General features: G+C 72.4%; 52 protein-coding genes, 3 tRNA genes, 1 other RNA gene and 1 pseudogene (2 of these 57 only partly in view). 19 read left to right on the top strand and 38 right to left on the bottom strand.

Going from position 1 to position 54,672, the window contains the following annotated elements; all coding sequences use genetic code 11:
• A protein-coding gene (gene coaE, locus BN3794_RS12910; protein ID WP_066097846.1) for a dephospho-CoA kinase crosses the window boundary here: on the top strand, positions 1-597 show its 3' portion. The gene continues 21 nt to the left of window position 1, outside the view; the window shows 597 of its 618 coding nt (coding positions 22-618); its start codon lies off the left edge, out of view; its stop codon occupies positions 595-597.
• Between the two features lie 110 nt (positions 598-707).
• On the opposite strand, the gene BN3794_RS12915 is transcribed toward coaE, so the two are convergent.
• The 7 genes and pseudogenes from BN3794_RS12915 to prpB form a co-directional block, all read right to left on the bottom strand.
• The gene (locus BN3794_RS12915) at positions 708-2,939 is read right to left on the bottom strand and encodes a TonB-dependent receptor (protein ID WP_066097848.1); all 2,232 of its coding nucleotides are present in this window, start codon (positions 2,937-2,939) and stop codon (positions 708-710) included.
• Between the two features lie 1,300 nt (positions 2,940-4,239).
• Positions 4,240-5,697, bottom strand: coding sequence for a bifunctional 2-methylcitrate dehydratase/aconitate hydratase (locus tag BN3794_RS12920; RefSeq protein WP_066097850.1), 1,458 nt, complete (start codon positions 5,695-5,697; stop codon positions 4,240-4,242).
• A 107-nt stretch (positions 5,698-5,804) separates the two neighbouring features.
• On the bottom strand, positions 5,805-7,025 hold the full coding sequence (prpF, locus tag BN3794_RS12925) for a 2-methylaconitate cis-trans isomerase PrpF (RefSeq protein WP_066097852.1): 1,221 nt from the start codon (positions 7,023-7,025) through the stop codon (positions 5,805-5,807).
• A gap of 106 nt (positions 7,026-7,131) precedes the next feature.
• The gene (locus BN3794_RS12930) at positions 7,132-7,710 is read right to left on the bottom strand and encodes a 2'-5' RNA ligase family protein (protein WP_066097854.1); all 579 of its coding nucleotides are present in this window, start codon (positions 7,708-7,710) and stop codon (positions 7,132-7,134) included.
• A complete protein-coding gene (gene acnD, locus BN3794_RS12935; RefSeq protein WP_066097855.1) occupies positions 7,707-10,319 on the bottom strand; it encodes a Fe/S-dependent 2-methylisocitrate dehydratase AcnD in 2,613 nt (870 codons plus the stop codon). The genes BN3794_RS12930 and acnD overlap by 4 nt, the downstream gene beginning before the upstream one ends.
• A gap of 121 nt (positions 10,320-10,440) precedes the next feature.
• Positions 10,441-11,601, bottom strand: coding sequence for a bifunctional 2-methylcitrate synthase/citrate synthase (gene prpC, locus BN3794_RS12940; RefSeq protein WP_066097857.1), 1,161 nt, complete (start codon positions 11,599-11,601; stop codon positions 10,441-10,443).
• 75 nt (positions 11,602-11,676) lie between these two features.
• A pseudogene (prpB, locus tag BN3794_RS12945) lies at positions 11,677-12,558 on the bottom strand (methylisocitrate lyase); the annotation flags it as partial.
• Between the two features lie 153 nt (positions 12,559-12,711).
• Here prpB and prpR point away from each other — a divergent pair.
• Both prpR and BN3794_RS12955 read left to right on the top strand, forming a co-directional pair.
• Positions 12,712-14,304, top strand: a complete 1,593-nt coding sequence (gene prpR / locus BN3794_RS12950; RefSeq protein WP_066097861.1) for a propionate catabolism operon regulatory protein PrpR — start codon at positions 12,712-12,714, stop codon at positions 14,302-14,304.
• A 108-nt stretch (positions 14,305-14,412) separates the two neighbouring features.
• Positions 14,413-14,817: an RcnB family protein gene (locus BN3794_RS12955; RefSeq protein ID WP_066097863.1), complete on the top strand. Its 405-nt coding sequence runs from the start codon at positions 14,413-14,415 to the stop codon at positions 14,815-14,817.
• 127 nt (positions 14,818-14,944) lie between these two features.
• On the opposite strand, the gene BN3794_RS12960 is transcribed toward BN3794_RS12955, so the two are convergent.
• The 13 genes from BN3794_RS12960 to BN3794_RS13020 all read right to left on the bottom strand — a co-directional run bounded on the left by BN3794_RS12960 (position 14,945) and on the right by BN3794_RS13020 (position 24,387).
• Positions 14,945-15,019 (bottom strand) — tRNA-Val (locus tag BN3794_RS12960).
• 48 nt (positions 15,020-15,067) lie between these two features.
• Positions 15,068-15,421, bottom strand: coding sequence for a PilZ domain-containing protein (locus BN3794_RS12965; RefSeq protein WP_066097865.1), 354 nt, complete (start codon positions 15,419-15,421; stop codon positions 15,068-15,070).
• On the bottom strand, positions 15,418-16,371 hold the full coding sequence (locus BN3794_RS12970) for a DNA polymerase III subunit delta' (protein WP_066097867.1): 954 nt from the start codon (positions 16,369-16,371) through the stop codon (positions 15,418-15,420). The genes BN3794_RS12965 and BN3794_RS12970 overlap by 4 nt, the downstream gene beginning before the upstream one ends.
• Positions 16,368-17,042 carry a dTMP kinase gene (gene tmk, locus BN3794_RS12975; RefSeq protein WP_066097869.1) on the bottom strand — a complete coding sequence of 225 codons (675 nt, stop codon included), beginning with the start codon at positions 17,040-17,042 and terminating at the stop codon, positions 16,368-16,370. The genes BN3794_RS12970 and tmk overlap by 4 nt, the downstream gene beginning before the upstream one ends.
• Positions 17,039-18,097: an endolytic transglycosylase MltG gene (gene mltG, locus BN3794_RS12980; RefSeq protein WP_066097871.1), complete on the bottom strand. Its 1,059-nt coding sequence runs from the start codon at positions 18,095-18,097 to the stop codon at positions 17,039-17,041. Before mltG ends, tmk begins: the two co-directional genes overlap by 4 nt.
• A gap of 85 nt (positions 18,098-18,182) precedes the next feature.
• A complete protein-coding gene (fabF, locus tag BN3794_RS12985) occupies positions 18,183-19,415 on the bottom strand; it encodes a beta-ketoacyl-ACP synthase II (RefSeq protein WP_078059752.1) in 1,233 nt (410 codons plus the stop codon).
• 123 nt (positions 19,416-19,538) lie between these two features.
• Positions 19,539-19,778 carry an acyl carrier protein gene (gene acpP / locus BN3794_RS12990; RefSeq protein WP_066097875.1) on the bottom strand — a complete coding sequence of 80 codons (240 nt, stop codon included), beginning with the start codon at positions 19,776-19,778 and terminating at the stop codon, positions 19,539-19,541.
• A gap of 151 nt (positions 19,779-19,929) precedes the next feature.
• On the bottom strand, positions 19,930-20,673 hold the full coding sequence (gene fabG / locus BN3794_RS12995) for a 3-oxoacyl-ACP reductase FabG (RefSeq protein ID WP_066097877.1): 744 nt from the start codon (positions 20,671-20,673) through the stop codon (positions 19,930-19,932).
• 32 nt (positions 20,674-20,705) lie between these two features.
• A complete protein-coding gene (fabD, locus tag BN3794_RS13000; RefSeq protein WP_078059753.1) occupies positions 20,706-21,644 on the bottom strand; it encodes an ACP S-malonyltransferase in 939 nt (312 codons plus the stop codon).
• Between the two features lie 126 nt (positions 21,645-21,770).
• Entirely contained in the window at positions 21,771-22,478 is a 708-nt protein-coding gene (locus BN3794_RS13005) for a BUD32 family EKC/KEOPS complex subunit (RefSeq protein ID WP_066097879.1), read from the bottom strand.
• Positions 22,479-22,512: 34 nt separating this feature from the next.
• Entirely contained in the window at positions 22,513-23,490 is a 978-nt protein-coding gene (locus BN3794_RS13010; protein WP_066097880.1) for a beta-ketoacyl-ACP synthase III, read from the bottom strand.
• A gap of 95 nt (positions 23,491-23,585) precedes the next feature.
• Entirely contained in the window at positions 23,586-23,780 is a 195-nt protein-coding gene (gene rpmF / locus BN3794_RS13015; RefSeq protein ID WP_066097882.1) for a 50S ribosomal protein L32, read from the bottom strand.
• Between the two features lie 88 nt (positions 23,781-23,868).
• Complete coding sequence (locus tag BN3794_RS13020; RefSeq protein WP_066097884.1) at positions 23,869-24,387, bottom strand: YceD family protein; 519 nt, start codon at positions 24,385-24,387, stop codon at positions 23,869-23,871.
• A 109-nt stretch (positions 24,388-24,496) separates the two neighbouring features.
• Between BN3794_RS13020 and BN3794_RS13025 the strand changes: the two genes are divergently transcribed.
• Positions 24,497-25,075, top strand: a complete 579-nt coding sequence (locus BN3794_RS13025; protein WP_066097886.1) for a Maf family protein — start codon at positions 24,497-24,499, stop codon at positions 25,073-25,075.
• A 6-nt stretch (positions 25,076-25,081) separates the two neighbouring features.
• Here BN3794_RS13025 and BN3794_RS13030 read toward each other — a convergent pair whose 3' ends face one another.
• The 3 genes from BN3794_RS13030 to BN3794_RS13040 all read right to left on the bottom strand — a co-directional run bounded on the left by BN3794_RS13030 (position 25,082) and on the right by BN3794_RS13040 (position 29,725).
• The gene (locus BN3794_RS13030; RefSeq protein ID WP_236493261.1) at positions 25,082-26,800 is read right to left on the bottom strand and encodes a hypothetical protein; all 1,719 of its coding nucleotides are present in this window, start codon (positions 26,798-26,800) and stop codon (positions 25,082-25,084) included.
• A gap of 104 nt (positions 26,801-26,904) precedes the next feature.
• Positions 26,905-27,852 carry a glycosyltransferase family 2 protein gene (locus BN3794_RS13035; protein ID WP_066097888.1) on the bottom strand — a complete coding sequence of 316 codons (948 nt, stop codon included), beginning with the start codon at positions 27,850-27,852 and terminating at the stop codon, positions 26,905-26,907.
• A gap of 37 nt (positions 27,853-27,889) precedes the next feature.
• On the bottom strand, positions 27,890-29,725 hold the full coding sequence (locus BN3794_RS13040; RefSeq protein ID WP_066098889.1) for an ArnT family glycosyltransferase: 1,836 nt from the start codon (positions 29,723-29,725) through the stop codon (positions 27,890-27,892).
• Positions 29,726-29,761: 36 nt separating this feature from the next.
• Here BN3794_RS13040 and BN3794_RS13045 point away from each other — a divergent pair, with 36 nt between their 5' ends.
• The 4 genes from BN3794_RS13045 to BN3794_RS13060 are packed head-to-tail and all read left to right on the top strand — an operon-like array spanning position 29,762 to position 34,182.
• Positions 29,762-30,715 (top strand): AAA family ATPase, encoded by a 954-nt coding sequence (locus tag BN3794_RS13045; protein WP_066098891.1) that lies wholly within the window; start codon positions 29,762-29,764, stop codon positions 30,713-30,715.
• A complete protein-coding gene (locus BN3794_RS13050) occupies positions 30,715-31,695 on the top strand; it encodes a DUF58 domain-containing protein (protein ID WP_066097890.1) in 981 nt (326 codons plus the stop codon). The genes BN3794_RS13045 and BN3794_RS13050 overlap by 1 nt, the downstream gene beginning before the upstream one ends.
• On the top strand, positions 31,682-33,658 hold the full coding sequence (locus BN3794_RS13055; protein WP_066097892.1) for a transglutaminase TgpA family protein: 1,977 nt from the start codon (positions 31,682-31,684) through the stop codon (positions 33,656-33,658). Before BN3794_RS13050 ends, BN3794_RS13055 begins: the two co-directional genes overlap by 14 nt.
• On the top strand, positions 33,655-34,182 hold the full coding sequence (locus BN3794_RS13060) for a Slp family lipoprotein (protein ID WP_066097894.1): 528 nt from the start codon (positions 33,655-33,657) through the stop codon (positions 34,180-34,182). The genes BN3794_RS13055 and BN3794_RS13060 overlap by 4 nt, the downstream gene beginning before the upstream one ends.
• An 84-nt stretch (positions 34,183-34,266) precedes the next feature.
• Here BN3794_RS13060 and BN3794_RS13065 read toward each other — a convergent pair whose 3' ends face one another.
• From BN3794_RS13065 to dnaX, 4 genes are all read right to left on the bottom strand, one after another.
• Positions 34,267-34,629 (bottom strand): histidine triad nucleotide-binding protein, encoded by a 363-nt coding sequence (locus tag BN3794_RS13065; RefSeq protein WP_066097896.1) that lies wholly within the window; start codon positions 34,627-34,629, stop codon positions 34,267-34,269.
• A 61-nt stretch (positions 34,630-34,690) separates the two neighbouring features.
• The gene (gene recR / locus BN3794_RS13070; protein ID WP_066097898.1) at positions 34,691-35,284 is read right to left on the bottom strand and encodes a recombination mediator RecR; all 594 of its coding nucleotides are present in this window, start codon (positions 35,282-35,284) and stop codon (positions 34,691-34,693) included.
• A 61-nt stretch (positions 35,285-35,345) separates the two neighbouring features.
• On the bottom strand, positions 35,346-35,666 hold the full coding sequence (locus tag BN3794_RS13075; protein WP_066097900.1) for a YbaB/EbfC family nucleoid-associated protein: 321 nt from the start codon (positions 35,664-35,666) through the stop codon (positions 35,346-35,348).
• Between the two features lie 7 nt (positions 35,667-35,673).
• Positions 35,674-37,662, bottom strand: a complete 1,989-nt coding sequence (gene dnaX / locus BN3794_RS13080) for a DNA polymerase III subunit gamma/tau (protein WP_066097902.1) — start codon at positions 37,660-37,662, stop codon at positions 35,674-35,676.
• Positions 37,663-37,795: 133 nt separating this feature from the next.
• Between dnaX and BN3794_RS13085 the strand changes: the two genes are divergently transcribed.
• Positions 37,796-37,888: transfer RNA gene (locus BN3794_RS13085), tRNA-Ser, on the top strand.
• Positions 37,889-37,988: 100 nt separating this feature from the next.
• Positions 37,989-38,085, top strand: an RNA gene (ffs, locus tag BN3794_RS13090) — signal recognition particle sRNA small type.
• A gap of 723 nt (positions 38,086-38,808) precedes the next feature.
• Here ffs and BN3794_RS13095 read toward each other — a convergent pair.
• Positions 38,809-39,570 (bottom strand): MBL fold metallo-hydrolase, encoded by a 762-nt coding sequence (locus tag BN3794_RS13095; RefSeq protein WP_066097903.1) that lies wholly within the window; start codon positions 39,568-39,570, stop codon positions 38,809-38,811.
• 2 nt (positions 39,571-39,572) lie between these two features.
• Positions 39,573-40,322: a 3-deoxy-D-manno-octulosonic acid kinase gene (locus BN3794_RS13100; protein ID WP_066097905.1), complete on the bottom strand. Its 750-nt coding sequence runs from the start codon at positions 40,320-40,322 to the stop codon at positions 39,573-39,575.
• A 21-nt stretch (positions 40,323-40,343) separates the two neighbouring features.
• Between BN3794_RS13100 and BN3794_RS13105 the strand changes: the two genes are divergently transcribed.
• Complete coding sequence (locus tag BN3794_RS13105; protein ID WP_066097906.1) at positions 40,344-41,396, top strand: glycosyltransferase family 9 protein; 1,053 nt, start codon at positions 40,344-40,346, stop codon at positions 41,394-41,396.
• A 70-nt stretch (positions 41,397-41,466) separates the two neighbouring features.
• Complete coding sequence (locus BN3794_RS13110; protein ID WP_066097908.1) at positions 41,467-42,066, top strand: nucleotidyltransferase family protein; 600 nt, start codon at positions 41,467-41,469, stop codon at positions 42,064-42,066.
• On the opposite strand, the gene BN3794_RS13115 is transcribed toward BN3794_RS13110, so the two are convergent.
• A complete protein-coding gene (locus BN3794_RS13115; protein WP_066097909.1) occupies positions 41,996-42,415 on the bottom strand; it encodes a DUF6165 family protein in 420 nt (139 codons plus the stop codon). The genes BN3794_RS13110 and BN3794_RS13115 overlap by 71 nt on opposite strands.
• Before the next feature lie 93 nt (positions 42,416-42,508).
• Positions 42,509-42,599 (bottom strand) — tRNA-Ser (locus BN3794_RS13120).
• Between the two features lie 164 nt (positions 42,600-42,763).
• Here BN3794_RS13120 and BN3794_RS13125 point away from each other — a divergent pair.
• Positions 42,764-43,465 carry a PP2C family protein-serine/threonine phosphatase gene (locus BN3794_RS13125; RefSeq protein WP_066097911.1) on the top strand — a complete coding sequence of 234 codons (702 nt, stop codon included), beginning with the start codon at positions 42,764-42,766 and terminating at the stop codon, positions 43,463-43,465.
• 16 nt (positions 43,466-43,481) lie between these two features.
• On the opposite strand, the gene BN3794_RS13130 is transcribed toward BN3794_RS13125, so the two are convergent.
• The 4 genes from BN3794_RS13130 to BN3794_RS13145 are packed head-to-tail and all read right to left on the bottom strand — an operon-like array spanning position 43,482 to position 45,960.
• A complete protein-coding gene (locus BN3794_RS13130) occupies positions 43,482-44,081 on the bottom strand; it encodes an RNA-binding protein (RefSeq protein ID WP_066097913.1) in 600 nt (199 codons plus the stop codon).
• On the bottom strand, positions 44,074-44,811 hold the full coding sequence (gene dnaQ, locus BN3794_RS13135; protein WP_066097915.1) for a DNA polymerase III subunit epsilon: 738 nt from the start codon (positions 44,809-44,811) through the stop codon (positions 44,074-44,076). The genes BN3794_RS13130 and dnaQ overlap by 8 nt, the downstream gene beginning before the upstream one ends.
• 4 nt (positions 44,812-44,815) lie before the next feature.
• Positions 44,816-45,268, bottom strand: a complete 453-nt coding sequence (gene rnhA, locus BN3794_RS13140; RefSeq protein ID WP_066097917.1) for a ribonuclease HI — start codon at positions 45,266-45,268, stop codon at positions 44,816-44,818.
• 41 nt (positions 45,269-45,309) lie between these two features.
• Positions 45,310-45,960 (bottom strand): class I SAM-dependent methyltransferase, encoded by a 651-nt coding sequence (locus tag BN3794_RS13145; protein ID WP_066097919.1) that lies wholly within the window; start codon positions 45,958-45,960, stop codon positions 45,310-45,312.
• A 12-nt stretch (positions 45,961-45,972) separates the two neighbouring features.
• Here BN3794_RS13145 and gloB point away from each other — a divergent pair, with 12 nt between their 5' ends.
• The 6 genes from gloB (at position 45,973) to BN3794_RS13175 (ending at position 51,315) form a co-directional block, all read left to right on the top strand.
• Positions 45,973-46,737, top strand: coding sequence for a hydroxyacylglutathione hydrolase (gloB, locus tag BN3794_RS13150; protein ID WP_066097921.1), 765 nt, complete (start codon positions 45,973-45,975; stop codon positions 46,735-46,737).
• On the top strand, positions 46,734-47,945 hold the full coding sequence (locus BN3794_RS13155; protein ID WP_066097922.1) for a lytic transglycosylase domain-containing protein: 1,212 nt from the start codon (positions 46,734-46,736) through the stop codon (positions 47,943-47,945). Before gloB ends, BN3794_RS13155 begins: the two co-directional genes overlap by 4 nt.
• 80 nt (positions 47,946-48,025) lie before the next feature.
• The gene (locus BN3794_RS13160; RefSeq protein ID WP_066097924.1) at positions 48,026-48,820 is read left to right on the top strand and encodes an enoyl-ACP reductase FabI; all 795 of its coding nucleotides are present in this window, start codon (positions 48,026-48,028) and stop codon (positions 48,818-48,820) included.
• A gap of 88 nt (positions 48,821-48,908) precedes the next feature.
• Positions 48,909-49,811, top strand: coding sequence for a ketopantoate reductase family protein (locus BN3794_RS13165; protein WP_066097926.1), 903 nt, complete (start codon positions 48,909-48,911; stop codon positions 49,809-49,811).
• A gap of 64 nt (positions 49,812-49,875) precedes the next feature.
• Positions 49,876-50,400 carry an acyl-CoA thioesterase gene (locus tag BN3794_RS13170; protein WP_066097927.1) on the top strand — a complete coding sequence of 175 codons (525 nt, stop codon included), beginning with the start codon at positions 49,876-49,878 and terminating at the stop codon, positions 50,398-50,400.
• A gap of 87 nt (positions 50,401-50,487) precedes the next feature.
• The gene (locus BN3794_RS13175; RefSeq protein WP_066097929.1) at positions 50,488-51,315 is read left to right on the top strand and encodes an aldo/keto reductase; all 828 of its coding nucleotides are present in this window, start codon (positions 50,488-50,490) and stop codon (positions 51,313-51,315) included.
• A 9-nt stretch (positions 51,316-51,324) separates the two neighbouring features.
• Here BN3794_RS13175 and BN3794_RS13180 read toward each other — a convergent pair whose 3' ends face one another.
• The 3 genes from BN3794_RS13180 to BN3794_RS13190 all read right to left on the bottom strand — a co-directional run.
• Complete coding sequence (locus tag BN3794_RS13180; protein ID WP_236493288.1) at positions 51,325-53,211, bottom strand: esterase/lipase family protein; 1,887 nt, start codon at positions 53,209-53,211, stop codon at positions 51,325-51,327.
• A gap of 65 nt (positions 53,212-53,276) precedes the next feature.
• Positions 53,277-54,221, bottom strand: coding sequence for an Lnb N-terminal periplasmic domain-containing protein (locus tag BN3794_RS13185; protein ID WP_425476726.1), 945 nt, complete (start codon positions 54,219-54,221; stop codon positions 53,277-53,279).
• 71 nt (positions 54,222-54,292) lie between these two features.
• Positions 54,293-54,672, bottom strand: the 3' portion of a protein-coding gene (locus tag BN3794_RS13190; RefSeq protein WP_425476727.1) for a TetR/AcrR family transcriptional regulator. The gene runs 196 nt beyond the window's last position; only the last 380 of its 576 coding nucleotides appear in the window; the start codon falls outside the window, past its right edge; the stop codon is at positions 54,293-54,295.

Genomic DNA, 54,672 nt, shown 5'->3' on the forward strand with positions numbered 1-54,672 from the left:
CTGACCGGCGGCGTGGCTTCGGGCAAGAGCGAGCTGGGGCGCCGCTTCGAGGCGCTGGGCATCCACGTGGCCGATGCCGATCTCGCCGCGCGGCGCGTGGTGGAGCCCGGCCCGACACTGGCGCGCATCGCCGGAACCTTCGGCCGCGCCATCCTGCTGGCCGACGGCACGCTCGACCGGCGCCGGCTGCGCGAGCTGATCTTCGCCGACCCGGCGGCGCGGCGGCGCCTGGAGGCCATCACCCACCCCGCCATCCGCGCGCTGTTGCACGAGGCCTGCGTGGCGGCGGCGGGCCCCTATGCGATCGCGGCGATCCCGCTGCTGGCCGAGGCCGGCGGCCGCGCCACCTACCCCTGGCTGGACCGGATCCTGGTGGTCGATGCGCCGGAAGCGGTGCAGCACGCGCGGCTGATGGCGCGCGACGGCATCGACGCCGACCTGGCCGGGCGCATGATCGCCGCCCAGGCGCTGCGCGGCGAGCGCCGGGCAATGGCCGACGACGTGGTGGTCAACGATGGCGATCCGATCCACCTGGACCATGCGGTGGCGTTGCTGGACGCGCGCTACGGGGCACTGGCCACCGCCAAGGCGCGCTGACGGACCCCGCGGCGATCCGGTTTTCTCCATGCCTGCCCTGGGCCTTGCCCTGGAAAAGGAAACGCCGCCGGCAGTGCCGGCGGCGTCGGATTCCACGCGAACGCAAGGACTCAGAAGTTGGCGCGGAACTGCACGCCCCAGATGCGCGGGTCGTTGATGAAGCCGGTCAGGTTGTCGAAGTCGATCGCACCGGTGGCACGGATCTGGTTGGTGCAGTTGCGGCAGAACACCGAGGCCTCGTAGGCGCCGGCGCCCCAGGTGTAGCCGAGCTTCACGCCGCCCTCGAACAACGGCTGTCCGACGAACTCCCTGGATTCGTACAGGAAGAAGTTGACCTCGCTGCGGTAGGACCAGTCGGTGTAGACGAACAGCTCGCCCTCTGCCAGCGGCACGCCGTAGCGCAGGGTGATGTTGCCGATCCACTTGGCCGCCTGCGGCAGCGGGTTGCCGTACAGCTGCGCGTAGCCGTTGGCATCGACCGGGTCGGTGACGGTGCACACCCAGGCCGAGCAGGTGGCCGTGGCCAGGTCGCGGTCCTTGATCTCGGTGTGGTTGTAGCTGCCGTTCAGGCCCAGGCGCAGGTTCTCGGTGAGCAGGGCCTCGAAGTCGAACTCGGCGCCGTAGGCCTCGCTCTTCTTCGCGTTGATCAGCTGCACCGCGTTGGAGGTGCCGCCGACCGCGGTCAGCTGCTGGTCCTTGATGTCCATGGTGTACAGGTCGAACCCGAGCCGGGCGCGACGGTCCCACAGGTCGGCCTTCACGCCGACCTCGAAGGACTTGACCGTCTCCGGGTCGGCCACGGTCACCGGCACGCCCGCCGACGGCGGGCCGAAGCTGGCGCCGCGGAAGCCGGTGGCGAAACGCGCGTACAGGTTGACCGCCTCGTTCAGCGCGAAGGTGACGCTGGCGTCGCCGGTGACCTTGGAGCCGCTGTTCTCGCCGCCGATCGGGGCCGCGCCGGCATCCTGCCAGTCGAGGATGTCGAAGGTCTTCTTGTCGTGGGTGTAGCGCAGGCCGGCGCGCAGGTCCCAGCGGTCGCTGGCCTGGTAGTTGAGCGAACCGAACGCGGCCCAGGAGGTGTTCTTCTGCCGGGTCAGGTTGTAGCCGGTCAGCGCGCCGCCGGCGATGGTGTCGTAGGTGAAGGACTGCCCGCGCACGTTGTCGCTGAAGTAGTACAGGCCGCCCTGCCAGGCCAGCGGGCCGTCGCCCTGCGATTCCAGGCGCAGCTCCTGGCTGAACTGGTCCAGGCCCTTGATGCCGCCGGCGGTCTCCACCGAGAACGGGATGAAGCCCGGGCCGTAGGGCTGGCCGGGATCGACAAAGGCGCCGGCGCCGTAGCCGCCGTCGATGTCGCCGCGGCTGTAGTACTTGCCGATGGTCTCGTAGCCGGTGATCGAGTGCAGGGCGAGCTCGCCCAGGTTCCAGGTCAGGTTGGCGCTGGCGCCCCAGGTGGTCAGCTGCTGGGTGTTGTGGGCATCGACATAGGCCTTGTCCGGGTCGAAGCCGTCCACGAGCTTGTTGCTGCCGGACTCGAAGATGTTGGCGCGGAACAGGCGCGCGGTGCCGTTGAGCTTGCGCACGTGCGCGTTGAACAGCGCCTCGAAATCGTCGCCGGGCCGGAACAGCAGCTGCAGGCGCGCGGCGCTGTCGTCGTAGCCCTCCAGCTTCTGGCCGCTGACCTGGCTGGTCACCCAGTCGTCGCGGTGCTGCTGCAGGATCGACAGGCGCACCGCCCAGGCATCGTTGATCGGCAGGTTGAGCGCGCCTTCCAGCGAGCTGGTGGCGTGGGTGCCGTAGGACAGGCTGGCGTAGCCGCCGATGTCGCCGAACTGCGGCCGCGCCGAGTTGACCTTGACCACGCCGGCCGGCGTGTTGCGGCCGAACTGGGTGCCCTGCGGGCCGCGCAGCACTTCGACGCTGTCCAGGTCGAACAGCGGGAAGCCCTTGAGGAAGGCGTTCTCGTAGACGATGTCGTCGTAGACGAAGGACACCGGCTGCGAGGCGTAGGTGGTGTAGTCGGTGTTGCCGTAGCCACGGATGTAGAAGCGCGGGAACACGCGGCCGTTGGAGGACTCAATGTTCAGGCTCGGGGCCTTGCCGGCCAGGACGCGCACGTCCGAGGCGCTGGTGGAGAGGGCGTCCAGGTATTCCGGGCGCAGCACCGTGGCCGAGACCGGGACGTCCCTGGAATCCTCGGCGCGGCGTTCGGCGGTGACCTTGACCGCATCCAGGCGGGCGACGCCGGCGTCGGCCTGCTGGGCCTGGGCGGGCAAGGCGGCCATCGCCACGGCGGCGGCAACGGCGAGGGAGAGCGAACTGCGGGCGAGCGTGCTGGCGATCATGGTCGACCCCGGGGCGAATGGGTGGGTGACGAATGTGTCGGTACGTTGCGATGCTGCAACGCCACAAGTAAACCATGACATTTTCTTAACACCAAGACCGGGTGGCGGACGGGCGGCCGGCGGTGGCGATGCGCTTTCCTGGGAAGCGCGCGCCGCACGGTGCGACACGGACTGCCGGGGACCGCCCGATGGGCATTGAAGGCGGGCGCGATGGACAGGATGCCGGTCCGTGCTCCCCGGGCGGCGGCGCCGCCGGCGGTGTTCCGGCGGGGGCTTTGATGCAGTCACGCCACTCCCGTCCTCGAAACGCCTTGGCGCAGGCCCAGCGGGCGCTTCAGGCCAGGGAATGTCTTGGATCCAGGAAACGGGTCGTGGATAGTGAACTGCGGATCCGGTCTGGATACGGGTCTGGATGTGGGTCTGGATGTGGGTGCGCATCCGCTGGTCAGGCCGCGGCGGGAAAGGCCGGGGCGGGTTCGTGCTCCGGCAAACTCATCGACCGTTTCCCGCTCGGCTCCGGCCGCCTTTCTTCGCCTTTCTTCGCCCTTCCCGGAATTGGCAAGTTTGCGGCTTCGGTCCTGCCACGAGGTCCTCCACGTTCGTTTTGCATTTGGCTTCGGTAGCTCCACGCTCCAGGCTTCGCCCGGCAAGCCCTCGTCTTGCGGGCTGTGGGGTCATCGGCCTTCGTTGTGTCGTTCCCAGCAAAGCAGGCGACACGGGCCGAGCTGCGACTCCATCACCCCCTCGCTGCCCAACAAATCGTTCAGGCGCCGCTATCGCCATGCGGGTCGGCTCGGGCGATGGCGTCACCGCAGTCCGGCGTCACCGACCGCCTCGTCAACCGAGTGCCAATGCACCGGCATGCGGCCATCGCTGGTTGTAGTACTTTCCATCGCCGGCCCGAAGTCGCGAGCGTGTCCGGAATCCGCCACGACGCGCCAGGCGCGCGGCAGCGGCACGCCAGCGCTCGTCGACGGCGACAGGCAGAACCGCCGGGACGGATCGCGCCGTCGTGGGCCGCCACAACCCGCAATCCGCGGGATACGACACGAAGACATGCACCCCGCATTCGGCACCAGACGCCGGGACTGAACCGGATTGCCTGCAGCATCGCCCCCCGCATCGGCACGACATCGCGTGGGCCACCCTGCCCGCCCGGCCCCATCCAGGCGATGCGCGTGCCAGCGCAAGGCGCGCCCGTATCATCCAGGCGATGCGCGTGCCAGCGCAAGGCGCGCCCGTATCGACGATCCCCGCCCCGCCGCAACCACGCTCCAGGGCGCGGATGCGGCGGATGCCCTCAGATCGCGTACAGATCCACGTACTCGTGCACCGGCAGTGCCTCCAGCCGCGCCGGGTCCAGGGACACGTCCAGGATCGCCTGCTGCTGCCGCGCCGGGAAGCGTCGCGCCAGGTTGGTGCGGAACTTGGCCTCCAGCAGCGGGATGCCCTCCGCGCGGCGGCGGCGATGGCCGATCGGGTATTCCACCACCACCTCGGGCAGCCGCGTGCCGTCCTCGAACTCGACCGTGAGCGCGTTGGCGATGGAGCGCTTGTCCGGGTCGTGGTAGTCGGCGGTGAACTGCGCGTCCTCCACGCACACGCTGCGCTCGCGCAGCGCGTCGATGCGCGGGTCGGCGGCCACCGCGTCCTCGTAGTCGGCGGCGGTCAGGCGGCCGAAGATCAGCGGCACCGCGACCATGTACTGGATGCAATGGTCGCGGTCGGCCGGATTGTCCAGCGGCCCCTGCTTGTCGATGATGCGCATGCACGCCTGCTGGGTGCGGATGGTCACCCGGCGGATGTCCTCCACCCGGCGTCCGCTGCGCGCCAGTTCGCCGTGCAGGATCATCGCCGCCTCCACCGCGGTCTGCGCGTGGAACTCGGCCGGGAAGCTGATCTTGAACAGCACGTTCTCCATCACGTAGCTGCCGTACGGGCGCTGGAACCGGAACGGCCGGCCCTTGAAGAGCACGTCGTAGAAACCCCAGGTCGGGGCGGTCAGCACGCTCGGGTAGCCCATCTCGCCCTTGGCGGCCATCAGCGCCAGGCGCACGCCGCGGCTGGTGGCGTCGCCCGCGGCCCAGCTCTTGCGCGAACCGGTATTGGGCGCGTGGCGGTAGGTGCGCAGGCTCTGCCCGTCCACCCAGGCCAGCGACACCGCGTTGATGACCTCCTCGCGCGCGAGTCCCAGCATCTGCGCCACCACCGCGGCGGTGGCCACCTTGACCAGCACCACGTGGTCCAGGCCGACCTGGTTGAACGCGTTCTCCAGGGCGATGCAGCCCTGGATCTCGTGCGCCTTGATCATCGCGCCCAGCACCGCCTTCATCGCCAGCGGTGCGTGGCCGCCGGCCACCGCCGTGCGGCTGAGCCAGTCGGCGGTGGCGAGGATGCCGCCGAGGTTGTCGGACGGATGGCCCCACTCCGCCGCCAGGAAGGTGTCGTTGAAGTCCAGCCAGCGCACCATCGCGCCGAGGTCGAAGGCGGCCTTCACCGGATCGAGCTGGAACGAAGTGCCCGGCACCCTGGCGCCATGGGGCACCACCGTGCCGGGCACGATCGGGCCGAGCAGCTTGGTGCAGGCGGGGTAGCCCAGCGCCTCCAGGCCGCAGCCGAGCGTGTCGATCAGGCAGTGGCGCGCGGTGTCCCAGGCCAGCGCGGAGTCGATGCGGTAGTCGAGGACGTAGTCGGCGATATCGACCAGGACCTGGTCGGGCGGCGGGCGGCGGGCGGACGGGGCATGGGATGCGGACATGGAGCGCTCCTTTGGCAGGGATGCCGTCGGGAAGGAGATTGCCTGGCCGCCATGGGCTGCTGGGTGACGGGGCCTGTCCCGACAGCGCGCGCAGGCCCCGGCTAGGATCAGAAGGCGTCGCCGGGCACCCGCACCCAGCCTTCCATCAGGATGCGCGCGCTGCGGCTCATCACCGCCCGGGTGACGGTCCATTCGCCACCGACCTGCTCCACCGCCGCGCCCACGCGCAGCGTGCCGGACGGGTGGCCGAAGCGTACCGCCTCGCGCGGCCCGCCGCCGGCGGCGAGGTTGACCAGCGTGCCCGGCACCGCCGCCGCCGTGGCGATGGCCACCGACGCGGTGCCCATCATCGCGTGGTGCAGCTTGCCCATCGACATGGCGCGCACCAGCAGGTCGATGTCGCCGGCGGCGACCGGCTTGCCGGCCGAGGTCACGTAGTCGCGCGGCGGCGCGACGAAGGCCACCTTGGGCGTGTGCTGGCGGGTGGCCGCTTCCGCCGGCGTCTTGATCAGGCCCATGCGCAGCGCGCCGGCCACGCGGATCGCCTCCAGCTTCGCCAGCGCCGCCGCATCGCCGTTGATCGCCGGCTGCAGCTCGGTGCCGGTGAAGCCGATGGCCGCGGCATCGACGAAGATGGTCGGGATGCCGGCGGTGATCAGCGTGGCCTGGAGCGTGCCGACGCCGGGCACGTCGAGGTCGTCCACCGCGTGCCCGGTGGGGAACATGGCGCCGCCGCCCTCGCCTTCGCCGTCGTCGGCCGGGTCGAGGAACTCCAGCACGATCTCCGCGGCCGGGAAGGTCACCCCGTCCAGTTCGAAGTCGCCGGTCTCCTGCACCTGCCCGGCCGTGACCGGCACGTGGGCGAGGATGGTCTTGCCGATGTTGGCCTGCCAGATGCGCACCACCACCACGCCGTTGTCCGGCACGCGCGCCTTGTCCACATAGCCGGCATGCAGCGCGAACGCGCCGGCGGCGGTGCTCAGGTTGCCGCAGTTGCCGGACCAGTCGACGAAGTCCTCGTCGATGCTGACCTGGCCGTACAGGTAGTCGATGTCGTGGCCGGGCTGCGTGCTCGGCGCGACGATCACGCACTTGCTGGTGGACGAGGTCGCCCCGCCCATGCCGTCGGTCTGCTTGCCGTACGGGTCGGGCGAGCCGATCACCCGCTGCAGCAGCCGGTCGCGCGCCTTGCCCGGTACGCGCGCGGCCTCGGGAAGGTCCTCCAGGCGGAAGAACACACCCTTGGAGGTGCCGCCGCGCATGTAGGTGGCGGGGATGCGGACTTGGGGCGCAAGGAAGAACACGCCCTTGGAGGTGCCGCCGCGCATGTAGGTGGCGGGGATGCGGACTTGGGGCGCAAGGGGCGGGGACTGGCGGGACATCGTGGACTCCGGGGTGCGGGCAATCAGGTCGGGAGGGTGAAGCGGGCCGCGTTCAGAACAGGCCCATCTGGGTGGCGGGCGGATCGGTTTCCGGCAGCAGCGGCCAGCGGCCGATCACCTCGTAGGCATAGGGCCGGCCGGCACCGACCACCAGCAGCAGTTCGTCGAGGGTCCATGCCAGCGGCGGATCGAGCGCGATGCGTTGCAGCGTTTCGCGGGCGCAGTAGCTCAGCGTCATGTGCGGCGTCACGCCGGTGGCGATGGCCGCATGGCCGGCATCGGCGAGCGCGGTGCGGATGCAGGCGGCCGTCGCGTCGAAGGCGCGCGGGCGGCCGCGTGCACGCAGCGTCCAGTGGATGCGGCCCGGCTCGTCGCCGCTGCCGTCGATGCGGTTGAAGTGCAGGGTGCAGGCATGGGCAAGGATCGCCGCGCCGACGCGCAGCAGCGCGTCGCACTCGGCCGGGGTCGGGTCGAACACCCGCTCGGACCAGGACTGGTGCCAGTTGCCGGGGGCGAACATCGCCCCGCGCAGGCGCCGGTCCAGGTCGTGCGCCGCCACCCGCGCCTGCGCCTGTTCGCGCCACGCCGGCGGCGGCATCGACGCGAAGAACAGGCGCGCGCGCCCGCTCATGCCGCCCGCGAGGACGCCAGGAAATCCTGCGCGAAGCGCTGCAGCACGCCGCCGGCCTCGTAGATGCCCACTTCCTCGTCCGAGTCGAGCCGGCACAGTACCGGCGTCTCGATCACCTCGCCGTTGGCGCGGTGGATCACCAGGGTGAGCGTTGCCCCCGGGGTGCGCTCGCCGACCACGTCGAAGGTCTCGCTGCCGTCGATGCCCAGCGCCTTGCGGTCCACTTCCAGCGGGAACTGCAGCGGCAGCACGCCCATGCCGATCAGGTTGGTGCGGTGGATGCGCTCGAAGCCCTCGGCCACGATCGCCTCCACCCCGGCCAGGCGCACGCCCTTGGCGGCCCAGTCGCGCGAGCTGCCCTGGCCGTAGTCGGCGCCGGCGATGATGATCAGCGGCTGCCTGCGCTCCATGTAGGTCTCGATCGCCTCCCACATGCGCACCACGGTGCCGTCCGGCTCCAGCCGGGTGAGCGAGCCCTGCCGCACCTCGCCGTCCACCACCGCCATCTCGTTGACGAGCTTGGGGTTGGCGAAGGTGGCGCGCTGCGCGGTGAGGTGGTCGCCGCGGTGGGTGGCATAGGAATTGAAGTCCTCCTCGGGCACGCCCATCTTCGCCAGGTACTCGCCGGCGGCGCTGGAGGCCATGATCGCGTTGGACGGCGAGAGGTGGTCGGTGGTGATGTTGTCGCCGAGCACCGCCAGCGGGCGCATGCCGCGCAGCGTGCGCTCGCCGGCCAGCGCGCCTTCCCAGTACGGCGGGCGGCGGATGTAGGTGCTCTGCGCGCGCCAGTCGTACAGCGGGCTGACCCGGGCGTGCTCGACCTTCACGTCGAACATCGGCGCGTACACCTTGCGGAACTGCTCGGGCTTGACGCTGGCGCGGGCGATGGCGTCGATCTCCGCATCGTCGGGCCAGATGTCCTTGAGCCGCACATCGTTGCCGTCCGCGTCCGTGCCGAGCACGTCGCGCTCGATGTCGAAGCGCACGGTGCCGGCGATGGCGTAGGCGATCACCAGCGGCGGGCTGGCGAGGAAGGCCTGCTTGGCGTAGGGGTGGATGCGGCCGTCGAAGTTGCGGTTGCCCGACAGCACCGCGGTGGCGTACAGGTCGCGGTCGATGATCTCCTGCTGGATCGCCGGGTCGAGCGCGCCGCTCATGCCGTTGCAGGTGGTGCAGGCGAACGCCACGATGCCGAAGCCGAGCTTTTCCAGCTCGGGCAGCAGGCCGGCTTCCTCCAGGTACAGCTGCACCGCCTTGGAGCCGGGCGCCAGCGAGGTCTTCACCCACGGCTTGCGGGTCAGCCCGCGCGCGTTGGCGTTGCGCGCCAGCAGCGCGGCGGCGATCACGTTGCGCGGGTTGGAGGTGTTGGTGCAGCTGGTGATCGCAGCGATGATCACCGCGCCGTCGGGCATCAGCCCCTGCGCTTCCTCGGCCTTGCCGGCATCGAGCTTGGCTTCGTCGGCGATGCCGCGCTCGGCCAGCGCGCTGGTCGGCAGGCGCCGGTGCGGGTTGGACGGGCCGGCCATGTTGCGCACCACGCTGCTCAGGTCGAAATGCAGCACGCGCTCGTACTGCGCGTCCTGCAGGTCGTCGGCCCACAGGCCGGCAGCCCTGGCGTAGGTCTCCACCAGCCTGACCTGCTGTTCCTCGCGGCCGGTCAGGCGCAGGTAGTCCAGGGTCTGGCCGTCGATGTGGAACAGCGCGGCGGTGGCGCCGTACTCCGGGCACATGTTGGAGATGGTGGCGCGGTCGCCGATGGTCAGGCTGGCGGCGCCTTCGCCGAAGAATTCCAGCCACGCGCCGACCACCTTCTCCTTGCGCAGGAACTCGGTCAGCGCCAGCACGATGTCGGTGGCGGTGATGCCGGGCGGGTGCTGGCCACTCAGGTGCACGCCGACGATGTCGGGCAGGCGCATCCACGAGGCGCGGCCGAGCATCACGTTCTCCGCCTCCAGCCCGCCCACGCCCACGGCGATCACGCCCAGCGCGTCCACGTGCGGGGTGTGGCTGTCGGTGCCCACGCAGGTATCGGGGAAGGCGACGCCGCCCTGTACCTGCACCACCGGGCTCATCTTCTCCAGGTTGATCTGGTGCATGATCCCGTTGCCGGCCGGGATCACGTCCATGTTCTTGAACGCATCGCGGGTCCACTCGATGAAGTGGAAGCGGTCGGCGTTGCGACGGTCCTCGATGGCGCGGTTCTTGGCGAACGCGTCCGGATCGTAGCCACCGCATTCCACCGCCAGCGAGTGATCCACGATCAGCTGCACCGGCACCACCGGGTTGATCTGCGCCGGATCGCCGCCCTGCTCGGCGATGGCGTCGCGCAGCCCGGCCAGGTCCACCAGCGCGGTCTGGCCGAGGATGTCGTGGCACACCACGCGCGCCGGGAACCAGGGGAAGTCGAGATCGCGCTTGCGCTCGATCAGCTGCTGGAGCGAGGCATCGAGCGTGGCCGGATCGCAGCGGCGCACCAGGTTCTCGGCCAGCACGCGCGAGGTGTAGGGCAGGCCGGCCCACGCGCCGGGGGCGAGCGCCTCGACGGCGGCGCGGGCATCGAAATAGTCCAGCGGGGTGCCCGGCAGGGACGTGCGGTATTGGCTGTTCATGGCTGGCTTCGGAAACGGATGGCGAGCGCAAAGGGGACCCTCGCTCCCGCATGGGCGGTACGAGGGCATCGCTGCGGAACCCCGGGGCCGCCCGCGCGGCGGCGGGCGGCGTCCGGCCGGATCAGGGGCGCTGGTCCAGCGGCACGAACGCGCGGTCCTCCGGACCGGTGTAGTTCGCGCTGGGGCGGATGATCTTGCCGTCGATGCGCTGCTCGATCACGTGCGCGCTCCAGCCGGCGGTGCGGGCGATCACGAACAGCGGGGTGAACATCGCCGTGGGCACGCCCATCATGTGGTAGCTGACCGCGCTGAACCAGTCCAGGTTCGGGAACATCTTCTTGATGTCCCACATCACCCGCTCCAGGCGCTCGGCGATGTCGTACATGCGGCGGTCGCCCTGCTCGTCGGACAGCTCGCGCGCCACTTCCTTGATCACCTGGTTGCGCGGATCGGACACGGTGTAGACCGGATGGCCGAAGCCGATGATCACTTCCTTGCGCTCCACCCGCGCCTTGATGTCGGCCTCGGCCTCGTCCGGCGTCTCGTAGCGCTTCTGCACCTCGAAGGCGACCTCGTTGGCGCCGCCGTGCTTGGGCCCGCGCAGCGCGCCGATGCCGCCGCAGATGGCGCTGTACATGTCGCTGCCAGTGCCGGCGATGACCCGGCAGGCGAAGGTGGAGGCGTTGAACTCGTGCTCGGCGTACAGGATCAGGCTGGTGTGCATTGCCTTGACCCACGATGCGCGCGGCTTCTCGCCGTGCAGCAGGTGCAGGAAGTGGCCGCCGATGGAGTCGTCGTCGGTCTCCACCTCGATGCGCCGGCCATTGTGGCTGTAGTGGTACCAGTACAGCAGCATCGAGCCGAGCGAGGCCATCAGCCTGTCGGCGATGTCGCGCGCACCGGGCGCGTTGTGGTCGTCCTTCTCCGGCAGCACGCAACCGAGCGCGGACACGCCGGTGCGCATCACGTCCATCGGGTGCGCCGATGGCGGCAGCTGCTCCAGCGCCGCCCTGACCGCCGCCGGGATGCCGCGCAGCGCCCTGAGCTTGTTCTTGTAGCCGCGCAGCTCGGCGGCGTTGGGCAGCTTGCCGTGCACCAGCAGGTAGGCCACCTCCTCGAACTCGCTGGTGCGGGCCAGGTCGAGGATGTCGTAGCCGCGATAGTGCAGGTCGTTGCCGCTGCGGCCCACCGAGCACAGCGCGGTGTTGCCGGCGGCGGTGCCGGACAGGGCCACGGACTTCTTCGGTTTGAAGCCGGGCGTGGTGGTGGTTTGCTCGGACATTGCGATACCTCCCGGTATTCGTTGTGGTGCTTGGCGGTGCTTGATCGGGTGTGGACGGAGACCGGCGCGCCGGCCTCAGCCCTTGGCGAACAGCGCGTCCAGGCGCTGCTCGAAGGCGTGATAGCCGATGCGGTCGTACAGCTCCTCGCGCGTCTGCATGGTATCGAGCACCGCCTTCTGCGTGCCGTCGCGGCGGATCGCCCGGTAAACGTTCTCGGCGGCCTTGTTGGCGGCGCGGAACGCCGACAGCGGGAACAGCTGGATCGCCACGCCGGCGGAGGCCAGCTCGTCGCGGGTGAACAGCGGGGTGGCGCCGAACTCGGTGATGTTGGCCAGCACCGGCACCTTCACCGCCTCGACGAAGCGGCGGTAGGTGTCCAGGTCGTAGGCGGCCTCGGCGAAGATGCCGTCGGCACCGGCCTCCACGCAGGCGATGGCGCGCTCGATCGCCGCATCCACGCCCTCGGCCTGGATCGCATCGGTACGGGCGATCAGGAAGAAGGCCGGATCGGTCTTGGCGTCGGCGGCGGCCTTGACCCGGTCGGCCATCTCGCCCTGCGACACGATCTCCTTGCCCGGGCGGTGGCCGCAGCGCTTGGCGCCGACCTGGTCCTCGATGTGGCAGGCGGCCGCGCCGGCCTTGATCAGGCTCTTGACGGTGCGCTCGATGTTGAACGCGCTCGGGCCGAAGCCGGTGTCGATGTCCACCAGCAGCGGCAGCGCGCACACGTCGGTGATGCGGCGCACGTCGGTGAGCACGTCGTCGAGCGTGTTGATGCCCAGGTCCGGCAGGCCGAGCGAGCCGGCGGCGACACCGCCGCCGGACAGATAGATGGCCTGGTAGCCGGCGCGCTGAGCCAGCAGGGCGTGGTTGGCGTTGATCGCGCCGATCACCTGCAGCGGCGACTCGGCGGCCAGCGCGGCACGGAACCGCGCGCCCGCGGAGGCGGGGGCGGCGGCACGGGGGCGGCGTGTCCTGGGCGGAAGATCCTGTTGCCTCTATCAAAGCAATGCGCGTGCCAGCTCCAACCCATTGATTCCGCATGCATCTACAGTTGCACATGTGTTTCGTGATGAAATGTTGGAACGAAACGAAACACGGATTGCGACATGCCCCCGTTGCCCGCCGCCATGCCCTATCGGCCGACCCTGTGGACCGTCAGCGTCTCGCGCCTGAGCACGCTGCTGGGCGATGTCATCCCCGAGTTCGATGCGCGCGCCGCCATCAGCCCGCTCAACCAGGGCTTCGCCGAGGCAGTGGAGACCATCGGCCGGCGCTTGCGCCGCGAGCGCTGCGACGTGCTGGTCGCGGCCGGCTCCAACGCCGCCTACCTGCGCGCGCGCGTGGACGTGCCGCTGGTGCCGATCCAGGCCACCGGCTTCGACCTGATGGAGGCACTGGCGCGGGCGCGGCGCATCGGCCCGCGCATCGGCGTGGTCACCCACGACACCGACGTGCCGTCCTTCCGCCACTTCCAGGACAGCTTCGGGCTGGAGATCGAGCACCGCCGCTTCGTCACCGCCGAGGACGCGCGCCACTGCATCGCCGACCTGGCCGCCGCCGGCATCGACGTGGTGGTCGGCACCGGCATGGCCATCGACCTGGCCGAGCGCGCCGGCCTGCCGGGCGTGCTGCTGTACTCGGCCGATTCGGTGCGGCGCGCCTTCGAGCAGGCCATCGAGCTGGCCCAGACCCTGGCGCGGCCAGCCCCGGACCAGCCGCACCTGCGCCGGCGCAGCCGCCGCACCGGCGCCGACGACAAGCCGCTGCTCGGCGAGAGCCCGGCCATCGCCGAGGTGCGCCGGCGCATCGCCCTGTACGCCCCGCACCCGGGCACGGTGCTGATCGGCGGCGAGACCGGCACCGGCAAGGAGCTGGTCGCCCGCCACCTGCACGCCGCCAGCGGCCGCCATGGCCGCTTCGTGGCGATCAACTGCGGGGCGATCACCGAATCGCTGCTGGAGGCCGAGCTGTTCGGCTACAGCGAGGGCGCCTTCACCGGCGCGCGCCGCGGCGGCCGCACCGGCCTGGTCGAGGCCGCCGACGGCGGCACCCTGTTCCTGGACGAGATCGGCGAGATGCCGCTGCCGCTGCAGACCCGCCTGCTGCGCGTGCTGGAGGAGCGCGAGGTGCTGCGCGTGGGCGCGGTGGAACCCACGCCGGTGGACGTGCGCGTGCTCGCCGCCAGCCTGCAGGCACTGGAGGCACGGGTGCAGGACGGCCGCTTCCGCCGCGACCTGTACTACCGCCTGTCGCCGCTGCGGATCCGCCTGCCGCCACTGCGCGAGCGCCCGCAGGACCTGGACGCGCTGATCGAGCACCTGTGCGGGCAGCCGCCCGCGCGGGTGTTCGCCGCGGAGGCGCTCGCGCGCCTGCACGCCCATGCCTGGCCGGGCAACGTGCGCGAACTTCGCAACGTGGTCGAGCGGGTGCTGATCCACCGCACCGCCGAGGACGACGGCGGCGCGGTGACACTGGCGCAACTGCTGGACTGGGCACCGGAACTGGCGTTGGACGCGGTGGCCGCAGCGGCTGCCGCGGCCACCGAACCGCCGCCGTTGCCGCCGCGCCGCCCCGACGCCGGGACCCTGCGCCAGCTGCTGCAGCGCAACGCCGGCAGCCGCGAGCGCGTCGCCCGCCAGCTCGGCGTATCGCGCACCACGCTGTGGCGCTGGCTGCGCGACGATGTCGAGCCCGGCTGAACGAGCGGACGCCGGCACGGGCCGCGGCCGGTTTTCATGGGTGCCCATTCAGCTTGCTTGTCCGAGGATGCATTCCACGCGGCACGTCGCCGCCGATGGGAGACAACCATGAAGGCACCCCGCTCCATGATGACCAAGCTCGCCGTGGCGCTGCTGGCCACGGCCACCGTGCTCGCCCCGGGCCTGGCCCTGGCCCAGGACTACGGCCCGGGAGCGCCGCCGCGCGACGACCGCGGTGACCGTGGTCCCGATCGCGGCCCCGACCGTGGCCCGCCGAACGATCGCGGCCGCGATGACCGCGGCCCCGGCCCCGACCGGCGCGGCCCCGACCGTGGCTGGCAGCGCGGCCAGCGCTACGACGGCCCGCGCTACGTGGTCAACGACTACCGCGACCACGGCCTGCCGCCGCCGCCGCACGGCCACCGCTGGGTACGCGACCGCGACGGCGATTTCGTCCTGGTCGCGATCGCCACCGGCATCATCACCGACGTGATCCTGCACGGCGGCCGCTGACCGGCCTGGCGGCCGACGACCCGGCACGCACGCGAACGGGGCGGCCTTCGGGCCGCCCCGTTCCGTTGTCCGCAGGCAAATCGCAGGCAAACAAAAACCGGCGCGAGGCCGGCTTGTCGTATGCAGTTGGTGGGCGGTGCAGGGATCGAACCTGCGACCCTTGCCGTGTGAAGGCAATGCTCTACCGCTGAGCTAACCGCCCGTACTGCGAGCCGCGCATTATAAGGCAGCCGCGGCCGGCGTCAATGCCCTACATCGTCTGGGTGGCCTTCTCGCTGTTGACCACCCCGGCCAGCAGCGCCTCGATGCGGTTGCGCACCGCCTCGCCGTCGCCGCCCTCGGGCAGCTGCACGCCGATGCCCGCGGTGCGCCCGCCCTGCGCGCCCAGCGGCGTGACCCACACCACCTTGCCGGCCACCGGCAGGCGCTCGTGCGAGTCGGGCAGGCTCAGCAGCAGGAACACCTCGTCGCCGAGCGCATAGCGGCGCGTGGTCGGCACGAAGATGCCGCCGTTCTTCACGAACGGCATGTACGCCGTGTACAGCGCGGCCTTGTCGGGCAGCGACAGGGACAGGATGCCGGGACGTGCTGACGCTGCGCTCATCGTGGGTTCCTCTGGGCCGGCCGCTGCGCGCGCCAGGCCACAAGCAGTTCGGTGACGGCCAGGTCGGCGCGCACCGTGGTCCGCAGCAGGTCGCGGGTCCTGTTCGCCGCGTCGAACCAGGCGGCAAGCTTGGTCAATCCGTCCGGGTCGGTCAACCCGGACGCGGCCTGCGCCAGCGCCAGGTCGGCGGCATGGCGCAGGCGCAGCTCGGCGTGCTCGTCGCCGGTCCAGCGCTGGGCGGTCTCGGCGGCGCCGAGGCGGCCGGCGGCGACCTGCTCCAGGTCGCTGGCGACCTGCCGGCGCAGGGCCAGGCCGTCGTTGCGCAGCCACTGGTCGGCCAGGCCGGGGTGGCCGCGCGCGGCATCCAGCGCCTCGCTGGCCGGCGCCTCGGCATGGCCCTGCGCCACCAGCCAGGCCAGCGCCTCGGACCGCGGCGGCAGCTTGAATTCCAGGCGCTGGCAACGGCTGCGGATGGTTGCCGGCAACCGCGCCGGCTGCGCGCTGAGCAGCCACAGGTAGCGCCCGGGCGCCGGCTCTTCCAGGGTCTTGAGCAGGGCATTGCAGGCGGCGCGGTTGATCGCGTCGGCCGGATCGACCACCACCACCTGGGCGCTGCCGTACTGCGGCGTCAGCGCCAGCTTCTCGGAGATCGCGCGGATCTGCTCGATCACGATCTCGGTGCGCAGCTTGTCGCCCTTCTGGTTGGGCTGCAGCGAGATCAGGTGCAGGTCCGGGTGGGTGCCCGCGGCGATAAGCTGGGCATGGCGCGCGCGCATCGCCGGCGCGTCGCCCTGCTGCAGCACGTGCGCGGCCAGGGCCAGGGCGACGGCGCGCTTGCCCAGCCCGGCCGGCCCGCAGATCAGCAGGCCATGGCCGAGGCGGCCGGCATCGAGCACGGTCACGGCCTGGTCGTAGACGCGCTGCTGCCAGGGGGCGAAGGCGGTACTCATGGGCCCTCCTGCGTGCGCGCGAGGAAGGCTTCCACCTGCGCGGCCACGTCGGCCACCACGCCCGGCGCCGGCTGGGCGGCGTCAATCAGGCGGAAACGCTGCGGGTCGGCCTCGGCACGCTGGCGGAAGGCCTGGCGCACCCGTTCGAAGAACGCGTCCTGCTCGCGCTCGATGCGGTCCGGGAACAGGTCGCGCCCGGCGGCACGGGCGCGGCCGATGCGCACGTCCACGTCCAGCAGCAGGGTCAGCCCCGGCTGCACGCCGACCACGCGCCGTTCCAGCTCGGCGATCCAGGCCGGATCCAGCCCGCGCCCGGCGCCCTGGTAGGCGTAGCTGGAATCGGTGAAGCGGTCGCTGACCACGTAGGCGCCGCGGGCCAGGGCCGGCAGCACCTGTCGCTGCACGTGCTGGGCGCGGGCGGCGAACACCAGCAGCAGCTCGGCCTGGGCCACCGGCGGCTCGACCTCGTCCGCACCGGACTGCCCGCCCAGCACCAGCGCGCGGATGCGCTCGGCCAGCGGCGTGCCGCCCGGCTCGCGGGTCAGCACCACCTCGTGGCCGTGCGCGGCCAGGCAGGCGTGGATGGCCTCGATCGCGGTGGTCTTGCCCGCCCCCTCGCCGCCCTCCAGGCTGATCAGGCGCGGATGCCGCGGCAACGGAACGCCGCTCATTGCGCCTGGACTCCGCCGCGCGCCTGGCGCAGGCGCTGCAGGTAGCGGGCCACCGCCGCGGTGTGCTCGGCGTAGGTGGCCGAGAACACGTGCGCGCCGGAACCGTCGCCGACGGCGACGAAGTACAGGCTCTCGCCCGGCGCCGGGTGGGTGGCGGCCATCAGTGCATCGCGCCCGGGCATGGCGATCGGCGTGGGCGGCAGGCCCGGCCGGGTGTAGGTGTTGTACGGGGTGTCGGTGGTCAGGTCGCGCTTGCGGATGTCGCCGTCGTAGGCCTCGCCGAGGCCGTAGATCACGCTCGGGTCGGTCTGCAGCAGCATGCCCTTGCGCAGGCGCCGCACGAACACCCCGGCGATCTGTGCGCGCTCGCTGGCCAGGGCGGTCTCCTTCTCCACGATCGAGGCCAGGACCAGCGCCTGGTCCGGGCCCTGCAGCGGCAGGTCCGCCGCGCGCGAGGCCCAGGCCTCGGCCAGGGCCGCGTCCATGGCCCTGTGGGCGCGGGCGAGCACCTCCAGGTCGGTGTCGCCGCGCTGGTAGAGGTAGGTCTCCGGCAGGAAGCGGCCTTCCGGATGCTGGCCGGGAAAGCCCAGCCGCGCCATCAGCTCGGCGTCGGACAGCGCGGCGGTGGCATGCACCAGCGGCGTGGCGGCGCCGAGCGCCGCGCGCAGCTGGCGGATGTTCCAGCCATCGACGAGGGTGAAGCGGTACTGGACCACCTTGCCGTCGCGCATGCGCGCCAACAGCGTGCGCGGGCTCGCCGCTGGCTGCAGCGCGTACTCGCCGGCCTTGATCCGGCCGGCCGCGCCGGTCAGCCGCGCCAGCAGGCGCCATTCCAGGTCGCTGCCGGCCACGCCTGCGTTGCGCAGGTTGCGCACCACCCCGGGCAGCGAGTCGCCGCGCGCCACCACCAGGCTCGGTACCTGCGCGGCCTGCGGCGTGTCGGCGAAGTGTTCGAAGCGCAGCCACGCCCAGGCGCATACGGCCGCCAGTGCCAGCAGGCACGCCAGCGCCGCCGCCACCCATGTCCCGCATCCGCGCCTGCCCGCCACGTTCACCTCGCCTTGCCCGCCGCGGCGGCCCGGATCGAGCGGACCGCCTCCTCCTGCCGGGCGCCGTCGCGCCCCTGCACCGCCGTCGCCATCAGATGCGGCGGAACACCAGCGTGCCGTTGGTACCGCCGAAGCCGAAGCCGTTGGACATCACCGCCTCCAGCTTCGCCTCGCGCGCCACGTTCGGCACGTAGTCCAGGTCGCAGCCTTCGCCCGGCTCGTCCAGGTTGATGGTCGGCGGCACGATGCCGGTCTGCAGCGCCATCACCGAGAAGATCGCCTCCACGCCGCCGGCGGCGCCGAGCAGGTGGCCGGTCATCGACTTGGTCGAGCTGACCAGGGTCTTGTACGCCTGCGCGCCGAACGCGGTCTTGACCGCGTCGCTCTCGGCCAGGTCGCCGATCGGCGTGGACGTGCCGTGGGCGTTGATGTAGCCGACCTGCTCGGCGGTCACGCCGGCGTCCTGCATCGCCAGGCGCATGCAGCGCGCGGCGCCCTCGCCGCTGGGCGAGGTCATGTGGTAGGCGTCGGACGTGGCGCCGAAGCCGGCCAGCTCGCAGTAGATGCGCGCGCCGCGGGCCTTGGCGTGCTCGTACTCCTCCAGCACCAGGATGCCGGCGCCGTCGCCCATGACGAAGCCGTCGCGGTCCTTGTCCCAGGGGCGCGAGGCCTTGGTCGGCTCGTCGTTGCGGGTGGACATGGCCTTCATCGAGCAGAAGCCGGCCATCGAGGTCGGCGAGGTGCCGAGCTCGGCGCCGCCGGCCACCATCACGTCGGCATCGCCGTACTGGATGGTGCGCATGGCGGTGCCGATGGAATGGTTGGAGGTGGCGCAGGCCGACACCGCCGAGAAGGTCGGCCCCTTGATGCCCCGCAGGATCGACAGCTGCCCGGGCAACATGTTGATGATGGTGCTGGGGATGTAGAACGGGGAAACCTTGCGCGGGCCGCCTTCGTGCAGGCGGATGGTCTGCTCCTCGATGCCGCGGATGCCGCCGATGCCGGCGCCGATGATCGCGCCCACGCGCTCGCCGTTGGCCTCGGTGATCTCCAGCCCGGAGTCGTCCAGGGCCATCATCGAGGCGGCCAGGCCGTAGTGGATGAACGGGTCCATCTTCTTCGCATCCTTGGCCGGGACCCAGGCCGTCGGATCGAAATCGCGGACCAGGCCGGCGATGCGGGTGGCGAACCCTTCGGTATCGAACGTGGTGACCGGGCCGATGCCGGAGCGGCCGTGGACGATGCCGTCCCAGCTGCTGGCCAGGTCATTGCCCAGCGGCGACACGATGCCCATGCCGGTGACGACGACGCGACGACGACTCATTGCGGATTCTCCTGACCCTTGGATGGCGAAGCTGGCCCCTCAAACACATGGGGCCGCGGATGCGGCCCCATGGTTGGTGCGGCGCGGCGGGGGCCTGAGCCTGGTGCCGCGCGACCGCTCACGTCAGCTCTTGACGTGGGCCTTGACGTAGTCGATGGCCTGCTGGACGGTGGTGATCTTCTCGGCTTCCTCGTCCGGGATCTCGCACTCGAATTCCTCCTCGAGGGCCATCACCAGCTCGACGGTATCCAGCGAGTCGGCGCCGAGATCGTCGACGAACGATGCGCTGTTGGTGACTTCCTCTTCCTTGACGCCAAGCTGTTCGACGACGATTTTCTTGACGCGCTCTTCGATGGTGCTCATGTAGGTTCTCGCTCCAGATGGAGGTAGGGGTGGTTCGTTGCCATCCAGCGATGGCCGCGTTGGATAGTGTAGTGGAAAGCGGCCGCGCCTTGCATTCGGGCAAAACGCCTGCCGATCAACCACTTGGCGCGATCCCTGCGCCCCGGCACGGTCACGGCATGTACATGCCGCCGTTCACGTGCAGGGTTTCGCCGGTGATGTAGCTGGCCGACGGGCCGGCCAGGAACGCCACCGCGCGGGCGATGTCGGCCGGCTCGCCCAGCCGGCCCAGCGCGATCTGCTCCAGCATCGCCTTCTTGCCTTCCTCGGGCAATGCGCGGGTCATGTCGGTATCGATGAAGCCGGGGGCGACGACGTTCACGGTGATGCCGCGCGAGCCGATCTCCTTGGCCAGCGACTTGGAGAAGCCGATGATGCCGGCCTTGGCCGCGGCGTAGTTCGCCTGCCCGGCATTGCCGGTCACTCCGATCACCGAGGCGATGCTGACGATGCGGCCCTTGCGCGCCTTCATCATGCCGCGCAGCACCGCCTTGGACATGCGGAACACGCTGGACAGGTTGGTGTCGAGGATGGCCTGCCAGTCCTCGTCCTTCATGCGCAGCAGCAGGTTGTCGCGGGTGATCCCGGCGTTGTTGACGAGGATGGAGACCGGGCCGAATTCCTTGGCCACCGCCTCCACCAGCGTCTCGCCGGCATCGGCGGCGGTGACGTCGAGCACGCGCCCGGCCCCGCCGTGGGCGGCCAGGCGCGCGCCGATCGCTTCGGCACCGGCGGGGGTGGTGGCGGTGCCGACCACGGTGGCGCCCTGGGCGGCCAGCTCGTCGGCGATGGCGGCACCGATGCCGCGCGAGGCACCGGTGACCAGGGCGATCTCGCCCTTCAGGGGTTGCGACATGGGAATTCTCCTGAGGAGGTTGGGCGGCGCGCTCAGGCGTGCCAGTCGGCCAGGGCGGCCTCGTAATCGGCCAGGGTGCCCAGCGCACGCGCCTGCACGGACTTGTCGATGCGCTTGGCCAGGCCGGTGAGCACCTTGCCTGGACCGCACTCGGCCACGCGCTCCACGCCCATGCCGGCCAGCGCCTGCATGCAACCGGTCCACTGCACCGGCTGGTAGAGCTGGCGCACCAGCGCATCGCGGATGGCGTCCAGGTCCGGATGCACGCGCGCGTCCACGTTCTGCACGACCGGCAGCTGCGGCGCCTGCCAGCGCAGCGCGCCCATGGCCTCGGCCAGCTGGTTGGCGGCATCGCGCATCAGCGGGGTATGCGAGGGCACGCTCACCGCCAGCTTGACCGTCTTGCGCACGCCGCGCTCGGCGAGCAGCGCCAGGGCGCGGTCGACCGCGGCGGCATCGCCGCCGATGACCACCTGCCCGGGGGAGTTGTAGTTGGCCGGCACCACCACCTGGCTTTCCGCCGCCTGCTGGCAGACCTCGGCCACCAGCGCATCGTCGGCGCCGATGACCGCGGCCATCGCGCCCACGCCGGCGGGCACGGCCTCCTGCATGAACTGGCCGCGCAGGCGCACCAGGCGCGCGCCCTCGTGCAGCGACAGCGCCCCGGCCGCGACCAGCGCGGTGTACTCGCCCAGGCTGTGGCCGGCCAGCGCCACCGGCGCCTGGCCATGCTCGAACTGCCACAGCCGCCACAGCGCGATGCCCGCGGCCAGCAACGCCGGCTGGGTGTACTCGGTGCGGTTGAGCATCTGCTCCGGCCCGGACTGCGAGAGCGTCCACAGGTCCACGTCGGCGCCGTCGGAGGCCTCGGCGAACGCCTCGCGCACCAGCGGATGGCGCTCGGCCAGTTCGGCCAGCATGCCGACCGACTGCGAACCCTGGCCGGGGAAGACGAAAGCGAGCTTGGTCACGTGCGCGGGCACCTGGTTACGGGGCGAAGGCGGGGATGATACGGGCGAAAGCGCCGATGCGTCTGTACCGTCGCGTATGCCGGCACCGCGCGGCAGCGGCCGCGGCACATGCCCTGGCCACGGGCTTCAGGCGCGCGCGGCCTGCTCCAGCACGGCGATGGCCAGCGCCAGTTCGCGCCCGGAACGGCCCAGCGGCGCGGCGACGCGGCCCAGCCAGGACAGGCGCCGGCAGGCCCCGTGCAGGATCGTGCGCACCCGGACCGGCTCGTCGGCGAAGGCGGCGGCGAGCAGCGCGGCCAGCGCTTCGCGGCGCGCCAGGTAATGGCGCGCGAAGCCGTGGCCGAACAGCAGCCAGTCGCGCGCCTGCGCCTGCGCCAGGTCCATGACCTGCAGCGGATCCTCCTCGAAATCGAGGAAGGCCACGCGCGTGCCGTCCCAGGTCATGTTGCGCGGCAGCGGCTGGCCGAAGCAGGCGCCGCCGCGATGCGCGGCCACCATGTCGGCCAGTACCTGGCGCACCAGCCGGTCGCGGCCGGCGTCGTCGCTTTCCTTGAGGCAGGCCGCCAGCGAGCGGCCGGTATCGGCCAGCACCAGGCAGCGCTTGCCCTGGCCGAGCACCGCCGGCACGTTCACGCCCTGGGCATGCAGTTGCGCCAGGCGCCGTGCCTCGACCTCGCGCGCCCGCGCGCCGCCGGGATGGGGCGGCGGCCGCAGCGCCGCCACGCCGAGCAGGCGCGCGCACGCGGCCAGCACGCCCAGCGACAGGGCGCGCTCGCCTTCCGGATAGAGCTTGAGCCAGACCCGCCGGCCCTGCAGGGTGATCGCCTCGGCCATCGGCAGCTCCCGTCGCGGTGGTGCCGCGCGACGATCAGTAGCGCAGCAGCGCCGAACCCCAGGTGAAACCGCCGCCGAAGGCCTCCAGCAGCACCAGCTGGCCGCGCTCGACTCGGCCGGAGCGGATCGCCACGTCCAGCGCCATCGGCACCGAGGCCGAGGAGGTGTTGCCGTGCTGGTCCACCGTCACCACCACCTGGTCCATGGACATGTCCAGGCGCTTGGCGGTGGCCTCGATGATGCGCAGGTTGGCCTGGTGCGGGATCAGCCAGTCCAGGTCGTGCTTGTCCAGGCCGTTGGCGGCCAGGGTCTCGTCGACCACGCCGTCCAGCGCCTTGACCGCGTACTTGAAGACGTCGTTGCCCTTCATCTGGATCCGGCAGCCGCCGCGCGGACCGCCGGTGAACCCGACCGACACGCCGATCGGATTCCACAGCAGCTCCTTCTTGCTGCCGTCGGCATGCAGGTGCGTGGACAGGATGCCGGTCTCGTCGTCGGCCTTGAGCACGACCGCGCCGGCACCGTCGCCGAACAGCACGCAGGTGGTGCGCTCGCTCCAGTCGACCATGCGGGTCAGCGTCTCCGCGCCGATCACCAGTACGTGGCGGGCGTCGCCGGAGCGGATGAACTTGTCGGCCACCGCCAGGGCGTAGACGAAGCCCGAGCAGGCCGCGTTGACGTCCATGGCCGCGCAGCCGGCCGCGCCGAGGCGGGCCTGGACCAGGCAGGCGGTGGACGGGAACACCAGGTCGGGCGTGGTGGTGCCGACCACGATCATGTCCAGGTCGGCGGCCTCGATGCCGGCCGCCTCCAGGGCACGCAGGGCGGCCTCGTGGGCCAGGTCGCCGGTGGTCTGGCCCTCGGCGGCGACATGGCGCTCACGGATGCCGGTGCGCGAACGGATCCACTCGTCGCTGGTATCGACGATCTTGGCCAGGTCGTCGTTGGTCAGCACCTTCTCCGGCAGATAGCGGCCGGTACCGGCGATCCTGGCGTAGATCCGATTGCTCATGCTGTTCCCTGGTCACGCACGGGCCGGCCGCGACCGGTCGGCCCGGAAAAAAGGAAGATTCCCTCGATGCCCGCCGCGACGGCGGGCGCGACGGATCAATCCTCTTCGACCACCGCGGACTTGGTGGTGATCACCTTCTTGCCGCGGTAGAAGCCGTCGGCGGTGATGTGGTGGCGGATATGCGTCTCGCCGCTGGTCGGGTCGGTCGACAGCTGCTTGGCGCTGAGCGCGTCGTGCATGCGGCGCTGGCCGCGGCGGGACGGGGTGACACGGGACTTCTGGACAGCCATGGGAATGCTCCAAACTCGGGTTCGGTTGCTACATTGTGCGCCGCGCGAAGCCCGGCGCCGGTCTTGCGCCGTCGGCCGGGGCCGGCGGCTATCGTTCCTTCTTCAGCGCCGCCAGCGCCGCGAACGGGCTGGGCGTCACCTCTTCCTCCACCTCCGCCGGCCACTGCTGCTCGACCGGCGCGGAATCCGGCGCCACCGGCACCAGCGGTACCGCCAGCACCAGCTCGTCCTCGACCAGGTCGGCCGGGCGGACCATGCCGTCCTCGGGCACCAGCAACGGCTCGTACCCCGGCGGCAGCGCGGCCTCCTCGGCCTCGCTGCGGATCAGGCCCAGGCGCTGGACCAGCTTCACCGGCAGCACGAACCGCTGCAGGCTGCGCTGGCACTGCAGCGGCAGCCCGGCATCGATGCTCAGCTCCACGTACGGCGGGACCTTGAGCGTACCGTCGCCGCGCCCGAATTCCAGCGCGTAGCGGACCTCGCCCTCGGTGTCGAGCAGGCTGCCGGCCAGGCGCTGCAGCCGCGCCAGCGGCAACACGCCCTCGAACTGCCGGCGCGCGGCGGCCATCCGCCACACATCAAGCACTTCGGGCACGTTCGCGGACATAAGCCGCAGAATGTTAGGCAGCAGGCCGCCCCCTGTCAAATGGCCGCATGCCTTGCCGGCCCCGCCGCGGCCGTCCAGACTGCCGCTCCCGCCCTCGCCCCCGCCGCCGATGACCGCCGCGCTGCTGCTCGCCTCCACGTCCCGCTACCGCCGCGAACTGCTCTCGCGCCTGCACCTGGCGTTCGAGGCGCTGGCACCGGCGGTGGACGAGGCCCCGGTGCCGGGCGAAGCGCCGGCCGAACTGGCCATGCGCCTGGCCCGGGCCAAGGCGGAGGCGGTGGCGCACCAGCACCCGGCGGCCTGGGCCATCGGCTCGGACCAGGTCGCCGAACTGGAAGGCCGTCCGCTGGGCAAGCCCGGCGACGCCGCCACCGCACGCGCGCAGTTGGCGGCGATGTCCGGCCGCGCCGTGCGCTTCCATACCGCCGTGTGCCTGGCGCAGGGCCGGGAGCGGCGCCTGCAGGCGATGGACGCCACCACGGTCCACTTCCGCACCCTCTCCACCGCGGAGATCGCCCGCTACGTGGCCGCCGAGCAGCCGCTGGACTGTGCCGGCAGCTTCAAGTGCGAAGGCCTGGGCATCGCCCTGTTCGAGGCGATCGAGACCCGCGACCCGACCGCCCTGGTCGGCCTGCCGCTGATCGCCACCGCCGCCCTGCTGCGCCAGGCCGGCTACGCCGTGCCCTGACCGGCCTCAGTGTGCCAGCGTCACGAGCGGACACCACAGGTATGGATACGGGTCGCCGCCGATCCGGGCCGGCATCGAACGGCAAGCCGCCGCATCGATCTCCAGACCGTATTCGGCCAGCACGGGATCGGCGGCAGCCACGGTTGCACGGTCGATCGCCGCCACGTCGAGCCGCTTGTCCGCACGCGGCAACAGGCGACAGCGATGGCCTTCCACCTGCAACTGCGCCCGATAACCCTGATCGATCATCCAGCGCAGGCCACGGCATCCCGGAGCCCGGGACAATCCCAGGCGGGCGGCCTGGTCGGCAATGCCCTGCAGCCGGAAGGCGCGGCGATCGACCGCGGCCGGCAACATCGCATAGTGCACCGGCCGTTCGTCCAGCAGATGCCGCAAGCGCGCGCGGTACGCAGGCCCGGGGACGAAGTTCGTCCCGATGCCGGCATACACGGCATCGGCCGGCAGGAACGGCATCCGCCAGGCCTGCGGCTCGCCTCCGACCAGCAGGACCATGCTCGCCGACGGGTTCGGCATGGGCGGCGCAGCGACCGCGAACGGCTGGCGCGCCCAGCCGGCGTGCCCCCAGTCGCGCCATCCGGCCAGCCCCACCAGCGCACAGGCGATCACGGCAACCGCGGCCAGGCGCGAGGCCCCGCGCCAGGGCAGCATGGCCACGGCCAGCCACAGCAGCAACGGCCCGACGGCCTCCAGCACCACCAGGTAGCGATGGATGCTGAATACGCCCTGCCACAGGCAGTAGGCCACCACGAAGAACACGACCAGGGTGCGCACGCCGTCCGCCGAGGTTCCGACTGTGCGCGGCTGCACGCGCAAGGCGGCGAGGACCAGCCAGCCCAACCCGGCCAGGTAGAGCAGGGGCCACAGGCACTGCGGCAGCACGATCTCGCTGATGCGATGGGGGTCTGCCGTGAACAGCAGCGGCCACAGCAGGTGCTCGGTCAACGAACGGGGCAGGAAGCGGGTATCGGCGATGCCTGCGACAGTTGCCCAGGGCGAACCGAACCACTGGTTGAACTGAGGCAGCAGCGGGTTGCCGTAATGGCGGTACACCGCCCATAGCCAGGGCCCGGCCACCACGGCGAACACCGCCAGTGCGGCCAGCGCCATCAGCGCGGCCGCGCCCACGCGCCGGACGAACCGGCCACCGGCGGCCAGCGACGCCAGGCCCAGGGCCACCGCGTAGAGCGCATTGGTGAGCTTGAAGGCCACCGCCAGCCCCAGCAGCGCGCCTGCACAAAGCCACCATCGCCGGGCACGCACTCCCCGCCCTGCCGCCTGCTGTCCAGCCAGTACGCAGGCCAGGGCCGCGACCACGAACACCGCCGTGGTGGCATCGGCCATGTCGCCGCCGAGCTCGGACAGGAACGCGGCACCACACAGGCCGGCCAGGGCCAGCAGCGGCACTCGCCGTGCCCGGGCCGCACCCGGCGCCAGCACCTGCCAGCCCACCGCCATCAGCGCCGGGAACAGCAGTCCGTGCAAGGCGCCGACCAGCATGCCCGCAAGCGGTGCCGGCAGCATCTGCCACAACTGCCAATGCACCACGTCCAGCAGCGGGTTGAAGTAGGTCTGCATCTGCGCCGGCGCCAGGTCGATGCCCAGGCGCTGATGCAACGCCGCCCAGCCACCGTAGACGTGGTAGTTGCGCAGGTCCCAGTTGCCGTCCTGGCCACGCAGCAGCGCAGCGAATGCGCAAGCGGCCATGACCGTCGCCGAAGCGAAAACCGCATTGCCCCCCGAATGCAGGGCGAAACGGCGATCGAGCCAGCCCGCCATGGCCGTGGCCCGCGCGCGCAGGTCCCGGCCGGTCACGCCGGTGGATCCACGGGCAAGGCGGGAACGGCGAGATACGCCAGGTGCTTGGCCTCGATGCGTCCTCGCGTGACCGTGTCCAGCACCAGTCCGCACGACAGCAGCAGGAATCCCAGCAGCCCCAGGGCTGCGCACAGGATGGCGGTGGGGAAGCGCGGCACCAGGCCCGTCTGCAGGTAGGTCTCCAGCAGCGGCAGGGCCAGTACCACCGAGGCTAGCGTGCAGGCAACGAAGCCCAGCGAGAAGAACAGCAGCGGCCGCTCGTTCTTGAACAGCCGCGCGATGGTGCCGAGGATGCGCAGGCCGTCGTGCCAGGTGCGCAATTTGCTCTGCGAGCCCTGTGGCCGCGCCCCGTAACGGGTCGGGACTTCGGCCACCGGCATGCGCAACTGCAGCGCATGCACGGCCAGTTCGGTCTCGGTCTCGAAACCGCTGGCATGGGCCGGGAACGACTTGGCATAACGGCGCGAGAACACCCGGTAGCCGGACAGCAGGTCATCGAAGCTGCGCCCGAACAGCAACGCCACGCAGCGGGTCAGGGCCACGTTGCCGAAGCGATGGCCGGCACGGTAGGCCTCGGCATCGTCGTGGCGACGGGCACCGACCACCATGTCCAACCCACCTTCGCGCAAGGCGCGCACCAGCGACGGCGCCGCGGCCGCCTCGTAGGTGGCATCGCCATCGACGAGCACGTAGATGTCGGCCTCGACGTCGGCAAAGGCGCGCCTGACCACGTTGCCCTTGCCCTGCAGGGATACCGCATGCACCCGTGCACCCGCGCCGCGTGCGCGTTCGGCCGTGGCATCGCGCGAGTTGTTGTCGAACACGTGGACCTCGGCGCCCGGCAGGACCCTGCGGAACTCGGACACGACCTGCGCGATCGTTGTGGCCTCGTCGTGGCAGGGCACGATCACGGCGATGCGGACATCAGGGGCAGCGGGCATCGGATTCCTTCCGGGTCATACAGGGCGTGCATGATACTCAGCGCACCACCTCGAATGGCTGCTCGGCCCAGTCCTCGACGCTGCCGTCGGTGCCGTCCAGGCGCAGGCCGAGCCAGTGGCGGCCGGGCGCCAGGGCGGCCGGATCGATGCGCGCGGCGAAGCCCACGTGCGGGTGGTGCGGATCGGTGCTGATCTTCCAGTAGTCGCGCACGTCGAGCACCTGGCCGTAGTCGGCCACCGCGAATGGTCGGCCGTCCACCAGCACCTGTACCCGGTCCAGCCCGGCGCCATCCTTGAACGCCCAGCCGCGCACCTCGAACGGCGCGCTCACGTGCGTACCCGGCAGGGGAGCGTCGAGCCAGGCCATCGCCGGCGTCACGCACGGCCCCGGGCGCCGCCCGGGTGGCAGGCGGAACAGCAGGAACCGCTGCGCGCCATGGTCCACGGCAACCACGCGCCCGGGCGGCAGCGGCCCGACCAGCGCGCACACGGCGTGGTAGCGCTGCAGCAGCAACTTGTAGGGCATGTCGCTGGGCGAGAGCACCAGCAGGCGCGGCACGTCCTCGTGCGCGCCGAGCAGGCCCCACTGCGCCAGCTGGCCGCTGCGGCCATGCTTGTCGTTGAGCGGGGCCGGCAGTACCGCGATGTCGGCATCGCCGCGGACGAAGCCGAGCTCGGCACCGACCTTGAAGTTGTCGGCCAGCACCCGGGTGCCGGCGGGCATCGCGGCCAGCTCCTCGTCCACGGCCGCGGCCAGCGTTCCCCAGCCGGCGAAGTTGCGCGGATAGAACTTGTCGCCGGCCAGCTGCGCGCGCAGCGCCGGCGTGCCCACGGCCAGGTAGTAGCCCAGCGCCGCGACCAGGCCTAGCGCGGCCAGGGCGAGCGTGGCCGCGCACCACGGCCGCGGCCAGCGCGCCAGGACCGGCGGCACCACCGCCAGCAGCGCCAGCCAGCCCGGCAGGGCCCAGTGGAAACTCACCCGCTCGGCGTCGGTGAAGAAACCGAGCACGAACACGCCCAGCACGGCGATGCCGCCGGCCAGCGCCAGCCAGCGCACCTGCGGGCCCGTGCCGGCCTGGCGCAGCGCCCGCCAGGCCGGCACGCACAGCGCGCCGGCGAGCAGCGGCGTCACCAGCGCCGCCTGCACCAGCACGAACCACAGGCCGCTGGCATGGAAGCGCCACGGGTGCCGGTCCACGAACTGGAAGCGCAGGCCGGCCTCGTGGTGGCCGGCGTTCCATGCCAGCAGCGGCATCCACGCCGCCACGCCCATGGCCAGCGCCACCCACACGCGCACGTCGCGCAGCAGCGCGCGCCCGCGCGGCAGGCACAGCAGCGCCAGGCAGCCCGCGCCGATCACGCCGAGGAAGCGGTAGTGGCTGAGCGCGCCGATGGCCAGGCCCAGGCCCAGCTCCACCACGTGGACCGGTTCGATCCTGCGCAGCAACCGCGCGCCGGCGTGCAGGCACAGCACCGTGGCCAGGGCCATGGGCACGTCCGGCAGCGCCAGCAGGCCGAGCGTGCCCGACAGGGGCATCAGTACCGTCAGACTGGCCGCGTGCCAGCCGGCGGTGCGCCCCAGCCAGCGCCCGGCGATGCGCATCACCCCCCACGGCAGCGCGGCGGCGATCGCCAGGAACGGCAGGCGCAGCGCCAGCGGATGCTCGCCGCCCAGGCTCACGCCCAGCCGCGCCAGCCAGGCGGTCAGTCCGGGCAGGTCCGAATAGGCCCAGGCGAGGTGCCGGCCCTCCTGCCAGTAGAACGCCTCGTCCACGAACAGCGGCAGGCGCGCGGCGACCACGAGCTTGACGATCGTGACCGCGCTCCACAGGATGAGAAAGCCATGCCGTGCACGCCTGGCGCCCTGCGTGATCAAACCCTTCCCCCGGCAAGATTCGAAATGACCGCGATGTCAGACACGCTTCGCAGTGAGGCGATGCTAACCGATGCGCTGCGCACGGCGCTGCGCCGCGCCCAGGACCAGGTCAATGCGCTGGTGCTGGGCAAGCCGCACGAGGTGCGCCTGGCCTTCGTGGCCGTGCTGGCCGGCGGCCACCTGCTGATCGAGGACCTGCCCGGCCTGGGCAAGACCACGCTGGCGCACGCGCTGGCGGCGAGCCTGGGCCTGGGCTTCCAGCGCGTGCAGTTCACCTCGGACCTGTTGCCGGCCGACGTGCTGGGGGTATCCATCTACGATGCCGCCGAGCGCCGCTTCCGCTTCCATCCCGGCCCGGTGTTCACCCACGTGCTGCTGGCCGACGAGATCAATCGCGCCCCGCCGCGCACCCAGAGCGCGCTGCTGGAGGCGATGGCCGAGCAGCAGGTGACCGTGGACGGCAACACCCATCCGCTGCCCGATCCGTTCCTGGTGATCGCCACGCAGAACCCGGTGGACCTGTCCGGGACCTTCCCGCTGCCGGACTCGCAACTGGACCGGTTCCTGCTGCGCCTGTCGATGGGCTACCCCGATGCCGGGGCGGAGAAGGCGCTGCTGGCCGGCCAGGGCCGGCGCGAGCTGATCGCCCAGGCCGTGCCCTGCCTGGATGCCGAGCGCGTGGTGGCGTTGCGCCGCGCGGCGCGGCAGGTCCACGCCAGCGCCGCGCTGGTCGACTACGTGCAGGCCCTGCTCGCCCGCAGCCGCCAGCAGCCGGGCGTGCGCGTGGGGCTGTCGCCGCGCGCCGGCATCGCCCTGCTCGGTGCCGCGCGCGCCCATGCCCTGCTGCTGGGCCGCGACCACGTGCTGCCCGAGGACGTGCAGACGCTGTTCATCCCGGTGGCGGGCCACCGCCTGGTGCCGAGCGCCGAATCCGGCTCGGGCCCCGCCCTGGCCAAGGCGATCCTGCACGCCGTCGCGGTGGACTGATGGCCCTGGCGGGCGGCATCGTGCCTGCGCTGCGCCGGCGCCTGCAGGCCTGGGCGCGTCCGCGCCGGCCCGAGGCGCTGCCCGTGGTGCTGGACCGGCGCCGCATCTACGTGCTGCCCACGCGCTTCGGCCTGTTCGTGGCCACGCTGCTGGCGACCATGCTGCTGGGCGCGCTCAACTACAACAACAATCCGGCGTTGCTGCTGGCGCTGCTGCTGGCCGCCGTCGCCGTGGCCAGCACCGTGGCCGCGCACCTGCAGCTCTCGGGCCTGCGCGTGGAAGCGGCCACGGCCGAGCCGGTGGCGGCCGGTCGGGACCTGCACCTGCGCCTGAGCCTGGCGTGCACGGACGCGCGTCCGCGCCGCGGCCTGCGGCTGGACTGCGACGGCCGCGAGGCCTGGTGCGGGCTGGATCCGGGCACGCCGCGCGCCGAACCGGAACTGGCGCTGCCCACCGCCACACGCGGCTGGTACCCGCTCGCGCGCCTGCGCCTGTCCACCACCCGCCCGCTCGGCCTGGTGCGCGCCTGGTCCTGGGTCTGGCCGGACGCCGCGCTGCTGGTCTATCCGGCGCCGGAACCGGACGGCCCGCCGCTGCCCGAGGGCAGCGGCGGCCGCCAGCAGATGCGCCTGCACGCGCTCGGCGAGGACCTGCACCAGCTGCGTCCGTACCGGGCCGGCGATGCGCCGCGCGCCATCGCCTGGAAGCACTCGGCGCGCCGCGACGTGCTGCTGGTGCGCGAATACGAACGCCCGGTCGGCGAGGACATCGTGCTCGACTGGCGCGCGCTGGCCGCGCTGCCGCACGAACGCCGCATCGCCCGGCTGGCGCGCTGGATCGACCTGGCCGAGCGCAGCGGCCGCCGCTACCGGCTGCTGATCCCGGGCCACCCGCCGCTGGGGCCCGACCGCGGCCCGCAGCAACGCCACCTGTGCCTGCGCGCGCTGGCCCTGATGCCCTACGCCGATGGCCAGGCCTGACCCCGCCCCGCCGCTGGACGCCGCGCCGCGCGCCTGGACCCTGCTGGCCGCGCTGGTGCTGCTGGCCAGCCTGCTGGTGCAACTGCCGCCGGCGCTGGCCGCGCTGTTCGGCGCGGTGGCGCTGGGGGTCGCCGCGCTGTCCTGGCGCCGCCCGTTGCCGGCGCCGGTGCGGCTGCTGCTGGTGGTGGCGATGCTGGCGGCGATCGCCTGGCAGATGGAGGGCATGCGTTTCGGCCGCGACACCGGCTGCGCGCTGCTGGCGGCGATGCTGGCGATCAAGTCCTCCGAACTGCGCGGCCTGCGCGATGGCCGCAGCCTGCTCGGCTTCGCCCTGTTCGCGCCGTTCGCCGCGTTCCTGCTCGACCAGGGCCCGGCGACCATGGCGCTCGCCCTGGCCGGCGTGGTGCTGGCGCTGCTGGCGCTGCAGCGCCTGGCCGACGTCGAAGACCACGCCGTCCCGCCGCCGCTGCGCCGCCAGCTCGGCGGCATCGGGCGGCTGGCGCTGCTGGGCCTGCCGCTGATGCTCGCCGCGTTCTGGCTGTTCCCGCGCCTGGCCACGCCCCTGTGGGGCGTACCCGAGCGCGCCCTGGCCCGTCCCGGCCTGTCCGACACGATGGATCCCGGCGCCTGGGTCGACCTGATGGCCGACGACACGCCGGCGTTCCGGGTGCGCTTCGACGGCCAGGTGCCGGCGCCGGCACAGCGCTACTGGCGCGGGCCGGTGCTGTGGGATTTCGATGGCCGCCGCTGGACGCGCCCGTCCTGGTTCGACGGCGGCCGCGCCCCGGCACCGGCCGCCTCGGCACCGCCGCGCTGGCGCTACCAGCTCGACTACGAGCCCACCGACCGGCGCCTGCTGGTCGCCCTCGACCTGCCGCTGCAGGCCCCGCCCGGCGCCCGCCTGGCCGCCGACCACACCCTCACCAGCGAGCGCCCGCTGGCCGCGCTGACGCGCTGGACCCTGGCATCGACCCCGGCGCCCGCCACGCCCGCCGCGCTGTCGCCGGGCGAACGCCGGCGCGCGCTGGCGCTGCCGCCCGGCTACAACCCGCGCACCGTGGCCCTGGCGCGGCAATGGCGCGCCGAGGCCGGCAGCGGGGGCGACGCCACCCTCGTGCGCCGGGCGATGGACTGGATCCACCGCGACTTCAGCTACACCCTGGAGACGCCGCTGCCCGGCCACGACGGGGTGGACGAGTTCCTGTTCCGCTACCGGGCCGGCTTCTGCGAGCACTTCAGTTCCGCCTTCGTGGTGCTGATGCGCGCGGCCGGGGTCCCCGCCCGCGTGGTCACCGGTTTCGCCGGCGGCGTACGCAACCGCTTCGGCGACTACTGGGTGGTGCGGCGCATGGACGCCCATGCCTGGGCCGAGGTATGGCTGCCGGGCCAGGGCTGGACCCGGGTCGATCCGACCGCGGCAGTCGCCCCCGAGCGGGTCTACGACACCCTGGAGAACCGCCTCGGCGACGGGGGCGGCGAAGGCCAGACGAGCGGCCTGGCCGGTTGGTCCGCGCTGGCCCAGGCCGGCGATTGGCTGCGCCGCGGCTGGAACGACCTGGTGCTGTCCTTCGATGCCGGCCGGCAGCAGGCCCTGCTGCGTCCGCTGGGCATCGACCGGCTCGATCCGGCGCGCCTGGTCGCGCTGTTCGCGGCCAGTGCCGGCGGGACCCTGGCGCTGATGGCCTGGTGGCTGGCGCGCGGCGAACGCGAGCGCGATCCGTTGCTGCGCGCCTGGCACCGGCTGGGCCGGCGCTACGCCCGCCGCGGCCTGGGCCGCGAACCGTCCGAGCCGGCCGGGTGCTGGGCGGCGCGGGTGGAGCGCCTGCACCCCGGCAGCGGCCTGCCGGCGCTCAGTGATCGTTTCGCCGTGGCCCGCTATGCTCGGGGCCAGGACAGCGCTTCCCTCGCCACACTGATCCACGATCTGCATACGCATCGCCCGCCCAACGGAGCATCCCCATGAACCTGCGTTTGTTGTTGCCTGCTGTCACCGCCCTCTCGCTGGCGGCCTGCGCCACTGCGCCCAAGCCGCTGCAGGGCCAGTTCGCTCCCGTCACCCCGAGCGCCTCCGTCGCTTCGCCGCAGGTGGGTACCAGCGTGCGCTGGGGCGGCAAGATCATCGCCACCAAGCCCGGCCAGGGACAGACCTGCTTCCAGATGCTCTCGCACCCGCTCGACGCCAGCGGCCGCCCGTCGGCGAGCTCGGCCGACGCCAGCGAGGGCCGCTTCCTCGCCTGCCGCAGCGGCTTCTACGACCCGGCGGTGTTCGAGCCAGGCCGCCTGGTGACCTTCATCGGCAAGATCGCCGGCTACGAGGACACCAAGATCGGCGAATACGACTACAAGCTGCCGCGCATCGAGGCCGACGTGGTCTACCTGTGGCCGGTGCAGCAGGACGTGCGCGTGGTGCCCTACCCGTACGGCCCGTGGGGCCCGTACGATCCGTGGTGGGGTCCGGGCTGGGGCCCGCGCTGGGGCCGCTGGTAACAGCCCCCCGGGACTCGTACCCGGCGCATGCGAAGAGGCCGCCCACCGGGCGGCCTCTTGCGTTTGCGGTTCGTGGCGCCGCGGTTACTGGCCGATCGCGCCGAAGTGGCCCAGCGGCGCGCCGGCCAGCAGATGCATGTGGATGTGGTAGACGGTCTGCCCGGCGTGCTCGCGGCAGTTCATCACGATGCGGTAGCCATCCCCGGCGAAGCCCTCGCGGCGCGCGTAGCCGGCCGCGGCCAGCGCCAGCTTGCCGATGATCCAGGCGTTGTCCTCGGTCAGGTCGTCCAGGGTCGGGATGTACAGCTTCTTGGGAATGAACAGCACGTGCACCGGCGCCTGCGGGGCGATGTCCTTGAAGCCGAGCACGTCCTCGTCCTCGTAGACGATGGTGGCCGGGATCTCGCGGCGGATGATCTTGCCGAACAGGGTGTCGTTGTCGTTCATGTCCCAACTCGCGTGAGTGAAGAGGTCGGCCGCCAAGCATAGCCGAGCCGCGGGGCCGCGCTCAGGGCACTTCGCTGCGCGAGCCGAACGCGTGCGAGAGCGTGCCGCGGTCCACGTATTCCAGTTCGCCGCCCAGCGGCAGGCCCTGGGCCAGCCGGCTCGGGCGCACCTGGTGGCGGCGCGCCAGCTGCGCCAGGTAGTGGGCGGTGGCCTCGCCCTCGACGGTGGAATTGGTGGCGATGATCAGCTCGCGCACCTCGCCGTCGGCCAGGCGCCGTTCCAGCTGCTCCAGGCCCAGTTCGCGCGGGCCGATGCCATCCAGCGGCGAGAGCCGGCCCTGCAGCACGAAGTACACCCCGCGGAAGCCGGTGGCCAACTCGATCGCCAGGCGGTCGGCCGGCGATTCGACCACGCACAGCTGGGAGCGCTCGCGCGAGGCGCTGGCGCAGATCGGGCACAGCGCGGTCTCGCTGAAATCGCGGCACTGCGCGCAGTGGCCGATGCGCTCGACCGCCTCGGCCAGCACCTGCGCCAGGTGGCGGCCACCGTCGCGCCCGCGTTCGAGCACGTGGTAGGCCATGCGCTGGGCGGTCTTCTGGCCCACGCCGGGCAGCACCCGGAAGGCTTCGACCAGTTGTTCGAGCAGGGAGGACATGGGGACGATGGCCGCCAGGCACGGCACGGGGGCGTTGCCGCCGGCCCGCGCCGCGGCGCGGTCAGAACGGCAGCTTCATCCCCGGCGGCAGCGGCATGCCGGCGGTGAGCGCGCCCATGCGCGACTTGGATTCGGCATCGACCTTGTTGGCGGCGTCGTTGAAGGCGGCGGCGACCAGGTCCTCGACCATCTCCTGGTCGGACAGGATGGCCGGATCGATGCGCACCTTGCGGCACTCCTTGGCGCCGGTCAGGGTCACGCTGACCATGCCGCCGCCGGCGCTGCCGGTGATCTCCAGCTTGGCGATCTCTTCCTGGGCGCGTTGCAGGTTCTCCTGCATCTTCTGCGCCTGCTGCATGAGTTGGGCGATGTTGCCTCGCATGGGCGTGTCACTCGTCGTAGGGGCGGATGGAATCGGGGACGACCCGCGTGCCCGGCCGGCTCACCAGCTGCTGCACCTGCGGGTCGTTCATGAAGCTTTCCTCGGCGGCCTGCATGCGCGCGCTGCGGCGCGATTCGACGCGGGCGTGGAGGGTCTGCGCCTCGAGCCCGGCGCGGCCGGCCTCGATCACGATCTTGGGCGCCTGGCCGAGCCCCGGCGCCAGCGCCTGCGCCAGCCCGGCGACCGAGCCCGGGGACTGCAGGTACTCGAAGCCCGGCGGCAGCGCCAGGCGCAGCACGCCGTTGTCGTGGGAGACGAAGGCGGCGTGCGCGGCCAGCTGCCGCGCCGGGCCGGACAGCTCGCTGCGCGCCACCAGCGCCAGCCAGTGCTCGTTGTCGGCCAGATGCCCGGCGGCGGGCGCGGGCCGTGGCGCCACCTCGATCGCCGCTGGCGGGACGGGCGGCGCGGGCGGCGCGGACGGCGGCACCATCGCCATTTCCGGTTCGGCCCGTTCCGGTCCGGCGACCGGCACGGCGCGCGCCGCCGCGGCGGGCCGCGGCGGGGGCGTGGCGCTGAGGCCTTCCTCGCGCCACGGCGGGGGATCGTCGTCGATAGCGCCGGCCGGGACCGGAAGATCGGGCTCGGCCACGGCCACGGCCGCGACCGGTGCCGCCGCCGCGGCCGGCGCAGGCCGCGTAGCGGGAGGCGCCGCGGCAGGCCGCTCCTGGCTGGTCGTCGCCACCGGCGGTGCTGCATGGGCCGGGGCGGTCGCGGCGGCCGCCGCCGGTGCGACGGTCGCAGAAGCGGATACGGAAGACGGTGCGGATGCCGCGGATACCGGCGAGGACGCGGGCGCAGGCGCCGGCGAGGTGGCCGCATGCGTGCCCTGCCCGGTCCCGGTGCCCGGCGCCACCGGCGCGGCGGGCCGGAAAGCGAGCATGCGCAGCAGCGCCATCTCGAACCCGGCGCGCGGGCTGGGCGCCAGGTACAGGTCGCGGCGGCCGGCCAGCGCCATCTGGTACCACAGCTGCACCACTTCCGGGCGCAGGCGTTCGGCGAAGGCGGCCGGATCGACGCCGTCGTCCGGCAAGGCCGCGCCCGGCACCAGCTGGCGCACCTGGATGCGGTGCAACGCCTCGGCCAGCGATTCCAGCACCCCGCCCCAGTCCGGCGAGAACTCCGCCAGCGTCGCCACGGTCTGCAGCAGCCGCGCGCCGTCGCCGTCGGCCAGCGCCTGCAGCAGCGTGCCGACCTGGGTGCGGTCCACGGTGCCGAGCATGGCGCGCACCGCCGCATCGTCCAGGGTGCCGCCGGCGTAGGCGATGGCCTGGTCCAGCAGCGACAGGCCGTCGCGCAGGCTGCCGTCGGCCGCCTTGGCCAGCTGCCGGATCGCGCCGTCCTCGGCCGGGATGTTCTCGGCCGCCAGGATCCGGGTCATCTGCCCGCCGATCTGCGCCTCGTCCAGGCGCTTGAGGTTGAACTGCAGGCAACGGCTGAGCACGGTGACCGGCAGCTTCTGCGGGTCGGTGGTGGCCAGCAGGAACTTCACGTGCTCCGGCGGCTCCTCCAGCGTCTTCAGCAGCGCGTTGAACGCCGCCTTGGACAGCATGTGCACCTCGTCGATCAGGTACACCTTGTACTTGCCGCGGCTGGGCAGGTACTGCGCGTTCTCGATCACCTCGCGCACGTCGTCCACGCCGGTGTTGGAGGCCGCGTCGATCTCCAGCAGGTCGATGTAGCGGCCCGCGTCGATGTCCAGGCAGGTCGCGCACTGGCCGCACGGCTCGGCGCTGGTGCCGTGCTCGCAGTTGAGCGACTTGGCGAAGATCCGCGCGATCGTGGTCTTGCCCACGCCGCGGGTGCCGGTGAACAGGAAGGCGTGGTGCACGCGCCCGGTGTCGAGCGCGTTGGACAGCGCGCGGACCACGTGCTCCTGGCCCACCAGCTCGGAAAACCGCTTGGGGCGCCATTTTCGGGCGAGGACGAGGTAGGACATCAGGCGACCGTCTTCATCTGGACGGTCATTGTGCCACGCCCGTCAACCGCCGCCGCCGCGACGCCGGCTTGTCGGCACCGGCCCGGGCCAGTAGAATCCGCCTCCCTGTCGTGCCTGTCGGCGCCCCAGGTCCGGAGAGGTGTCCGAGTGGTTGAAGGAGCACGCCTGGAAAGTGTGTAAGCGTCTAAACCGCGCTTCGGGGGTTCGAATCCCCCTCTCTCCGCCATACATGCGAGTCCCTCGCAAGAGCCCGCGCTTCCACCTGCGGGCTCGATCGGGAAAGCAAACGGCCGCGCCCCGGGCGCGGCTTCGTCTCTATGGTGGCCCCGTCGGCCCCTCGCGACGCTAGATCGAAAATCCCGCCAGGGCCGGAAGGCAGCAACGGTATCGATCGACGCGGGCGCCGAGGCCAGCCGGCGGGGCCACCGCCTTTCCCGCCTCATGCCATCCCGCGAACAGCCGGCGCTTCGTTGCACGGGCCCGTGGCGACGGGCCGGGCTTCGCCGGGACGGACATGCCTTCCCGGCGCGGCAGCAACGGTATCGATCGACGCGGGCGCCGAGGCCAGCCGGCGGGGCCACCGCCTTTTCCGCCTCATGCCATCCCGCGACAGCCGGCGCTTCATTGCACGGGCCCGTGGCTACGGGCCGGGCTTCGCCGGGACGGACACGCCTTCCCGGCGCGGCGGCAACGGTATCGATCGACGAGGGCGCCGAGGCCAGCCGGCGGGGCCACCGCCTTTCCGCCTCATGCCATCCCGCGAACAGCCGGCGCTTCATTGCACGGGCCCGTGGCGACGGGCCGGGCTTCGCCGGGACGGACACGCCTTCCCGGCGCGGCAGCAACGGTATCGATCGACGCGGGCGCCGAGGCCAGCCGGCGGGGCCACCGCCTTTTCCGTCTCATGCCATCCCGCGAACAGCCGGCGCTTCATTGCACGGGCCCGTGGCGACGGGCCGGGCTTCGCCGGGACGGACACGCCTTCCCGGCGCGGCAGCAACGGTATCGATCGACGCGGGCGCCGGGGCCAGCCGGCGGGGCCACCGCCTTTCCCGTCTCATGCCATCCCGCGAAAGCCCGGTCACGCCACGCCGATCGCCGTCATCGGGCATGCGCGCAAGGGCATCGCCCGCGCGCACGGCCGTTTCAGGGATCCGGCGGCCGGACGCACTCCCCGGCCGGATCGGTCAGCGCGACCACCTCGCCCGGCACGGCCACGCGGTGCCCGCGCGCGCGCAGCGCCGCCGCGTCGGCGCTGCCGGCATAGTGGTAGAGCACCATGCGCCGTTGCAGCTCGGCCGGGTATTCGCGCTCCAGGTCGTCCACGCCAGTATGCGAGGGATTGCCGTGCAGGCCGCAGTCGTGGGCGACCAGCTCGCCGGCATCGGCGTAGCGCGCCAGCATCTCCGGGATCGGCCGGGTATCGCCGCTCCACGCCAGGCTGCCCGGCAGGCGCAGGCCGAAAGCGGTATCCGGCCAGTGGTGGCGCACCGGGAACGCCTCCAGCCGCACGCCGTCGTGCCAGAACGCCCCGCCCACCGGCACCAGCTGGAACGCGTCCCAGAAGTTGGCCCCGCCTTCGGCGACGACGTTGGGGTAGTCGCCCACGCGTGCGTGCAGCAGCGGCACCAGCGGCGCCGGCACGTACACCCGCGGCCGGGGCTGGCGAGCGGAGAAATAGCTGTCCACGAACAGCCGCTCGAAGCCGCCGACGTGGTCCAGGTGGACGTGGGTGACGAACAGTGCGCCCGGCATCCGGCCGTAGTGCGCCTGGTAGGCGGTCAGGCCCTCGCTGCCGCAGTCGATGGCCAGCCACGGCGCGCCGTCGCGCTCGATCGTGGCCATGGCCGACCCCAGCGCCACCGCCGAGGCGTTGCCGACCCCCTGGAACCGCAGCGTCCAGGCCATGCTCAATACCCGCGGCCCCAGGCCAGGTCGTAGGCGCGGCGCAGGCGGGCGAAGTCGCGCTCGACCTCGTCCACGCCGCGCTCGCCGCGCAGCTTGAGCAGCGAGCGGTGCAGCCGCTTGAGGTTGCGCTCGCGCCAGCGCGTGGCCGGGATGCGCAGCACGCCGCGGTCGAAATCGATCAGCCAGCCATGGGCGTTGCCGTCGAACAGGATGTTGTGGGCGTTGAGGTCGGCGTGGTCCAGCCCGGCGCGGTGGAAGCGGGCGACCAAGCGGCCGGTCTCCTCCCACGGCGCGCCGTGGCCGGCACCGCGTGCCCAGCCGGCCAGCGAGCGCACGCCCTCCAGGCGCTGCATCAGGATCGCGGCGCGGTAGCCCAGCCCCTGGCGCAGGTAGCAGGCCGCGTACGGGCGCGGCACCGGCAGCTTGCGCGCGCGCAGCTGGCGCATCAGCCGGAATTCGGCAAAGCTGCGGGTGCGGTCGGCACCGCGCCACAGGTAGCGGTCGCGGCTGACCGCGGCGGCCATGCCGCCGCGCAGGTAGTGGCGCAGCACGCTGGGGCCGAACGGCGCATCGAGGAACCAGGCGCTGCCGCGCCCGCCCTCGTCCACCGGTCGCGCGCGCGCGCCCCACCAGGACGGGTCGAACAGGCGGGGCTCGGCTTGCCGCACGCGTTCGCGGTCGAACAGAATGGCACCGTATCCGCGGGCCTCGCGGTACGGCGCCAGCGCTTCAGTGGCGTCGAAGGCAACCATTCCCGTCGAGTCTAGCAATACATGTCGGCCATGCGCCCCTCCCTGTGCCTGCTGCGCCTGTCCGCGCTCGGCGACGTGACCCACGTCGTGCCCCTGGTCCGCACCCTGCGGCGCGCCTGGCCGGACGGCCCGGCCCTGCACTGGGTCATCGACAAGGCCGGGCACAAGCTGCTCGACGGCCTGGAGGACGTGCGCTTCCACATCTACGACAAGGCCACCGGCCTGGCCGGCATGCGCGCCCTGCACCGCGACCTGGCGCCGCTGGGGCGCTTCGACGCACTGCTGCAGATGCAGGTGGCCCTGCGTGCCAACCTGCTGTCGGCGTTCATCCCCGCACGCCGGCGCATCGGCTACGACCGCAGCCGTTCCAAGGACCTGCACGGGCTGTTCATCAACGAACGCATCCACGCGCCCGAACGCATCCACGTGCTCGATGCCATCGGCAGCTTCTGCCAGCCGCTGGGCGTGGAGCAGACCGAGGTGGTCTGGGACCTGCCGGTGCCGGCGCAGGCCTGGGACTGGGCCCGCGCCCAGTGGCCGCAGGATGGGCGCCCGACCCTGCTGGTCTCGCCGTGCTCGAGCCACGTGCTGCGCAACTGGTACCCCGAGCGCTACGCCGCGGTGGCCGACCACGCCATCGCCCAGGGCTGGCGCGTGGTGCTGTGCGGCGGGCGCAGCGCGCTCGAGCGCGCCACCGCCGACGCGATCATCGCCGCGATGGGCGGCACGCCGCTGGACCTGGTCGGCCAGGACACGCTCAAGCAGCTGCCCGCATTGCTCGGCCGCGCCGACCTGGTGATGACCCCGGACTCGGGCCCGATGCACATCGCCAACGCGATGGGCACCAAGGTGCTGGGCCTGCACGCGGCCAGCAACCCGGCGCGCAGCGGCCCCTACTCCGACCGTCGCTATTGCGTGGACCGCTACGACGACGCCGCGCGCCGCTTCCTCGGCCGGCCGGCCAACGCGCTGAAATGGGGCACCAAGATCGAGCGCGACGGGGTGATGGCCCTGGTCACGGTGGACGACGCCGTCGCCGCCTTCGAGCGCTTCCGCGGCGACCGCGGGCTCTGAGCCGGCAGGGCCGGGAACGATCCGCGGGACGCGGCGGTTCCTGGGCATCGTCGCCGGCGACGCGCGGTTCATGGCGTTGCTGGCGACGATGCGCGAGCTGGACGCGCCCCACGCCCGCATCGGCGCCGGGGCGATCCGCAACCGGGCCTGGGACCGGCTCCACGGCCTGGACGGCCCGCGCCCGGATGCGGACGTGGCCTGGTTCGACCCGGCCGGTCTGTCGCCGCGGCGCGACCGCCTGCTGCAGGCACGCCTGGCCGCGGCCTCCCCGGACGTGCCGTGGGAAGCGACCAGCCAGGCCGCGGTGCACCTGGGGTTCGAGGATGCGTTCGGCCATGCCATGCCGCCGCTGCGCTCGATCCGCGAAGCGGTGGCGAGCTGGCCCGAGTACGCCACCTGCGTGGCGGTGTCGCGGCGCGCGTACGGCACCCTCGCGGTGATCGCGTCCTCCGGCCTGGACGACCTGCTGGACATGCGCGTGCGGCGCAATCCGGCGCGGGTCAGCCTGCAGCCCTGTCGCCACAGGCTGGCGACGAAGCGCTACCGCGCGCTGGCCACGCGTCGAGATCGTCGAGGCGTGACCGTGGGATCGGGCCGGCTCAGCCCTGCGGCTGGCGGTAGTCCTGGTAGGACTTTTCCTCGACGTAGGCCGAGCCCAGCGCCAGGTTGATCGCCTTCTTGATCCGCGCGCGCTCGTCGTTCTCGAAATACACGCTGCGCGCCAGGCGCACGAACTCCTCGTCGAAGGCCTGGGCCTTTTCCTTCAGGCGGATGTCGTCCTCGATGTCCCACAGGCGCTCGTTGACTGCCTTGAGCTGCTGGCGCAGCTCGGCGATGCCCAGGCCGGCGTCGCTGGAGGCCGCCGGATGGGCCAGCCACACCGATTCCAGCGCCGACAGCTCGTTGCGCACATTGCCGAGCTTGGCCGGATCGGTGATGCGCTCGGCCTTGATCTGCAGGATGGCGATCTTGTCGAGCAACTCGCCGAAGGAGACGGGGACCAGGATTTCGTCGGACATGGGACCTACCGGATTGCAGGGGCCGCCAGTGTAGCGACCGGCGTCGCCCTGGCCTGAACGGACAAGGGCCCCTGACGGGGCCCTTGCGGAATCTGGCGGGAAGGGGGGGATTCGAACCCCCGAGGCGCTATAAACGCCTGCCTGATTTCGAGTCAGGTACATTCAACCGCTCTGCCACCTTCCCGGACCCGGCGCGCGGCCGGGCCGTGCATGATACGGGCACGCCCCTGCCCGGACAAGCGCGCGGGCATGAACGCCGCCGGCCCGCCCGCACCCCGGTTCCTTGCCGGATGTCCGCCGCGCCGCGATGATGCCGTTTACGCAAGTGCCTCCGCCCACCCGCCCTCCATGATCGAATTCGGACACCTCACCCACGTCGGCCTGCGCCGCGAACTCAACGAGGACACCTATTACGGGGATGGCGAACTGGGCCTGTGGCTGGTGGCCGACGGCATGGGCGGGCACGCCTGCGGCGAGGTCGCCAGTGCCCTGGCGCGCGAGGCGATCGTGCGCGAGGTGAGCGCCGGCACGGCGCTGGCGCAGGCGGTGCGGCTGGCCGACGAGGAGATCATCAAGGCCTCGCGCCGGCGCAACGACACCCTGCCGATGGGCACCACCGTGGTCGCCGCGCGCATCCGCGCCGCGCACTTCGAGCTGGCCTGGGTCGGCGACAGCCGCGCCTATCTCTGGAACGACGGCGTCCTGGCCCAGCTCAGCCAGGACCACAGCTACGTGCAGGAGATGGTGGCCCGCGGCAACCTCACCGCCGAGCAGGCGCGCGCGCACCCGCACCGCAGCGTGGTCACCCAGGCGCTGGGGGTGACCGACCCGGCCCACCTCAACGTGGCGACCATGGCCGGCGAACTGCGCCCGGGCATGCGCCTGCTGCTGTGCAGCGACGGGCTCACCGAGGAAGTGACCGACGCGCAGATCGCGCGCACGCTCGGCGAGGACTGCAGCGCGCAGGAATGCGTGGACCAGCTGGTGGCCGCGGCGCTGGACGGCGGCGGCTCGGACAACATCACCGTCATCGTCGTGCGCTGCCACTGAGGCCGCGTCCGGCCGCTCAGGCCCTCAGGCCGGGCGCTACCGCCTCGTCGCCATCGTCCGGCGCCGTGTCGGCGGGACAGGCCGCGTCGTCGCCGTCCGCGTCATCGTCATCGTCATCGTCTTGTGCGTCGGTGCCGTCATCGGCATCGGCGCAGTCGCCGGGCGCCGGGTCGTCGGTCGCATCGTCCTGCATCCCGAGGTGCAGGCGCTCGCCGCCGGCCAGGGTCAGCATGCCTTCGCCCAGGGTCTCCCGGTCCGCGCCGTCGGCGTGGAAATCGACCTCGGCCCGGCCGCTGCCGCGCTCGCCGCGCAGGTCGAACACGAACGTGTCCACGCCCGGCGCGATGCCGGTGGCGAGCACGGCCAGGCGCATGTCCACGATGCGGCCGATCCGCGCCTGCACCACCGGGTCGGCCTGCAATGCCGCGCGGGCCTGGCCGGCGAACAGGTTCCAGCCCCAGGCGACGAACAGCGTGGCGGCCGCGCAGGCCAGCAGCAGGCACAGCAGGACCGAGGCCAGCAGCGCCCAGACCCAGCCCGGCACGCCATGGCGCGGCCCGGCGAGCGTCGCCGCGGCAGCGGCTTCCGGGCGCGCGGTGGCGTCCGGCTCAGGCACTGGCCGCTTCCGCTTCCGGCGCGGCGACCGCCTCGCCATCCCACAGCGCGCGGCCGGCCTTCTTGCGCAGCCGCGCCAGTTCGGCCTCGTGCGCCTCCAGCTCCGAGGGCGTGGGCACCACCCGCGGCCGCGGCAACAGCAGCGCCGCATCGAAGGCCACCATCGAGGCCCCGGCCGCCCCGTCCTCCGGCAGGGCGAAGCCGATCTCCTCCTGGCCCGAGGTCAGCGCGATGTAGACGTCGGCCAGGATCTGCGCGTCGAGCAGGCCGCCGTGCAGCTGGCGGTGCGAGTTGTCCACGCCCAGGCGCTTGCACAGCGCGTCCAGCGAGTTGCGCTGGCCGGGGAAGCGCTCGCGCGCCAGCGCCAGGGTGTCCACCACGGTGACCCGGTCCAGCAGCCGGCCGTAGTGCTCGCCCAGGCGCGAGAGCTCGTAGTCGAGGAAGCCCACGTCGAAGGCGGCGTTGTGGATGATCAGCTCGGCGCCGTCGATGTAGGCCAGGAACTCCTCGGCGACCTCCTCGAAGGCCGGCTTGTCGGCGAGGAACTCCAGGGTCAGGCCGGTCACTTCCTGGGCGCCGGCCTCGAAATCGCGGTCCGGGCGCAGGTAGCGGTGGAAGTTGTTGCCGCTGGGACGGCGCTCGAGCAGTTCCACGCAACCGATCTCGACGACGCGGTTGCCGTTCTTCCACTCCAGGCCGGTGGTTTCGGTATCGAGGACGATCTGGCGCATCGGCTCAGTCTACCGCCGCGCCGGCGCGCTGCCGGGTGGCCTGGGTGCGGGCCAGCACGTCCACGCGCTCGTTGTCCGGGTCGCCGTTGTGGCCCTTGACCCAGCGCCAGTCGATCTCGTGGCGGGCGATGGCCGCGGCGAGCCGCTCCCACAGCTCGCGGTTCTTCACCGGCTCGCCGGAAGCGGTCCGCCACTGCTTGCGCACCCAGCCGGGCAGCCACTGAGTGATGCCCTGGCGCACGTACTGCGAGTCGGTGTGCAGCACGATCCGGCACGGCTCGGTCAGCGACTCCAGCGCCATGATCGCAGCGGTCAGCTCCATGCGGTTGTTGGTGGTGTGCGCCTCGCCGCCGGCCAGTTCGCGCTCGCGCCCCTTGTAGCGCAGCAGCGCGGCCCAGCCGCCGGGGCCGGGGTTGCCGAGGCAGGAGCCGTCGGTGTGGATCTCCACGGTCTTCATTGCAATCAGGATTCCGAAAAAACAGGGGGAAAATAGTGGAGTCAGGCCGTCGGCACCGGGGCGCGCGACCACACCGGCACCGGGATCGGACCGATCGGCGCGGCGGCGCGCTTCTCGGCCGCGATCAGGCAGGCCGCGCCGAGGGCGGCCGGGCCGCGCGAGCGCGAACCGCCGCCGCGCCAGACCGGCCCCAGGTAGCGCACCTCGTCCACGCAGGTCAGGCCGCTGCGCTGCAGCAGCGTGCGCCAGCCGAACGGCAGGCGCACGACCATCGCGTGGCGGCGCCAGCGCCAGCGGTAGGGACTGACCGGATTGAGCGCGAACAGCCACAGCTTGCCGCCGGGCATCAGCACCCGCTCGCATTCGTCCAGCAGCGCCGCGGCATCCTCGCCGGCCACGTGCTGCAGGACGATCGCCTGCAGGCTCTCGCCCGGCAACGGCAGCGGCAGGTGGCAGCGCAGGTCGCCGTCGTAGCCGCCCTGCGGCGACAGGCGCAGGCGCAGGCCGGTGCCCGGCAGCTCGGGCAGCGCCCCGGGCTGGACCGCCGGGGCCAGCCACAGCCACGGCTGCGCCGGCCGGTTGCCCAGCCGTTCGAGCACCCAGGGACGCTCCTCGCGGAGCAGCCGTTGCGCCGCATCCGTCTCGAACCAGGCTGCGACGCCGGCTTGACGGGAAAACCGGACGGCAGGCATGGTCGGCATTCTATGCGACTGACCGCCCTGCCTGCCTACCAGGACAACTACGTCTGGGCGCTTGCCGCCGCGGACGGGCGCGCCGTCATCGTCGATCCCGGCCAGGCCGCGCCGGTGCTGGCCGCCGCCGCGCAGGGCCTGCGCCCGCAGGCGATCCTGATCACCCACCACCACGAGGACCACATCGCCGGCGTGCCCGAGCTGCAGGCGCGCTGGCCGGGCATCGCGGTGTACGCGCCGGTGGAACCGCGCATCCGCTTCGACTGCCGCCGCGTCGGCGAGGGCGACAGCGTGCAGGTGCTGGACTGGCGCTTCCAGGTGCTGCACGTGCCCGGGCACACCCTGAGCCACCTGGCCTATCATGGCCAGGATCTGCTGTTCTGCGGCGATACCCTGTTCAGCCTGGGGTGTGGGCGCCTGTTCGAAGGTACGCCCGCCCAGATGCTGGCCTCGCTGCAGCGGCTGGCCCGCCTGCCGGGCCGGACCCAGGTGTGCTGCGGTCACGAGTACACCCTTGCCAATGCGGCGTTCGCCCTGAGCGTCGATCCCGACAACGCTGCCTTGCAGCACCGTCAGAAGGAAGCCCTGGCCATGCGTGAAGCTGCCCGTCCTACCTTGCCGGTCGCCCTGTCCAGCGAGTGCGCCACCAACCCGTTCCTGCGCACCGACAGTCCTGCCGTGCGCGCCGCCGTCCACCGCCATGCACCGTCCACCGGCGCGGCGCAGGTGGATATCTTCGCCGCGCTGCGGCACTGGAAGGACGGGTTCGCGGCATGAGGGCCCGCGCGTCGCGGGGCCTCGCCGCCGTCCTTGGCCTGGTGTCGTGCCTGTGCGCCGGCGCGGCCTGCGCCGCGGTGACGCCCTCCGTGGCGGCCACCGGCGTGGCCACCGCCGCGCTGCCGGTCGATCCGGCCTCGGTACCCGAGCCGGGCTTCCGCAACGGCCAGGAGATCTTCGCCGCGTTCCGCGACGGGCTGGCCGAGCCCGGCTGCGATGCGGAGGCCACCAGCGAGCGCTGGCGGCGCCAGTTCTCGCACGCGCCGCGCCGCCTGGCCGACGCCGATGCCGACGTGCTGCCGCTGTTCGGCTATGTCGTCGGCGAGCTGCGCGCGGCCGGCCTGCCCACCGAGTTCGCCCTGATCCCGTTCGTGGAGAGCGGCTACCGGCCCGATGCGCGCAGCAAGAACGGCCCGGCCGGGCTGTGGCAGTTCATCCCCACCACCGCCCGCAACCATGAAGTGCCGATGGAGGCCGGCTACGACGGCCGCCTGTCGGCGGCCGATTCCACCCAGGCGGCGGTGCGCTACCTGCGCTCGCTGCACGGCATGTTCGGCGGCGACTGGCGCCTGGCGGTGATGGCCTACAACGCCGGCGAGTTCCGCCTGCTGCAGTCGCTGCGCCGCTCGGGCATGAACGCCTCCAACGCCAAGCCGCAGGCACTGGCGGGGCTTTCGCCGGTGACCTACCAGTACGTGCAGAAGCTGCATGCGCTGGCCTGCGTGCTCGAGGACGCCGACCGCAGCGGCGAGCTGACCGCCTCGCTGGACCGCCCGGTGCCGGTGCTGGCCACGCACACCCTGTCCGGCCAGCGTTCGCTGCAGGAATGGGCCGCGGTGCGCGACCTGGAACCGGACCGCATCGCCCGCCTCAACCCGGTCCTGGCCGGCGCCGCGCAGCCGAAGGCCGGCCGCCAGGTGCTGGCGCCGGCCGGCGCCCGCGTGGTGGCCGAGGCATCGGCCAGCACCGCCGGCGCCATGGCCGGTGCCGCCTCGCCGATGATCGCCGCCGCCGAGCAGGCCGGCCGCGCCGTCGCCGACGTGGCCAAGATCGGTACCCACACCGTGCGCGAGGGCGAATCGGCATGGGGCATCGCGCGCCGCTACGGCCTGACGGTGCAGGCGCTGCTGAGCGGCAACGGCCTGCGCAGCGGCGCGGTGCTCAAGCCCGGCATGGTGCTGCGCCTGAAGGCGGCCGAGGCGCCCTGACCATCCGCATCGCGTGCGCGGCGTACGGAAGCCGCGCGCGCGTGGCACACTAGCGCGATGGTTCATACAGCGAGAACACCATGGGTTTCCTGCAAGGCAAGCGCGCCCTGATCACCGGCATCGCCAGCGAGCGTTCCATCGCCAGCGGCATCGCCGAAGCCATGCACCGCGAAGGGGCGGAGCTGGCCTTCACCTACCAGAACGAGAAGCTGCGCCCGCGCGTGGAGAAGGCGGCCGCCGAGTTCGGCAGCGACATCGTGCTGCCGCTGGACGTGGCCGACGACGCCCAGATCGAGGCCTGCTTCGCCGAACTGGGCAAGCGCTGGGACCGCCTGGACGTGCTGGTGCACGCCATCGCCTTCGCCCCGCGCGAGGCGCTGGCCGGCGGCTTCCTGGACGGGCTGGACCGCAATGCCTTCAACCTCGCCCAGGACATCTCGGCCTATTCGCTGGCGGCCCTGGCCAAGGCCGCGCGCCCGCTGATGACCGGGCACCCCGCCGCGATCCTGACCCTGAGCTACCTGGGCTCGGTGCGCGCCCTGCCCAACTACAACGTGATGGGCGTGGCCAAGGCCAGCCTGGAGGCCACGGTGCGCTACCTGGCGCTGAACCTCGGTGGCGAAGGCATCCGCGTCAATGCGGTCTCCGCCGGGCCGATCAAGACCCTGGCCGCCTCCGGCATCGGCGGCTTCCGCAAGATCCTCGGGCACGTGGAGCACTACGCCCCGCTGCACCGCACGGTGACCATCGAGGACGTGGGCAACGTCGCCGCGTTCCTGTGCTCGGACCTGGCCGCCGGCGTGACCGGCGAGGTCACCTACGTCGATGCCGGCTACAACATCCTGGGCATGACCGGGCTGGACGCCGAGGGCTGAGCCCCGCCGGGCCGGCGCGCGGGCCGTACCGGCCCGCCTGCGCCGGCACCGCGCTAACCTTGCCGCCTCGTCCACGAGGAGGCACGTCATGAAGATCGCGGTGATGGGCGCCGGCGCGGTGGGCTGTTTCTTCGGCGCGCGCCTGCACCAGGCCGGGCACGAGGTGGTGCTGATCGGCCGCCCGGCGCTGGTCGAGGCGGTGCGCGCCCGCGGGCTGCACCTGCAGATGGCCGGGTTCGACGGCTTCCTGCCGCTGCAGGCCACGACCGACCCGGCCGCGGTGGCCGGGGCCGACGTGGTGCTGTTGTGCGTGAAGTCCGGCGACACCGAGGCCGCCGGCGCGGCCATCGCCCCGCACCTGGCGCCGGGCGCGGCGGTGCTGAGCCTGCAGAACGGCGTGGACAACGCGCCGCGGCTGTCGGCCGTCCTCGGCCGGACCGCGATCCCGGTGGCCGTGTACGTGGCCGCCGGCATGGCCGGGCCCGGCCACGTGGTCCACCACGGCCGCGGCGAACTGGTGCTCGGCCCCACTCCCGACAGCGACCGGATCGCCGCGGCGCTGGAGGCCTCCGGCATTCCCGCCAGCGTCTCGGCCGACGTGGACGCCGCGCTGTGGAGCAAGCTGACCATCAACTGCGTCTACAACGGCCTGTCCGCGCTCACCCAGCTGCCCTACGGCGAGCTGGTGCGCGGCCCCGGTGTGCCGGCGGTGATGCGCGATCTGTACGAGGAGTGCGTGGCGGTGGCCGCGGCCGCCGGGGTGCGGCTGGCACCGGAGCTGTGGGACGCGGTGCAGGACATCGCCCGTTCCATGGCCGGCCAGCACTCCTCCACCGCGCGCGACGTGGCCCGCGGCCACGCCAGCGAGATCGACCACATCAACGGCCACGTGGTGCGCCTGGGCGCGCAGCTGGGCGTGCCGGTGCCGGCCAACCGCACGGTGCACGCGCTGGTCAAGCTGCTCGACCTGAAGGCAGGCGCCGCCGCCTGAGCCCGCTGGCGCGGGCGCGTGCACGCGGGTAGCCTGCCGCCTTCCCTCCCCCGGGTCCGACGCGATGTCCGAACTGAAGTCCCACCAGCTGTCCATGACCGTGCTGATGACGCCGGACATGGCCAACTTCTCCGGCAAGGTGCATGGCGGCGCCATCCTCAAGCTGCTCGACCAGGTCGCCTACGCCTGCGCCAGCCGCTACGCGGCCCGCTACGTGGTGACCCTGTCGGTGGACCAGGTGACGTTCCGCGAACCGATCAACGTGGGCGAACTGGTGACCTTCCTGGCCTCGGTCAACTACACCGGCCACACCTCGATGGAGGTGGGGGTCAAGGTGGTCGCCGAGGACATCCGCAAGCAGAGCGTGCGCCACGCCAACAGCTGCTTCTTCACCATGGTGGCGGTGGACGACGACGGCCGGCCCACGCCGGTACCGCCGCTGCAGGCGCACACCCCCGACGAGAAGCGCCGCCAGGCCGCCGCGCAGATCCGGCGCACCCTGCGCCAGGAGATGGAGCGCCACCAGCTCGCCCTGCTGGCCTCCACCCCGGGCGCGCGCGACAACGACGACGACAGCGGCGGGGACTGAGGCCGCGGCCGCAACGCCGCCGGCCTTGCCGCGCGCGCAACGTCCGTCCCGCTACAGTCGCCCGCCTCCCCGCACGAAGGATCCCCCATGCCCGCCATCCCGCAGATCGCCCTCAACGACGGCCACGCCATCCCCCAGTTCGGCCTGGGCGTGTTCCTCACTCCGCCGGCGGAGACCGCCGCGGCGGTGGCCACCGCGCTCGAGCTGGGCTACCGCCACATCGACACCGCGGCGATCTACCACAACGAGGACGGGGTGGGCGAGGCGGTGCGTGCCTCCGGCCTGGCGCGCGGGTCGCTGTTCCTGACCACCAAGCTGTGGAATGCGGACCAGGGCCACGACAGCGCGCTGGCCGCGCTCGACGCCAGCCTGGCGCGGCTGGGCACCGACTACGTGGACCTCTACCTGATCCACTGGCCGTGTCCCGCGCAGGACCGCTTCGTGGAGACCTGGCAGGCGCTGATCGAGGCCCGTGCGCAGGGCAAGGCCCGCTCGATCGGCGTGTCCAACTTCCGCATCGAGGACCTGGAACGCCTGGTCCAGGCCACCGGCGTGGTGCCGGCGGTCAACCAGATCGAACTGCATCCGCGCCTGCAGCAGGGCGAACTGCGCGCCTGGCACGCCGCGCACGGCATCGTCACCGAGTCGTGGAGCCCGCTGGCGCGCGGCAACGACCTGCTCGGCAAGCCGCTGCTGGCCGCCATCGCCGCCCGCCACGGCAAGACCGTGGCGCAGGTGATCCTGCGCTGGCACATCCAGCTCGGGCTGGTGGTGTTCCCCAAGTCGGTCCATGCCGGGCGCCTGGCCGAGAACCTGGACATCTTCGACTTCGCCCTGTCCGCCGAGGACATGGCCGCCATCGCCACGCTCGACGCCGGCGCGCGCATCGGCCCGGACCCGGCCACCTTCGACTGACCCCGGCGCTCAGGGCGCGGTGCCGTCCTGCGCGGTGCCGTCCTGCCCGGTGGCGGCCAGCTCCTCGTGCAGGATGCGGCGGATCTCCAGGATCGCCTGCGGCGTCTCCTGCACGCTGTGCCAGGAGGTGATCACCTTCTCCGACTCGGCCCCGGGCATGTGCGCGCTGGCGTACGGCACCAGGCCGTCGTTGGACTCGGCCAGCGCCACCTTGGGATCGCGCCGGGCGATGATGGTGTTGTAGCGCACGCGCGGGGAGAGCGGCAGGTCGGCCGCGGCACGGATGAAGGGGTCGGTGTCGCGCAGGTTGTCGATGCTGGTCGGCAGCGTCGGCGGCTTGCCATCCTCCTGGCGGCCGCCGGCCAGGTCCTGCAGCGCGTCGCCGAAGCCCTCGAGCACGGTCAGCGGCAGCCGCACCAGGCGCCCGACCAGCCGTCCCAGCCAACCGCCGGCCATCGGCGTGCCGCGCTGCGGGGCGGCGATGAACACCGCGCGGTCCACCTGCGGCAACGGCTGGAACCGCAGCAGCGGCTGCAGCCGCGCGCGCTCGGCGCTGCCGGGGCGGCGGTCGGCCATGAAGCGGTCCCACAGCGCATCGCCCGAGGAGGACACCAGCAGGCGGCCGATCACCCCGCCCATGCTGTGGCCGACCAGCACCATGCGCGAGGATGCCGGCGCGTTCCCTGAAGGGTCGAAGTGCCGCAGCGTGCGCTCGACCAGGTCCTGGATCTGCTCGCGGTTCCAGGCGATGGGCATGTTGGTCGGGTAGTAGACCTGCCAGATCTGGTAGTGCTGGCGCAGGACCTCGTCGCCCATGATCTCGTTGGCGACGTTGACCCACGCCTCCGGGCTGGAGGCCAGCCCGTGCAGCATCAGGATGATGCGGCGCTGCGGATCGAACGGCTGCATCAGGTACAGGTGCGGGCGGTCGATGCCGTGCTCGCGGCCGAGCATCGAGCGCAGCGACTGCGAGGCGAAGCCGGACTCGGCCAGCCACAGGCCGTAGGGCGCGGTGAAGTTGGCCGCCAGCGGCACGCGCTGGCCGTGCAGGGTCACCGCGTCGTGGCGGTACGGGTCGAACGGCTGCACCTGCACCTCGCGGGTGGCCAGCACCTGCTGCTGGGTGCTGCCGTCGAACTGCAGCAGCAGCGTGGCCGGGGCGAACGGCACCTCGCTGAAGTCCGGCCCCTCGCGCCGCAGCGGCGGGCCCGCAGGCGCGGCCTGGGTGGCCAGTGCCGCCGGATCGCCGAGCGCGTCGGCCGGGACCTCGGCCACCAGCTCGGCGCCGAAGCCGTCGCGCCAGTAGGTGCTGCGCAGGCCGTCGAAGCGCAGCGACGGCGCGGCGACCAGCGCCTTGAGGCGGTTGCCGCCGCCGGGCAGGCGGTAGCCGGCCATGTCGGTGTGCAACCGCCACGGCCCGCTCTCGAGGGTGGCCAGCGTGTCCACCGGGGTGCCCTGGTGGCGCGCGTACAGGTCCGACACCACCTCCAGCACCGCGTAGTTGTAGTAGTCGCGCACCTGGCCCTGGCGGGTCTCGAAGGCGCGTTCGCCGGAACTGCGGCCGGTGAAGAACAGGTAGGCGTAGGCGTGGCGCGCCGTCTCCAGCCAGGCATCGACGATGGCGTCCTGCTGGCCGCCGCCGCGCGCGCCGGCGAGCGCGAGCGCATGCGCGGTCCACAGCTCGGCCTGGGTGGACAGGCGCCGCTCCTCGTCCAGCCCTTCCATGCCATCGAGCTGGCGCGAGCAGGCCGGCACCTCCTTCAGGCACGGATCGGGCTCGACGCCGGCCACCTGCAGCGCCTCGCGACTGGCCACACTGAGCTTGCCGGTGCTGAGCAGGTCGTCGCGGGTCAGCGCGATGTAGTCGGCCGGCCCGCGCGACTGCACCTTGACCATCGCGCAGCCACCCAGCGCCAGCGCCACGAGCAGGCGCGCCAGGCCGCGACGGCATGCGGCCGCGCTCACGGGTGCACCCGCGGGTCTTCGCCCGGCATGCCGACGCGGATGCGCCGGGAGAAGTCCGGCGCGTCGCCGGCGGCGCGGGCACGAGCGGTGACGTGACCGCCCGCCTCGAGCGTGGCGAAGTCGTAGCCGGGCATCAGCCCGCCATGGTCGTAGGCGTACTGCGCCGCGTAGCCGGACAGCAGCAGGCGCCAGTCCAGCGGCAGGCCGGGGTCGATCTGGCGCGCCACCTCGTAGACGATGGTGGTGCAGTTGCTGGTCAGGGTGTTGTAGAAGCGCGGCGCGCGATCCAGCGCCTGCGCGCGGGCGACGTAGCCCAGGAACATCTCGCGCAGGCCGGCCGGCGGGATGGCGAGCCGGTACAGGTACATGTCCTCGCCGCGCACGTTGGTGCGCACGCGCAGGATGTCGCGCTCGTCGGCGGCCACCAGGGTCTCCTCGAACTTGCGGAAGAACCCGCCCAGCGCCGAGAACTGTTCGCCGCGCTCCTTGCGGATCTCCAGCGAGAACACCACCCGCGAGCCGTCGTCGAAGCCGAAGGACACCAGGGTGTGGGCGATGGCCGGGCCCATCCAGTACGACAGCGCCAGGTCGGCACTGGCCAGGTGGTCCAGGTCGTACTCGCGCGTCTCCCAGCGCACGTCGTAGTCGCTGTCGCTGCGCCAGGTGAAGTCGCGCACGTTGTGCAGCACCACGCGCGAGCCGGACACCTGCGGCTGCAGGCGCTGGGCGACGTCGTCGGACCAGTCGCGGTCCTGCTGCGGCTGCATCGACCACCAGCCGGCCAGCAGGCCGGCGAAGCCCAGCGCGAAGATCGCCGGCAGCGCCCAGTTCTCGCGGCGCCGCCGCAGCCCCCACAGCGCCGTCGCGCCCATGCCCGCCCAGACCAGGATGAAGGCCCAGCGCACCAGGGCCGGCGCGCGCAGCACGTAGTACATGCTCATCACGCCCCAGGCGCAGGCCAGCACCACCGCGGTGCGCAGGCCGCCGCGGCCGAGTGCCGCCCAGCTCGGCCTCACGCCGCCGGCCTCGGCGCGGCCGGGGCGAAGCCCAGTGCCTGCTGCACCAGCCCCGCGCAGCGCCGCGCCAGGCGCCGGCGCTCGGCCTCGTCCTGGCCGCGCAGGCAGCTGCCGAGCATGTCCAGTACCAGCAGCACCTGTTCCTCGTCGATGCCGGGCCGGCACAGGCCGGTGCCGGCGGCACGCCGCACCAGCGGCATCAGGATCTCCAGCACGCGCCGGTCGGCATGGGCGACGAACGGATGCGAGCGCGGCATGGCCCGCCACAGGTCGGCCATCGCCGCCGAGCAGGCGACATGGTCGGCCAGGTCCTCCAGCACGATGGCCAGCCCGTCGGCGCGGTCGCCGATGTCGGCCACCAGCCGTTCCAGCGCGT

It is taken from the genome of Xanthomonas massiliensis (genome assembly GCF_900018785.1).
GTDB classification, from domain to species: Bacteria; Pseudomonadota; Gammaproteobacteria; order Xanthomonadales; family Xanthomonadaceae; genus Xanthomonas_B; species Xanthomonas_B massiliensis.

Excerpts from the sequence above, each read along its gene's own strand:
- prpR (WP_066097861.1), top strand. The coding sequence starts at position 12,712 with ATGCCCCCGTTGCCCGCCGCCATGCCCTATCGGCCGACCCTGTGGACC.
- BN3794_RS13175 (WP_066097929.1), top strand. The coding sequence starts at position 50,488 with ATGCCCGCCATCCCGCAGATCGCCCTCAACGACGGCCACGCCATCCCC.
- prpF (WP_066097852.1), bottom strand. The coding sequence starts at position 7,025 with ATGCGCGGCGGCACCTCCAAGGGCGTGTTCTTCCTTGCGCCCCAAGTC.
- BN3794_RS13125 (WP_066097911.1), top strand. The coding sequence starts at position 42,764 with ATGATCGAATTCGGACACCTCACCCACGTCGGCCTGCGCCGCGAACTC.
- BN3794_RS13035 (WP_066097888.1), bottom strand. The coding sequence starts at position 27,852 with ATGCCCGCTGCCCCTGATGTCCGCATCGCCGTGATCGTGCCCTGCCAC.
- BN3794_RS13180 (WP_236493288.1), bottom strand. The coding sequence starts at position 53,211 with ATGGTCAAGGTGCAGTCGCGCGGGCCGGCCGACTACATCGCGCTGACC.
- BN3794_RS13010 (WP_066097880.1), bottom strand. The coding sequence starts at position 23,490 with ATGAGCAATCGGATCTACGCCAGGATCGCCGGTACCGGCCGCTATCTG.
- acnD (WP_066097855.1), bottom strand. The coding sequence starts at position 10,319 with ATGAACAGCCAATACCGCACGTCCCTGCCGGGCACCCCGCTGGACTAT.
- BN3794_RS13155 (WP_066097922.1), top strand. The coding sequence starts at position 46,734 with ATGAGGGCCCGCGCGTCGCGGGGCCTCGCCGCCGTCCTTGGCCTGGTG.
- BN3794_RS12920 (WP_066097850.1), bottom strand. The coding sequence starts at position 5,697 with ATGTCCGCATCCCATGCCCCGTCCGCCCGCCGCCCGCCGCCCGACCAG.
- BN3794_RS13025 (WP_066097886.1), top strand. The coding sequence starts at position 24,497 with ATGACCGCCGCGCTGCTGCTCGCCTCCACGTCCCGCTACCGCCGCGAA.
- BN3794_RS13145 (WP_066097919.1), bottom strand. The coding sequence starts at position 45,960 with ATGCCTGCCGTCCGGTTTTCCCGTCAAGCCGGCGTCGCAGCCTGGTTC.
- recR (WP_066097898.1), bottom strand. The coding sequence starts at position 35,284 with ATGTCCTCCCTGCTCGAACAACTGGTCGAAGCCTTCCGGGTGCTGCCC.
- dnaX (WP_066097902.1), bottom strand. The coding sequence starts at position 37,662 with ATGTCCTACCTCGTCCTCGCCCGAAAATGGCGCCCCAAGCGGTTTTCC.
- rpmF (WP_066097882.1), bottom strand. The coding sequence starts at position 23,780 with ATGGCTGTCCAGAAGTCCCGTGTCACCCCGTCCCGCCGCGGCCAGCGC.
- BN3794_RS13165 (WP_066097926.1), top strand. The coding sequence starts at position 48,909 with ATGAAGATCGCGGTGATGGGCGCCGGCGCGGTGGGCTGTTTCTTCGGC.
- BN3794_RS13055 (WP_066097892.1), top strand. The coding sequence starts at position 31,682 with ATGGCCAGGCCTGACCCCGCCCCGCCGCTGGACGCCGCGCCGCGCGCC.
- tmk (WP_066097869.1), bottom strand. The coding sequence starts at position 17,042 with ATGAGCGGCGTTCCGTTGCCGCGGCATCCGCGCCTGATCAGCCTGGAG.
- BN3794_RS12970 (WP_066097867.1), bottom strand. The coding sequence starts at position 16,371 with ATGAGTACCGCCTTCGCCCCCTGGCAGCAGCGCGTCTACGACCAGGCC.
- BN3794_RS12955 (WP_066097863.1), top strand. The coding sequence starts at position 14,413 with ATGAAGGCACCCCGCTCCATGATGACCAAGCTCGCCGTGGCGCTGCTG.
- BN3794_RS13005 (WP_066097879.1), bottom strand. The coding sequence starts at position 22,478 with ATGGCCGAGGCGATCACCCTGCAGGGCCGGCGGGTCTGGCTCAAGCTC.
- BN3794_RS13060 (WP_066097894.1), top strand. The coding sequence starts at position 33,655 with ATGAACCTGCGTTTGTTGTTGCCTGCTGTCACCGCCCTCTCGCTGGCG.
- BN3794_RS13105 (WP_066097906.1), top strand. The coding sequence starts at position 40,344 with ATGTCGGCCATGCGCCCCTCCCTGTGCCTGCTGCGCCTGTCCGCGCTC.
- BN3794_RS13185 (WP_425476726.1), bottom strand. The coding sequence starts at position 54,221 with ATGAGCATGTACTACGTGCTGCGCGCGCCGGCCCTGGTGCGCTGGGCC.
- acpP (WP_066097875.1), bottom strand. The coding sequence starts at position 19,778 with ATGAGCACCATCGAAGAGCGCGTCAAGAAAATCGTCGTCGAACAGCTT.
- rnhA (WP_066097917.1), bottom strand. The coding sequence starts at position 45,268 with ATGAAGACCGTGGAGATCCACACCGACGGCTCCTGCCTCGGCAACCCC.
- dnaQ (WP_066097915.1), bottom strand. The coding sequence starts at position 44,811 with ATGCGCCAGATCGTCCTCGATACCGAAACCACCGGCCTGGAGTGGAAG.
- BN3794_RS12965 (WP_066097865.1), bottom strand. The coding sequence starts at position 15,421 with ATGAGCGCAGCGTCAGCACGTCCCGGCATCCTGTCCCTGTCGCTGCCC.
- BN3794_RS13110 (WP_066097908.1), top strand. The coding sequence starts at position 41,467 with ATGGCGTTGCTGGCGACGATGCGCGAGCTGGACGCGCCCCACGCCCGC.
- BN3794_RS12915 (WP_066097848.1), bottom strand. The coding sequence starts at position 2,939 with ATGATCGCCAGCACGCTCGCCCGCAGTTCGCTCTCCCTCGCCGTTGCC.
- BN3794_RS13115 (WP_066097909.1), bottom strand. The coding sequence starts at position 42,415 with ATGTCCGACGAAATCCTGGTCCCCGTCTCCTTCGGCGAGTTGCTCGAC.
- BN3794_RS13045 (WP_066098891.1), top strand. The coding sequence starts at position 29,762 with ATGTCAGACACGCTTCGCAGTGAGGCGATGCTAACCGATGCGCTGCGC.
- BN3794_RS13170 (WP_066097927.1), top strand. The coding sequence starts at position 49,876 with ATGTCCGAACTGAAGTCCCACCAGCTGTCCATGACCGTGCTGATGACG.
- fabG (WP_066097877.1), bottom strand. The coding sequence starts at position 20,673 with ATGTCGCAACCCCTGAAGGGCGAGATCGCCCTGGTCACCGGTGCCTCG.
- BN3794_RS13100 (WP_066097905.1), bottom strand. The coding sequence starts at position 40,322 with ATGGTTGCCTTCGACGCCACTGAAGCGCTGGCGCCGTACCGCGAGGCC.
- BN3794_RS13095 (WP_066097903.1), bottom strand. The coding sequence starts at position 39,570 with ATGGCCTGGACGCTGCGGTTCCAGGGGGTCGGCAACGCCTCGGCGGTG.
- gloB (WP_066097921.1), top strand. The coding sequence starts at position 45,973 with ATGCGACTGACCGCCCTGCCTGCCTACCAGGACAACTACGTCTGGGCG.
- BN3794_RS13065 (WP_066097896.1), bottom strand. The coding sequence starts at position 34,629 with ATGAACGACAACGACACCCTGTTCGGCAAGATCATCCGCCGCGAGATC.
- BN3794_RS13020 (WP_066097884.1), bottom strand. The coding sequence starts at position 24,387 with ATGTCCGCGAACGTGCCCGAAGTGCTTGATGTGTGGCGGATGGCCGCC.
- prpC (WP_066097857.1), bottom strand. The coding sequence starts at position 11,601 with ATGTCCGAGCAAACCACCACCACGCCCGGCTTCAAACCGAAGAAGTCC.
- BN3794_RS13050 (WP_066097890.1), top strand. The coding sequence starts at position 30,715 with ATGGCCCTGGCGGGCGGCATCGTGCCTGCGCTGCGCCGGCGCCTGCAG.
- BN3794_RS12930 (WP_066097854.1), bottom strand. The coding sequence starts at position 7,710 with ATGAGCGGGCGCGCGCGCCTGTTCTTCGCGTCGATGCCGCCGCCGGCG.
- BN3794_RS13075 (WP_066097900.1), bottom strand. The coding sequence starts at position 35,666 with ATGCGAGGCAACATCGCCCAACTCATGCAGCAGGCGCAGAAGATGCAG.
- fabF (WP_078059752.1), bottom strand. The coding sequence starts at position 19,415 with ATGAGTCGTCGTCGCGTCGTCGTCACCGGCATGGGCATCGTGTCGCCG.
- BN3794_RS13160 (WP_066097924.1), top strand. The coding sequence starts at position 48,026 with ATGGGTTTCCTGCAAGGCAAGCGCGCCCTGATCACCGGCATCGCCAGC.
- BN3794_RS13030 (WP_236493261.1), bottom strand. The coding sequence starts at position 26,800 with ATGGCCGCTTGCGCATTCGCTGCGCTGCTGCGTGGCCAGGACGGCAAC.